73 protein-coding genes (2 of these 73 cut by a window edge) are annotated in these 52,342 nt (G+C 59.2%); 34 read left to right on the top strand and 39 right to left on the bottom strand.

Annotation, left to right across the window (positions count from 1 at the left end):
• The 38 genes from I6L36_RS06595 to I6L36_RS06410 all read right to left on the bottom strand — a co-directional run.
• A protein-coding gene (locus tag I6L36_RS06595; RefSeq protein ID WP_216987091.1) for an ATP-binding protein crosses the window boundary here: on the bottom strand, positions 1–1,667 show its 5' portion. It extends 880 nt beyond the left edge of the window; 1,667 of the gene's 2,547 nt are visible here — the first part of the coding sequence; the start codon lies at positions 1,665–1,667; its stop codon lies off the left edge, out of view.
• Positions 1,668–1,736: 69 nt separating this feature from the next.
• Positions 1,737–2,627, bottom strand: coding sequence for a hypothetical protein (locus tag I6L36_RS06590; RefSeq protein ID WP_174213913.1), 891 nt, complete (start codon positions 2,625–2,627; stop codon positions 1,737–1,739).
• 406 nt (positions 2,628–3,033) lie between these two features.
• The gene (locus I6L36_RS06585; protein WP_216987090.1) at positions 3,034–5,298 is read right to left on the bottom strand and encodes a DUF927 domain-containing protein; all 2,265 of its coding nucleotides are present in this window, start codon (positions 5,296–5,298) and stop codon (positions 3,034–3,036) included.
• A complete protein-coding gene (locus I6L36_RS06580) occupies positions 5,295–5,651 on the bottom strand; it encodes a hypothetical protein (RefSeq protein ID WP_109112429.1) in 357 nt (118 codons plus the stop codon). The genes I6L36_RS06585 and I6L36_RS06580 overlap by 4 nt, the downstream gene beginning before the upstream one ends.
• Positions 5,635–5,802 (bottom strand): hypothetical protein, encoded by a 168-nt coding sequence (locus I6L36_RS06575; RefSeq protein WP_162540572.1) that lies wholly within the window; start codon positions 5,800–5,802, stop codon positions 5,635–5,637. Before I6L36_RS06575 ends, I6L36_RS06580 begins: the two co-directional genes overlap by 17 nt.
• Complete coding sequence (locus I6L36_RS06570) at positions 5,795–6,055, bottom strand: hypothetical protein (RefSeq protein ID WP_069652820.1); 261 nt, start codon at positions 6,053–6,055, stop codon at positions 5,795–5,797. Before I6L36_RS06570 ends, I6L36_RS06575 begins: the two co-directional genes overlap by 8 nt.
• A complete protein-coding gene (locus I6L36_RS06565; protein ID WP_162540571.1) occupies positions 6,052–6,210 on the bottom strand; it encodes a hypothetical protein in 159 nt (52 codons plus the stop codon). The genes I6L36_RS06570 and I6L36_RS06565 overlap by 4 nt, the downstream gene beginning before the upstream one ends.
• Positions 6,207–6,788: an ash family protein gene (locus I6L36_RS06560; RefSeq protein WP_109112427.1), complete on the bottom strand. Its 582-nt coding sequence runs from the start codon at positions 6,786–6,788 to the stop codon at positions 6,207–6,209. The genes I6L36_RS06565 and I6L36_RS06560 overlap by 4 nt, the downstream gene beginning before the upstream one ends.
• A gap of 14 nt (positions 6,789–6,802) precedes the next feature.
• Positions 6,803–7,216 (bottom strand): hypothetical protein, encoded by a 414-nt coding sequence (locus I6L36_RS06555; protein WP_109112426.1) that lies wholly within the window; start codon positions 7,214–7,216, stop codon positions 6,803–6,805.
• An 11-nt stretch (positions 7,217–7,227) separates the two neighbouring features.
• The gene (locus tag I6L36_RS06550; RefSeq protein ID WP_100860379.1) at positions 7,228–7,449 is read right to left on the bottom strand and encodes an AlpA family transcriptional regulator; all 222 of its coding nucleotides are present in this window, start codon (positions 7,447–7,449) and stop codon (positions 7,228–7,230) included.
• A gap of 107 nt (positions 7,450–7,556) precedes the next feature.
• Positions 7,557–8,417 carry a hypothetical protein gene (locus I6L36_RS06545; protein WP_216987089.1) on the bottom strand — a complete coding sequence of 287 codons (861 nt, stop codon included), beginning with the start codon at positions 8,415–8,417 and terminating at the stop codon, positions 7,557–7,559.
• Positions 8,398–9,429 carry an IS630-like element ISAhy2 family transposase gene (locus tag I6L36_RS06540; protein WP_001809438.1) on the bottom strand — a complete coding sequence of 344 codons (1,032 nt, stop codon included), beginning with the start codon at positions 9,427–9,429 and terminating at the stop codon, positions 8,398–8,400. Before I6L36_RS06540 ends, I6L36_RS06545 begins: the two co-directional genes overlap by 20 nt.
• Before the next feature lie 277 nt (positions 9,430–9,706).
• Positions 9,707–10,957, bottom strand: coding sequence for an integrase domain-containing protein (locus tag I6L36_RS06535; protein WP_109112428.1), 1,251 nt, complete (start codon positions 10,955–10,957; stop codon positions 9,707–9,709).
• Between the two features lie 244 nt (positions 10,958–11,201).
• Positions 11,202–12,347 (bottom strand): site-specific integrase, encoded by a 1,146-nt coding sequence (locus tag I6L36_RS06530; RefSeq protein ID WP_216987088.1) that lies wholly within the window; start codon positions 12,345–12,347, stop codon positions 11,202–11,204.
• Complete coding sequence (locus tag I6L36_RS06525) at positions 12,344–12,541, bottom strand: hypothetical protein (protein ID WP_042642185.1); 198 nt, start codon at positions 12,539–12,541, stop codon at positions 12,344–12,346. The genes I6L36_RS06530 and I6L36_RS06525 overlap by 4 nt, the downstream gene beginning before the upstream one ends.
• Positions 12,534–12,971 carry a hypothetical protein gene (locus I6L36_RS06520; protein WP_043163220.1) on the bottom strand — a complete coding sequence of 146 codons (438 nt, stop codon included), beginning with the start codon at positions 12,969–12,971 and terminating at the stop codon, positions 12,534–12,536. The genes I6L36_RS06525 and I6L36_RS06520 overlap by 8 nt, the downstream gene beginning before the upstream one ends.
• Positions 12,972–13,027: 56 nt before the next feature.
• Positions 13,028–13,342 carry a hypothetical protein gene (locus I6L36_RS06515; RefSeq protein ID WP_216987087.1) on the bottom strand — a complete coding sequence of 105 codons (315 nt, stop codon included), beginning with the start codon at positions 13,340–13,342 and terminating at the stop codon, positions 13,028–13,030.
• A gap of 88 nt (positions 13,343–13,430) precedes the next feature.
• Positions 13,431–13,742 (bottom strand): DUF4406 domain-containing protein, encoded by a 312-nt coding sequence (locus tag I6L36_RS06510; RefSeq protein ID WP_114522617.1) that lies wholly within the window; start codon positions 13,740–13,742, stop codon positions 13,431–13,433.
• Positions 13,743–13,745: 3 nt separating this feature from the next.
• Positions 13,746–14,459, bottom strand: coding sequence for a hypothetical protein (locus tag I6L36_RS06505; protein WP_147273891.1), 714 nt, complete (start codon positions 14,457–14,459; stop codon positions 13,746–13,748).
• A 42-nt stretch (positions 14,460–14,501) separates the two neighbouring features.
• Positions 14,502–14,720, bottom strand: coding sequence for a hypothetical protein (locus tag I6L36_RS06500; RefSeq protein ID WP_143237264.1), 219 nt, complete (start codon positions 14,718–14,720; stop codon positions 14,502–14,504).
• Positions 14,684–15,316, bottom strand: a complete 633-nt coding sequence (locus tag I6L36_RS06495) for a hypothetical protein (protein ID WP_143237265.1) — start codon at positions 15,314–15,316, stop codon at positions 14,684–14,686. The genes I6L36_RS06500 and I6L36_RS06495 overlap by 37 nt, the downstream gene beginning before the upstream one ends.
• Entirely contained in the window at positions 15,313–15,657 is a 345-nt protein-coding gene (locus tag I6L36_RS06490; RefSeq protein WP_216987086.1) for a hypothetical protein, read from the bottom strand. Before I6L36_RS06490 ends, I6L36_RS06495 begins: the two co-directional genes overlap by 4 nt.
• Positions 15,654–16,592, bottom strand: coding sequence for a recombination-associated protein RdgC (gene rdgC / locus I6L36_RS06485; RefSeq protein WP_216987085.1), 939 nt, complete (start codon positions 16,590–16,592; stop codon positions 15,654–15,656). Before rdgC ends, I6L36_RS06490 begins: the two co-directional genes overlap by 4 nt.
• 22 nt (positions 16,593–16,614) lie before the next feature.
• Positions 16,615–16,791: a hypothetical protein gene (locus I6L36_RS06480; protein ID WP_182954176.1), complete on the bottom strand. Its 177-nt coding sequence runs from the start codon at positions 16,789–16,791 to the stop codon at positions 16,615–16,617.
• Positions 16,792–16,850: 59 nt separating this feature from the next.
• The gene (locus I6L36_RS06475) at positions 16,851–17,453 is read right to left on the bottom strand and encodes a phage N-6-adenine-methyltransferase (RefSeq protein ID WP_216987084.1); all 603 of its coding nucleotides are present in this window, start codon (positions 17,451–17,453) and stop codon (positions 16,851–16,853) included.
• Positions 17,453–17,593 carry a hypothetical protein gene (locus I6L36_RS06470; RefSeq protein ID WP_171269032.1) on the bottom strand — a complete coding sequence of 47 codons (141 nt, stop codon included), beginning with the start codon at positions 17,591–17,593 and terminating at the stop codon, positions 17,453–17,455. Before I6L36_RS06470 ends, I6L36_RS06475 begins: the two co-directional genes overlap by 1 nt.
• Positions 17,590–18,807, bottom strand: coding sequence for a hypothetical protein (locus tag I6L36_RS06465; protein WP_216987159.1), 1,218 nt, complete (start codon positions 18,805–18,807; stop codon positions 17,590–17,592). Before I6L36_RS06465 ends, I6L36_RS06470 begins: the two co-directional genes overlap by 4 nt.
• A 49-nt stretch (positions 18,808–18,856) precedes the next feature.
• Positions 18,857–19,945: a hypothetical protein gene (locus I6L36_RS06460; protein ID WP_216987083.1), complete on the bottom strand. Its 1,089-nt coding sequence runs from the start codon at positions 19,943–19,945 to the stop codon at positions 18,857–18,859.
• Positions 19,946–19,993: 48 nt separating this feature from the next.
• On the bottom strand, positions 19,994–21,028 hold the full coding sequence (locus I6L36_RS06455) for a recombinase RecT (protein WP_216987082.1): 1,035 nt from the start codon (positions 21,026–21,028) through the stop codon (positions 19,994–19,996).
• Complete coding sequence (locus I6L36_RS06450) at positions 21,025–21,870, bottom strand: PD-(D/E)XK nuclease-like domain-containing protein (RefSeq protein WP_216987081.1); 846 nt, start codon at positions 21,868–21,870, stop codon at positions 21,025–21,027. The genes I6L36_RS06455 and I6L36_RS06450 overlap by 4 nt, the downstream gene beginning before the upstream one ends.
• On the bottom strand, positions 21,867–22,232 hold the full coding sequence (locus tag I6L36_RS06445; protein WP_216987080.1) for a hypothetical protein: 366 nt from the start codon (positions 22,230–22,232) through the stop codon (positions 21,867–21,869). Before I6L36_RS06445 ends, I6L36_RS06450 begins: the two co-directional genes overlap by 4 nt.
• Before the next feature lie 2 nt (positions 22,233–22,234).
• Complete coding sequence (locus I6L36_RS06440; RefSeq protein WP_216987079.1) at positions 22,235–22,426, bottom strand: PA3496 family putative envelope integrity protein; 192 nt, start codon at positions 22,424–22,426, stop codon at positions 22,235–22,237.
• Positions 22,423–22,674, bottom strand: coding sequence for a hypothetical protein (locus tag I6L36_RS06435; protein ID WP_216987078.1), 252 nt, complete (start codon positions 22,672–22,674; stop codon positions 22,423–22,425). The genes I6L36_RS06440 and I6L36_RS06435 overlap by 4 nt, the downstream gene beginning before the upstream one ends.
• A 23-nt stretch (positions 22,675–22,697) precedes the next feature.
• The gene (locus tag I6L36_RS06430) at positions 22,698–23,174 is read right to left on the bottom strand and encodes a hypothetical protein (protein ID WP_216987077.1); all 477 of its coding nucleotides are present in this window, start codon (positions 23,172–23,174) and stop codon (positions 22,698–22,700) included.
• Positions 23,171–23,758 (bottom strand): hypothetical protein, encoded by a 588-nt coding sequence (locus I6L36_RS06425; protein ID WP_111896653.1) that lies wholly within the window; start codon positions 23,756–23,758, stop codon positions 23,171–23,173. Before I6L36_RS06425 ends, I6L36_RS06430 begins: the two co-directional genes overlap by 4 nt.
• 616 nt (positions 23,759–24,374) lie before the next feature.
• The gene (locus I6L36_RS06420) at positions 24,375–24,620 is read right to left on the bottom strand and encodes a hypothetical protein (RefSeq protein WP_053288680.1); all 246 of its coding nucleotides are present in this window, start codon (positions 24,618–24,620) and stop codon (positions 24,375–24,377) included.
• 505 nt (positions 24,621–25,125) lie between these two features.
• The gene (locus I6L36_RS06415) at positions 25,126–25,779 is read right to left on the bottom strand and encodes a hypothetical protein (RefSeq protein WP_216987076.1); all 654 of its coding nucleotides are present in this window, start codon (positions 25,777–25,779) and stop codon (positions 25,126–25,128) included.
• Positions 25,780–25,794: 15 nt separating this feature from the next.
• The gene (locus tag I6L36_RS06410; protein WP_202040096.1) at positions 25,795–26,493 is read right to left on the bottom strand and encodes a helix-turn-helix domain-containing protein; all 699 of its coding nucleotides are present in this window, start codon (positions 26,491–26,493) and stop codon (positions 25,795–25,797) included.
• Between the two features lie 53 nt (positions 26,494–26,546).
• On the opposite strand from I6L36_RS06410, the gene I6L36_RS06405 reads away from it, so the two are divergent.
• The 15 genes from I6L36_RS06405 to I6L36_RS06340 all read left to right on the top strand — a co-directional run bounded on the left by I6L36_RS06405 (position 26,547) and on the right by I6L36_RS06340 (position 34,040).
• Positions 26,547–26,762 (top strand): Cro/CI family transcriptional regulator, encoded by a 216-nt coding sequence (locus I6L36_RS06405; protein ID WP_180911589.1) that lies wholly within the window; start codon positions 26,547–26,549, stop codon positions 26,760–26,762.
• Positions 26,763–26,803: 41 nt separating this feature from the next.
• Positions 26,804–27,193 (top strand): hypothetical protein, encoded by a 390-nt coding sequence (locus I6L36_RS06400; protein WP_216987075.1) that lies wholly within the window; start codon positions 26,804–26,806, stop codon positions 27,191–27,193.
• 4 nt (positions 27,194–27,197) lie between these two features.
• A complete protein-coding gene (locus I6L36_RS06395) occupies positions 27,198–27,416 on the top strand; it encodes a hypothetical protein (RefSeq protein WP_216987074.1) in 219 nt (72 codons plus the stop codon).
• 50 nt (positions 27,417–27,466) lie between these two features.
• Positions 27,467–27,622 (top strand): hypothetical protein, encoded by a 156-nt coding sequence (locus I6L36_RS06390; RefSeq protein WP_216987073.1) that lies wholly within the window; start codon positions 27,467–27,469, stop codon positions 27,620–27,622.
• Positions 27,615–27,746 (top strand): hypothetical protein, encoded by a 132-nt coding sequence (locus I6L36_RS22155; RefSeq protein ID WP_043163244.1) that lies wholly within the window; start codon positions 27,615–27,617, stop codon positions 27,744–27,746. The genes I6L36_RS06390 and I6L36_RS22155 overlap by 8 nt, the downstream gene beginning before the upstream one ends.
• A gap of 61 nt (positions 27,747–27,807) precedes the next feature.
• Positions 27,808–28,581, top strand: a complete 774-nt coding sequence (locus I6L36_RS06385) for a replication protein (protein WP_216987072.1) — start codon at positions 27,808–27,810, stop codon at positions 28,579–28,581.
• Positions 28,571–29,983, top strand: coding sequence for a DnaB-like helicase C-terminal domain-containing protein (locus I6L36_RS06380; RefSeq protein ID WP_216987071.1), 1,413 nt, complete (start codon positions 28,571–28,573; stop codon positions 29,981–29,983). The genes I6L36_RS06385 and I6L36_RS06380 overlap by 11 nt, the downstream gene beginning before the upstream one ends.
• Positions 29,976–30,287, top strand: coding sequence for a hypothetical protein (locus tag I6L36_RS06375; RefSeq protein WP_223945635.1), 312 nt, complete (start codon positions 29,976–29,978; stop codon positions 30,285–30,287). Before I6L36_RS06380 ends, I6L36_RS06375 begins: the two co-directional genes overlap by 8 nt.
• A 76-nt stretch (positions 30,288–30,363) precedes the next feature.
• On the top strand, positions 30,364–30,657 hold the full coding sequence (locus I6L36_RS06370) for a hypothetical protein (protein WP_201955750.1): 294 nt from the start codon (positions 30,364–30,366) through the stop codon (positions 30,655–30,657).
• Entirely contained in the window at positions 30,654–30,827 is a 174-nt protein-coding gene (locus tag I6L36_RS06365) for a hypothetical protein (protein WP_216987070.1), read from the top strand. Before I6L36_RS06370 ends, I6L36_RS06365 begins: the two co-directional genes overlap by 4 nt.
• A 2-nt stretch (positions 30,828–30,829) precedes the next feature.
• Entirely contained in the window at positions 30,830–31,267 is a 438-nt protein-coding gene (locus I6L36_RS06360; protein ID WP_216987069.1) for a recombination protein NinB, read from the top strand.
• Positions 31,264–31,581 carry a Ref family recombination enhancement nuclease gene (locus tag I6L36_RS06355; RefSeq protein ID WP_216987068.1) on the top strand — a complete coding sequence of 106 codons (318 nt, stop codon included), beginning with the start codon at positions 31,264–31,266 and terminating at the stop codon, positions 31,579–31,581. The genes I6L36_RS06360 and I6L36_RS06355 overlap by 4 nt, the downstream gene beginning before the upstream one ends.
• Entirely contained in the window at positions 31,578–32,000 is a 423-nt protein-coding gene (locus I6L36_RS06350; RefSeq protein ID WP_216987067.1) for a hypothetical protein, read from the top strand. Before I6L36_RS06355 ends, I6L36_RS06350 begins: the two co-directional genes overlap by 4 nt.
• 14 nt (positions 32,001–32,014) lie before the next feature.
• A complete protein-coding gene (locus I6L36_RS06345; RefSeq protein ID WP_254203470.1) occupies positions 32,015–32,695 on the top strand; it encodes a TIGR02642 family protein in 681 nt (226 codons plus the stop codon).
• Positions 32,696–33,695: 1,000 nt separating this feature from the next.
• Complete coding sequence (locus tag I6L36_RS06340) at positions 33,696–34,040, top strand: hypothetical protein (RefSeq protein ID WP_045789810.1); 345 nt, start codon at positions 33,696–33,698, stop codon at positions 34,038–34,040.
• Here the strand turns inward: I6L36_RS06340 and I6L36_RS06335 are convergent.
• The gene (locus I6L36_RS06335; RefSeq protein ID WP_234918028.1) at positions 34,012–34,344 is read right to left on the bottom strand and encodes a DUF4113 domain-containing protein; all 333 of its coding nucleotides are present in this window, start codon (positions 34,342–34,344) and stop codon (positions 34,012–34,014) included. The genes I6L36_RS06340 and I6L36_RS06335 overlap by 29 nt on opposite strands.
• Positions 34,345–34,771: 427 nt before the next feature.
• Between I6L36_RS06335 and I6L36_RS06330 the strand changes: the two genes are divergently transcribed.
• The 19 genes from I6L36_RS06330 to I6L36_RS06240 all read left to right on the top strand — a co-directional run.
• Positions 34,772–34,921: a hypothetical protein gene (locus tag I6L36_RS06330; RefSeq protein ID WP_202040085.1), complete on the top strand. Its 150-nt coding sequence runs from the start codon at positions 34,772–34,774 to the stop codon at positions 34,919–34,921.
• Positions 34,922–35,119: 198 nt separating this feature from the next.
• Entirely contained in the window at positions 35,120–35,434 is a 315-nt protein-coding gene (locus I6L36_RS06325; protein WP_042880552.1) for a phage holin family protein, read from the top strand.
• The gene (locus I6L36_RS06320) at positions 35,434–35,916 is read left to right on the top strand and encodes a TIGR02594 family protein (protein ID WP_042880549.1); all 483 of its coding nucleotides are present in this window, start codon (positions 35,434–35,436) and stop codon (positions 35,914–35,916) included. Before I6L36_RS06325 ends, I6L36_RS06320 begins: the two co-directional genes overlap by 1 nt.
• A gap of 53 nt (positions 35,917–35,969) precedes the next feature.
• Complete coding sequence (locus I6L36_RS06315) at positions 35,970–36,194, top strand: hypothetical protein (protein ID WP_042880547.1); 225 nt, start codon at positions 35,970–35,972, stop codon at positions 36,192–36,194.
• Between the two features lies 1 nt (position 36,195).
• A complete protein-coding gene (locus tag I6L36_RS06310; protein ID WP_103858392.1) occupies positions 36,196–36,426 on the top strand; it encodes a hypothetical protein in 231 nt (76 codons plus the stop codon).
• Between the two features lie 233 nt (positions 36,427–36,659).
• Positions 36,660–37,550 carry a terminase gene (locus tag I6L36_RS06305; protein ID WP_216987065.1) on the top strand — a complete coding sequence of 297 codons (891 nt, stop codon included), beginning with the start codon at positions 36,660–36,662 and terminating at the stop codon, positions 37,548–37,550.
• Positions 37,551–37,573: 23 nt separating this feature from the next.
• Complete coding sequence (locus I6L36_RS06300; protein WP_239053177.1) at positions 37,574–39,247, top strand: terminase; 1,674 nt, start codon at positions 37,574–37,576, stop codon at positions 39,245–39,247.
• On the top strand, positions 39,247–41,373 hold the full coding sequence (locus I6L36_RS06295) for an OmpH family outer membrane protein (RefSeq protein ID WP_216987063.1): 2,127 nt from the start codon (positions 39,247–39,249) through the stop codon (positions 41,371–41,373). Before I6L36_RS06300 ends, I6L36_RS06295 begins: the two co-directional genes overlap by 1 nt.
• A gap of 120 nt (positions 41,374–41,493) precedes the next feature.
• Complete coding sequence (locus I6L36_RS06290) at positions 41,494–41,829, top strand: Gp49 family protein (RefSeq protein ID WP_216987062.1); 336 nt, start codon at positions 41,494–41,496, stop codon at positions 41,827–41,829.
• Positions 41,830–41,960: 131 nt separating this feature from the next.
• The gene (locus I6L36_RS06285) at positions 41,961–42,887 is read left to right on the top strand and encodes a hypothetical protein (RefSeq protein ID WP_216987061.1); all 927 of its coding nucleotides are present in this window, start codon (positions 41,961–41,963) and stop codon (positions 42,885–42,887) included.
• 71 nt (positions 42,888–42,958) lie between these two features.
• Positions 42,959–44,176, top strand: coding sequence for a DUF4043 family protein (locus I6L36_RS06280; protein WP_216987060.1), 1,218 nt, complete (start codon positions 42,959–42,961; stop codon positions 44,174–44,176).
• Positions 44,177–44,241: 65 nt separating this feature from the next.
• Complete coding sequence (locus I6L36_RS06275) at positions 44,242–44,631, top strand: hypothetical protein (protein WP_201984734.1); 390 nt, start codon at positions 44,242–44,244, stop codon at positions 44,629–44,631.
• Between the two features lie 66 nt (positions 44,632–44,697).
• Complete coding sequence (locus tag I6L36_RS06270) at positions 44,698–45,135, top strand: hypothetical protein (protein WP_103858400.1); 438 nt, start codon at positions 44,698–44,700, stop codon at positions 45,133–45,135.
• Position 45,136: 1 nt separating this feature from the next.
• Entirely contained in the window at positions 45,137–45,718 is a 582-nt protein-coding gene (locus I6L36_RS06265; RefSeq protein ID WP_216987059.1) for a hypothetical protein, read from the top strand.
• Between the two features lie 12 nt (positions 45,719–45,730).
• On the top strand, positions 45,731–46,408 hold the full coding sequence (locus I6L36_RS06260; protein WP_216987058.1) for a DUF6682 family protein: 678 nt from the start codon (positions 45,731–45,733) through the stop codon (positions 46,406–46,408).
• Between the two features lie 9 nt (positions 46,409–46,417).
• Positions 46,418–48,040: a hypothetical protein gene (locus I6L36_RS06255; RefSeq protein ID WP_216987057.1), complete on the top strand. Its 1,623-nt coding sequence runs from the start codon at positions 46,418–46,420 to the stop codon at positions 48,038–48,040.
• Positions 48,037–48,351 (top strand): hypothetical protein, encoded by a 315-nt coding sequence (locus tag I6L36_RS06250; protein WP_216987056.1) that lies wholly within the window; start codon positions 48,037–48,039, stop codon positions 48,349–48,351. Before I6L36_RS06255 ends, I6L36_RS06250 begins: the two co-directional genes overlap by 4 nt.
• Before the next feature lie 172 nt (positions 48,352–48,523).
• Positions 48,524–50,071 (top strand): hypothetical protein, encoded by a 1,548-nt coding sequence (locus I6L36_RS06245; protein ID WP_254203469.1) that lies wholly within the window; start codon positions 48,524–48,526, stop codon positions 50,069–50,071.
• Positions 50,071–52,342: the beginning of a DUF1983 domain-containing protein gene (locus tag I6L36_RS06240; protein WP_216987054.1), read on the top strand. It continues 3,113 nt past the right edge of the window; only the first 2,272 of its 5,385 coding nucleotides appear in the window; the start codon lies at positions 50,071–50,073; its stop codon lies off the right edge, out of view. The genes I6L36_RS06245 and I6L36_RS06240 overlap by 1 nt, the downstream gene beginning before the upstream one ends.

Raw genomic sequence — 52,342 nt, 5'->3', positions numbered from 1 at the left:
AGATGCTGTAGACCTAATGCTCTTATGGCGTCATGGACTTTCATTGTTTGATTGCCAAAAATTTCTATATTTCCCGTGGCTCTCATTTTTTTTATGAGTGTAGCAGCAGCGCTTCTTGAAATATTAAGGGACTGAACTAGGAGCTCTGAAACTTCCTCTCTGCTTAACCCTACATCAGCCAAGCTAAATAATGCCAGGGAGTCTTTAACTAATCCTTCCAATTCTCTATAAACACGTGAAATAATAATTTCCTGTGCAGTTTCAACACTATTTTCTTGCTGTTTAAGTTCGGCACAAAGTGCGTCGATGTCACCATGGTATCCTGAGACTGCAATTTTTGATGCGCTTTGAACATATAGCGGCAGACCCCCTGTGTAGGCTCTCAGTTGCTCATATCCCAGGGCTGTGCCAAAACCGCCCAGTTCATCCACTGCCGCGGCCACTGCATCAATGTCCCAACCTAGGAGCGTTTCGCGCTGGAGATCTAACACAGCTTCTAGTTCGCGAACATTGTCATGGGGTTGGCATAGCAGGACAAAACGTATGTTAGTCGCCGCATTCAGGACATCACGCAGGTTCTCTACAGGTATTCGATGCGCATTATCCAATACCAGCAACAGTGTGACATTCTGCTGTTTTAAGAATGAGTTGAACGTTCTGAGAGCTTCATATCCACTGGAACCAGGAAGAAGGATCTTGCGTAAGTCATGCCGATCTTTGCTTGCAAACTTTGCAGCTAGTTCACGTACCAGTGTGCTAGCTAATGCGGGTCCCGGCAGGTCACCTACATCATAGTAAGCACACAAATCCGTACAATGTACTGCTGCTTGTGCCGCCCAAGCAGTCTTTCCTGCACCAGATAAACCACAAATGATACGGACATGGTCCTCAGATGTAAGTGACGGCTCCATTTTTTGCGGTCTATATAAAATTGGAGGTGCGGGAAAATCTTGTAGCTGAACAATTAACTGTTCAAATAATGCAGGAAGGTCGCTTGTGTGGAATAAGTGTTCTCTGTTCAGGGGACTTCCCGTAGCGGCAAATTGTACCAGTCCTGCTAATTTCCATACTAAGGATTCTGGAGATAACATCGAAAAATTCAGTTTTTCTGCTTCAGTGACACACCAGGTAGCAGCATCAACCAGTGTCAACCAAGCTGGAGGGAGACCTAGAAAAGGCTCTGCAGGAGAATGTGGGGATAGGAAAAAAACATCAGGAGGCAGTCTATGTTCATCGATAACTTTCTGAAGTTTAGGACCAGGTGCTTGGTTGGCCACGATAATAAATAAAGATTCTCCTTTACGTTTTTTATCACTATGTTCTTTTCGTATTAGCTCGAAGCGTTCCAGAACACCATCAATATCACTGGGCATTATTGCGTTAGATCGAGTTTTGACCTGCACATAAATATGCCGCCCCCCAGCAACAAGTTCTATATCCTCATCAAGTTCAATCTGTACTAAATCGATGGCGAGCTTAGGTGCCAATAATAGACAGCCAACTGCATACAAATGCTGGTATAAGAACCCTCTATGTACAGCTTCAATACGAGTTAATTGAGCGGAATCCAGTACGGCTAAAGCCATTTTATCATTTTCGTTTTGCATTTCTTCACCCCCAAAGGTAGCTATAGTGATGAAAAACACATTAGCATTAGCGAGATACATTCGGGAACCGTTGAATCCACTTAATGATATATCTGTGCTTGATGTCGCACTCAAAAATGATTTAGAGGGTTAACTGACAAGATTTTCCAGGATCTGCTCCGCTTCTGGCATATCTTGGCGATCGCTAGTCATCAGGTAGCGGAGGGTGTCCTTGGCTTCTTCCCGGGTCCTCGGTCGCAGCTCTGCCAGCAGGCCGAAGATGAACCAGTCTCGGGCTGACGACTCCATGCGATGCTCGTAATTTCCACTGGTATCACAGGCCTTTCGCAGGTAGTGAAGGTCATTCCAGTAAGCCAGCTCGTGAAGGCAGTCACTCAAAGTGTGCGGCATCAGTTCGGGTAGAGCCTTGAACCGATCGGCCACTTGTTCCGGCGGGTAGTCCCACTCCACTCGCTCAACCGTTCGCAGGCTCTCCAGGCAAAATACTTCCGCCGGTGTGTCATCCCACAGTTCATCCCCAAAGCGCCCAACCGCCTCGGCTTCCTTGGCTCGTCGTCCGATGGCACGCTCTGCCAGGCCATCCAGGTTGGCAAAGCCGATGCTGCCAAGGCCCGCCATGATATGCCCGGCACTGGCCACCAGCCACTTACCGTAGCGCGTCTCCAGTTCTTCGAGTGGAGTGGCTATCCGCCCTGCAGCTTCCTTCGCTTGTTCAATGCGGCCCGGGTCACCAGTCTCTATAACCTGGCGTAACCAGAGCAGGGCGTCGATTTCCTTGTCTCCTGTCACCACCTGCTGGGGAGGCTGCTCAGGTACCGCCGGCAGGGTCTCCCTGCAGCTTTGTAGTGAAGGCAGGGTGAACATGGCCCGGTGCCTTGGGTTATCGGCAAACAGCCCCGACCGGCTGATGATGGACTTCACGGTACCCAATGGCAGGCCGGCTATGTTAGCCACCTCCCTCATTGAGTGCTGGCGGCGCAGTTCGAGCACCAGCTCTCGTTGTTCGTTGGTCAATCTCAAGGCAACCCCCTGTTGCAGTAAAAGTGTGATCTCGCTCAGCTGTCTGCACTCTATGTATGAAAAAAACGGTGGCTACAGTGGCTACGCGGCTACAACTCCCCTCTAGGCCGCGCCATTGCTGGGTTTGTTGTGTAGCCACTACCCAAAAAAGTGGTGGCTACAGGTGGCTACACGCCTCTGACTCGGTGGCTACAGGCCATTTTTGTAGCCACTGTAGCCAATGTGTAGCCACTAATAATCAGCCTAGTGGCTACACCTCTATCCCTTGATACATAAGGCCTACAGAGGTGTTTTGTTGTGGTGTAGCCACTGTAGCCACCGTTTTTGTTTCTTCTTTCACGCGCGCGCCTGAGGCAGAAAAGGCAAGGGCCACACTCGGTGGCCCATTAGCTCCTGCTGACATTGGTTATTCGTCCTCCAAGCCATCCCCCTCATCACCCAGTACCCGCTCACCCAGCACATAGACCCTCATCCCTTTCCCCATGCCGGGCAATCTGACTTGTCGCTGTAGCCGCTTCTTGTCTATGCCTGTTAGCAGATAGCCAGCCTCAAGGCACAAGATGGCGGCTCGCTTGGGGTCTCGTCCTTTGGTGATCTCAAGCCAGCCCTGGGGCAGCACAAAGAAGCTCACCCCATCCGACTCCACCTTGCGAAAACCCACCATGTTGGCAGGACGATGGCTAGAGTCGAACCAGTCGGCAAAGCGTGTGAACTGGTGGGCAAAGACAAATCCACGTACCTGCATCAAGGTGGCTGTGTCCTCCTGGTTGCCCAGGTGCCCCCGTTCTGCCAGCCAAGCTTTGAGGCAAACCCTCACCGCCCTGATGGCTTCCCCCTCTGGCCAACCGGTCACCCCCAATCGGGTGGCCAGCTCCCCGGCTGCGGCCACCAGCGCAAACCGGTTGATAGCTCGGCCAACCTGATTACCCGCGCCCTTGGGAGTCAGCTCGGCTGCCAATTGCTTAATCTCGGCCCTCAGCCGCTCTCTCTGCTCATCCATGGTCTGAGTCAGGACATGGGCATAGGTGCGAAAAGCGATGCCGTGATGTGCTTCTGTGTTGGCTTTCAGGGTGTCGGCAAAGCTGCGGCCTCCATCCATGCCATGCAGCCACTCAAAGGCGCCATGGTGCCCGGTATCGCTGGGGATCTGGATTGTCCGCACCTCCATACCGGCCTGGGTACTCTTCCCGACACTGGCGGCATGGTCCTCGAGACTTAACTCACCGGTGGAGAGGAACAGCAACCGCCAGGCCCTACGCTCTCTCAGCTCCCCATCCTGCTTACTGCGGCCCTTGCCTTGGCCGTTGGCCAGCATGTAGGCAGTTTGGCCTGCTTCCCGGCCGTCCAGCTCGCCCAGTTCATCCAGACAGAGCAGGGCATCATTGCGCCGGCTGGCGATCCCCTCAATGGCATTACCGGTGGCCCGCCAGGTTTGGGCATATCGGTCCGGGTGGCCATAGACACTGGCGGCCGCCTTCATCACCGTGGTTTTGCCGTCGGTACTCTCGCCCTTGAGGTGGAAGCCACCGCCCTCCATGCCTACCAAGGAGAGCAAGGGAGCCGCAAAGGCGAGTGACAGTGCAAAGCAGAGGCGGGAGTTGCCCACAGCCAGTCCTGCCACCCCTTGTTGCCAGCCGGCCAGGGTACCGCGCTCGGTAAAGTCGCTGGCGGTGTAGCCGGCGGTCTGCAGAATGACCCCTTCCGCATCCGGCCCAATGGACCCACCGGGCAGCACATAGGCATGGCCATGCCACCCTGTGCGCTCGACACAGGTGATACGCCGCTTGGGCTGGCAGCTCATCAGGTAGGCTGCCAGCCTGCGCTTATGGCTCAGCTCGATAAAGGGCAGCCCCGCATCCAGCAGCGCGGCAAACACCTCCTCACCGTTGCGCGGGACCAGGGAGCGCACCGGCATGGCCCACTGGCGCACCCGCCCCGCGCTGTCCCGCCACTCCAACAAGCGGCCATAGCCTCGGCCTTGCTCATCTGCGGTTTCTGCCAGCACATGGACTGGGCTGGCAATGGGTACCCATTCTTGCCGGGCATCCTCACCCCGGCCCACTGTCATCAGGGCGCACAGGCGCGAGCCCCGCACCTCGAACCCTGCTGGCAGCTCTGGCCCTTCCTCTGGGCTGCTTTTCACCAGATGGAGCGGAGCCACATTGTCTGGCCAGGGCGCCTCGTCCGGTGGGGTGTCTGCCGCCAATGTCTGCTCGAAGGCCACCACATCCACCAACTGCCAGGGCTCGGCATTATGGCCAGGGTTGCCGCGGTAGAGCTCGGCCTTGGGGGCTTGCTTGCGCAGAGCCACGATCAGCCGCTTGGCCTTCTCGGGGGCGAGGTTGCCGAACTGGTGAACGATGACCCTCTTGGTGGCATCCCGATCGGCCATCTTGTAGAGCCTGGCGCCGTCATCCAACTGAGTGGGCCCCACATACAGCGCCTGTTCTGGTTCCACCTCTGGGTCAATCGGGTTGTCTGTGGCCACCGCCTCGTTGTGAGCACGCTGCAGGGTAGCCCTGATGCCGGCATCCCGACTTGCTTGCTCGCCGGTGTGGATCACGACCACCTGCAGATCGTCCAGGTCTGCGAACTTGAGGAAGGCGCCGGCCCGGGATGGCGGACTGCTTTGATGACCGGGGCCTGCTGCCCCTTGGTGTATCGCTGTCATTGCATCGCCCTCCGCTTGCTCTCACTCGCCAGCTCAACCACGGGATCCTTTCCCTCTTCGAGCATCTGGTGAACATCGGCGCAGAAGGCGCAATACATCTGATCCACCACCAAGGCGCCCAGAGGGGTCAAAGTCCCGTTCACCACCATGTGCCGCAGCATGAGCAAGGCATCGGCCTGCCCCTGCTGCGCCCCGGCGTTTTCGAGGTGAGCGCCCACGATGTTGTTCTGAATGGCCATGGTCAGTGACTCAGCAGCAAGGGGAAGCTGGATCCCCAGGTGAGTAAACACATTGCCCCGGGCGGCCAAGTAGGCCTGGGCTAACTGCTCCACCAGCTTATTTATCTCGGTCATGGCAACCCCCTGTTGCATTGCGCTCGCCTGGTTGTTTCTGGGTCTTGGTCACCCGCTTGAAGAGTTCCCGCAGTACCGCGGGGCGCAGTGGATTGCGTGACAACTCGCGCCACATCCGGCCATTCAGGGTATTGATCAGTCGATTACTCATGACGTGTCCCTCCCAGCAGAACGGCAACCAGTTCCTTGAACGCCCGATCATCCAATCCGGCTTTCAGCTCTCGAGCTTCCTTGGCGGTAACGGCCACCGCGGCGCCCTTGGTCTGTGCAATGAAACGGTCCCGATCGCTTCGCCACAGGAAAGCGCTGAGGCTGCCCTGCTGTGAACGTTTCCCGGTACGGGGGTGAGTGGGGCCAATGAAGGTGGTCGGCTCGCTGCCGTTGGCCCATGCGAAATAGGTCATGCCAGCACCTCCTGGCAGAGCCTTATCTCTATACGTAGGGCATCGAGCAAAGCGTTGAACTGCGCCAGCTCTTGCAGGCACAGGTCGGTTTGCTCCAGGGCATCGGCAAACTGCTCGAGCAGTGCCTCTAGGCGGGATGGAGTGGATTGGGTCATGCGGCCACCCCCTTGCTAGGGGTGCGGGACATAAACACCAACGACAAGCCTGGCAAGTTGGCGCGGGCTTGAGCCTCGGTATTGGCGATGATGGCGATAGTGCGGATACGCCGAAGCTCAGCCAGACGACCGACGCGAGGACGCTGGATCAAGAAGGTGAAGATTTTGGGTAAAGCAGGGGTGGGGACAGTAGCCATGATGGCAGCCTCCAAGGTCAGCAAATTGTCACTGCCACAGATAGACGCCAATCTTCTGGTGACAGCCCGGACGAGGTTGGCGTAACTGGAGACCTTGGGATCCAGCGCTCCTTGCAGAGCCCTCGCCCGAGCCGCCATAACACGGTAGGCACTGCCAACCAGGTAGGCCAGCAGCGCCCCAAGAAATGGGGATCGAGTACCGACAAAAAACCACGCGAGAGCGTGGGTCGGCTCCAAGACACTTTCCGAGACGCCAATCTCGGCAACGGATTTTGCCGCTGCAAGAGGAATCGTACTCCGTTGGACGTTGTGGGACAAGCCCACCCCTTGGAATTTGGGCGAGGCTTCGCCCTGGGCAGTGAGCCCATATTGTTCTTTCATGGCATACCTCGGGGTTAGGCGGCGGGAGGGAGGGGAGTGACTGCCGGCGTGCGAGCGCACAGAATGGCGGCGTAGTCATCTGCCAGTGGGGCAGCCTGGCGCTGGTGTCGCCAGTGGTTGATCAGAGCCACCAGCTTATGGGCTTGCTCACGGTCGGCCAGCCAATAGCGCTTGAAGCGAGTGGTCCCACCACCGCTATGCTGGTGCTCAAAAAAAGCATCTGTGATAGCTACCCCATGGTTTCGACGGAGCAGGCCAATGCTGTTGCGCAAGTTGAGGTCATGGAGCCCAGCCAGGCCAGACAAGGCGCTGACGCCCTGGACTCCCTGCTCCAGCAGGTGGGTGGCGACCAATTCGTACTTGGTGATATGCTGACCCTGCTCAAGCTGGGTCGTGCCGTTCGCGGTGCGGCCTTTTTCTTTTTGCATACCCACCCCCCCTATGCTGCCACGTTGCGAGCTGCGATACGCTCCGCCATCCAGGCATCAACTTCTGCCTCGACGAATGCCACTGAGCGCCCACCCAGACGTATGGTTTGTGGGAATTGGCCCTGGGCCATCAGGTCGTAAATACTGGACTTGCTCAGGCCGGTTTTCTTGATCGCCTCCCGCACTCGAATAAAGCGCAGTGCGGGGGTTGAGGAGGAAAAATGTTGTTCCATATTGGTTTGCCTCGGTCGTTGTTGACGGGGCAATGGAAACACAAGACGAAGGAAATTCGATGTCGAGTAACCCTAACGCTACGTGGAGTAAGGCTACCCGACAGTGGTTATTTAACCCTGTAGGGCCTGCCAGTCGTCATGGCAGTGCTAAGCAGCCTCTCAACGGTGCCGAGTGCCAGTGGGCATCTCTTGCCATCGAATAGAGCGTGCTCGTGGTCTATGACCTTGGTTGCCCAATCCACGGCAGTATCGTCGGGATCATTCTGCCAGGCGGGATTGAACTTTGCGCGGATTGCAGCGGCCAGCACGCGCTCTCTGTTAGCTGCATGGTGCTCAGCGATTGGATGTGGGGGCGGTGCTTTGCGGCTTGCCCGTTGGGCCTTCAAAAATGCTTCTTTGGGGATTGGATCGCCTGATTCAATATGCTTTTTCAGCAGCTCCAGGTCTCGCTTAATAAGCCATATCTGGTTGGCATCTATGGGCGATTCATCTTCACTCGGCTCAAGAAGGATACATTCATAGTTGCGGTCGAGCCCGTAATAAAATCCAGCGGGCAAAAGACTCCAGTCGCTTAAAAATGTCTCGCGTTCAAGCAACATACCTTCGAATAAAGTCTTATCTAATGACCAAAGGCCACTGGCTGTCGCTGTTATGAGCTTAAAGATACCCAATCGTTGAGCGAGCTTTACATGAGCAATAGGTATGGTGAGCGTTGCATTACAACCAATCACTACAGGCGGCGGCGGGGTGAGATCATTGTCGTCATGGCTGGGGAGTGAATATAAAAGGTCCAGATATGGATCTTCATCTTCAACAAGCTTACCGTCTCTGACGAAAAGAACATGAGCAGGTGCGGCAGATAGCCAGATTGCTCCTTCTATCGCTCCAAGCGCGCACCAATGAAGAATGTCCTCAACTTCGCACTCTAAATAACTGATCCCAATAGTGCTACACCTTCGCTGTGCCATAGCCATTCCCCGGGAAAGGAGACACGGTATCCATGAAGTGTTTCACTCGGGCCAGCAGGTTTGCCATCCCTCTGCATTGATGATTGCGCGTGATGGTTTCATGTAACTTGTGCCATAGCCGTTCTATGTGATTAACCCAAGGGCTGTAAACTGGCTGGAACACCAGGCAGAACTTGGGATTCTTCTTCAACCATCGCTCGGTCTGTTTGCTTTTGTGAATGATGTAGTTATCGAGGATCAACGTGATGGTTTTGGCTCGTCGGTAGTGGTGGCGCAGCTTTTCCAGCATGGCAATAAACAGCGATGAGTTTTTCTTGATCCCGCTGACGTAAAGTACCCTTCCGTTGCCTGCGTGGAGAACGCCTGCCAGATAATGCTTGGCATTCTGCCCCGGTGTGACAACCCGCTTTTGCTGCGCTCTGAACATCCAGTCGGCTCCTAATTTGGGATTGAGGTCTATATCGACTTCATCCTCATAAAACACCGGATTATCGGCATCACAGCGGGCCAGCGCGGCGTCGATATTCGCCATTTTTTCCTGATAGGCTGGGTCTTTTATCCGCAAGGTCGGCACGGGCCTGCGCCAGACAATGCCCATACGAGGTAACCATCGGCGGAGCGTGGAGGCTGCCACATTGAGCCCTGTTAACCGATTGATTTTTATAGCCAATAGTTCAGTACACCAACGGCTGCGCTGATAACCAAAATCTTGCGGAGAAAACTGCATGAGCAGCACCAGTAGGGTGACAATCTTGGCGATAGGTAAGACTGGGGCACGGCCAGCCGGTAAGGCTTCTAGCGCATCTATGCCTTCATCTCGATACCACCGAAGCCAACGACCGATGGTCGAGCGCGCAGCGCCGGTAAGGTGATGAACATCGGTGATCGTGCGTCCTTCATGTAACAGCAAGATGGCCATCAAGCGACGAGCATGTCCTTTATCACGGGTGGCATGGATGATTTTGTGAATGCGGCGCCGTTGTGGTCGTGGCAGAGGTGGTAGGATAGGCATCAACTCAGTCCTTTGGGTGTGGCTTGTTTTGTTTAGCGACTAATCAGATCGCACAAACTGGACTGAGTTCCCTTCCTCCGGTGATCTACTATTCGGAACAGCTATTTAGTAACCGCGCGGCTCGGTCAATCCGGCAGTATTCCAGCGGTAGTAATGGGGTGTTTTTACTCATTGTTGCGTCACCTTAACGCTTCCTTGAATGGGAGCCGGGTCAGCCGGGCAAGGTATCCCGCTTTTCTCTCCGTCGAGATAGGCCCGGCAAGTCGTTAGGCTGGGGTTATTCTCCCACCACCTTCAATGCTTTAAAGCCGCTAGCCAGAGAAAGGTTTCCCTGGCTGGCCTGCTCTATGTGGTTGCTCCACCAGCTCATCATGATCACCCGCTGCTCGTAGTAGTCGCTGCGGTTATAGGCACGGCGGATCTCGTTATCGTCGGCGTGAGACAGCGCCGCTTCAATGGCATCAGGATTGAACCCTTGTTCGTTGAGGGTGGTACTGCCGAGCGAGCGCAATCCGTGGGCCACCAGTCGTCCGCCGTAGCCCAGCCGCTTAAGGGCCGCATTCGCGCTCTGGTCGTTGATGTGGCCGAGCGGATCACGGTAGCCAGGGAACACGAAGGGGCGGTGGCCGCTGATCGGCTTCATCCGCTCCAGCAGGGCCAACGCTTGTGGGGTCAGCGGAACCCGGTGGGGGCGCTCCATCTTCATCCGGTCAGCGGGGATGTTCCAAACCTTGGCCTCCATGTCTATCTCATCCCAGCGGGTGCCCGCTGACTCACCAGGGCGAACCAGGGTGTGCAGGCTCCATTCAATCTGACAGCGGGTAGTGTGATCTAGCCTACCGTTGGCAATGTCGGACATCAGCAGTGGTAACTCCTCCGGCTTGAGCGTAGGCATATGCTTCTTGGCGGGCTTCTTGAACACTTTGCGAATGGCGGAGCAGGGGTTTGAATCAAGCAGGCCGTGGTTAACGGTGTAGTCGAGGATCTCGTTTATCCGCTGACACAGCCGGCGCACTGTCTCCAGCTTGCCATCAGCCTCAATAGGGCGCAGTAGTTCGATCACTAGGGGGGCGCGTATCTGGTCGATGGGCATGGAGCCGATGAAAGGCAGCACATACAGCTCAAGGGAGCGCCACGAATCGGCGGCATAGGCTTCGCTTACGTCGTGCCGTTTCAGTTCCAGCCACTTGGCAGCCATTCGTTCGAACGTGTTGGAGCAGGCCTCTTGCTGAGCCTGAACGATGGCGTTCTGCTCTTCTTTATGGCGTTTGGGGTCAATTGCTTGAGCCAATAGGGCACGAGCCTCTCGCCGCCGTTCTCGAGCTGCGGCAAGAGTAACATCAGGGTAGGGGCCAAAACTGATATTGGCGCGCTTCTTGTCGCTCGGCCTGTAGTAGTTGAACACCCAGAGCCTCGCACCATTCGGCTTAACCCTTAGGTAAAGCCCGTCACCGTCACCCAAGCTGTATTCCTTGGCTTCAGGCTTGGCGGTTCTCAGCTTTGAGTCGGTCAGCTTGTCTTTACTCACGGCACATCCCCCCAGTAGTAACACCAAAACCGGTGTTACAAAACCAATGTGACCGTAGATGTTACTCTTATGACTGGATTTAGGCGACTTGCTCGGACTACTGCGGACAACAAAAAACCCGCAAGACGTTGAATCTTGCGGGTTTTTGTACTTCTTCGTTCCCGGCCGGAACATTGTTTGGTGGAGCTGGGGGGATTTGAACCCCCGGACTGTGCAGCTTTACCAATTGAACTATAAGGCTTTTTTATTTTCCGGTTGGATTTTGGATCAGGATTGGCGCTTTTGCTGTCTGGCCGTCGTACTCGGCAAGGTAGGATCCGTAGTGCCGAAACAGCATTTCTGGCCCCTTGTGTCCCATCTGGGTGGAGAGCCAAAACAGGTTGCAACCGCGGCTGATGTTGGCGGTGGCGAAGGTGTGGCGGGTTTGGTAGAGGTGGCGGTAGCGAACGCCGGACCGCTTGAGGGTGTAGAGCCAGGCTTTCTTCCTGATGGCGTCGGCCCCGGCCCAGGGCTGGTTGAGCTTGGGGTCGTCAAAAACATACTCCCCCCGCATGAAGGTGAAGCGCTTCTGGCTGGTCAGCGCCGCCAGCGCCTCGCCGGTCAGCTCGATGGTGCGAGTTCCGGCCCGGGTCTTGGTGGTCTTGATGACCCCGACCACTTTGGCGCGCGACACCTGCACGGTGTTACCGACCCAGTCGATCTCCTCCCAGCGCAGGGCGCACAGCTCAGACGGCCGCATCCCGGTTGCGAAAGCGAAGGAGAACAGGTTGGCCCACTGCTCATTGATGCCGTGGGCTGTTGAGATGATGGCGGACACTTCCTCCGGGGTGAAGGGGTCCACGTCCTTGGCTCCCTGTTCGGGAACTGAACTCCCGTCCAAATATCGGGAAACGGTCACCAGCGAAACAGGGTTTGATGCGAGCAAACCATCCGTGACAGCCTCGTCGATTGCGCTGCGCAGGAACGACAGCCGGTTGCGCGCTGTCTTGGCGGTAGTGCCCCCCCGGATCAGCCAGTTTTTCACCTGGGCGGGGGTCAGCTCCGAGACGGTGATCCCGTGCAGGTCGGCCAGCGCCTTGTGGCATTTGCGGTACCCAACCATTGTGGATGGGCTCAGCCCCCGGCGCTCACATCGCTGTAGGTACTCGTCCAGGTAATCGGCCACCTTGGCGGCGATCGAGGCACCACCGAACATCCGCAGCTTCTTGGACTTCGGGAAGTAGTCGGCGTAGGCGAACTGGCCACGCTCAATCTTGCCTTGTATCTCCCCGAGCAAGCGGGAGGCGTAACGCACGTTGGCGGTGGTGTTCGGCAAGTTGGACAGGGGCTCGCGACAGCGAACCCCCTTGAACGTGAATGTGATGTTGATTGTCTCCCCGCGGACTGTCACGCCGCGTGGGAGCTGTTTTTCATTGCCCACTTGGTTACCTCCGCGATGTTGACCCAACGTTCCTTCACCCCGTCCACGTTGACGATGTGCACCCCCAGTTGCCAGATACCGCGCTGGATCCGCTTGTTGATGGTGTCCCGGTCGGTGAGCTCGATAGTGCTCAGGTAGGTGCTGAGCGGGATGGCGTCAGGCATTCTCATTATGATGAGCTGGCCCTGAATGTGGGTTTGCGCCGGGTCTGCTGCTGTTCCCATGGTTGTTGGTCCTCGTCAGTCTGGTGATTTCATCCCGGCCCGCTCGGTTGTAGAGGAAGCATTCCACCTGCTTCCTGCTGCTGACCGCCTGGTCAAGGCGGTACTCCCCGAACGCCGGGCGTTTGAGTTGGTGCTGGTTGGCCAGCCGGCCAATGGCCTGGGCGCTGACCCCCAGCTCCTTGCCCAGCTCGGTGGCGCTCCAGAGCTGGCCGGCAACCCGGGGCGCTTCGATAGGCAGGTCGAAGTGCGCCAGGATGCGGCCGATCTCGGCGAGCTTGGCCGATCGGGAAAGGGTGGGGGAGCGCACGGCGCTGACCAGCTCGTTGAGAAGCTGGCTGTCCTGGTCGATGGTCAGTTGAAGTTGCTGCATGGCGTGGCCCTCCTGTCCCAGAGGATGGGGCGCTGGGTGGATTGAAGGAAGGGCCGTTAATCAGCGACAGATGATGTAGCCGGGTGTTTTGCCTCGTAGGTTTCGTCTTTGTGCGCCTCCCATGAGTAGGTTGCCGGGAAGGCGCCACGAGTGCCTTCTTTGACGAAGGCGAAGATGTGGCTGTGCTCACCTGTCGAGTCTGGAACAACCTTAACCCAGCGATACTCTGGAACGCAGAGGAAGCAGTCATATCCCTCAGCCCGCACAGCCCTCATAAACTCATGGATGTCGTGATGGCCGCGAGACATGAAAATGCGCTGCCTATCACAACTGACGTCGTAAACGTCGAGTGGATATTCTTTTCCGCTCATGCCTACCACCTTCCAATCAGTGCGGCCGCCACAATGACGGCCAGAATGTTAATGGCCAGGATGGCGAGCCCGGCGGCCCGCTGTCTGGTCATGCCGCCACCTCGTCAGCCAAGTGCGGCACGGGGAGGATTATGGCCTTGCCGAGCTTGATGGCCAGGGCGTGCTCTGCTCTGGCGCCGGCGCTGCGCTCCCAGCCAGGCAGCATGACCAGCTGATCTGCCATCTTAACCATCTCGATGCAGATGGCCATGTATTCGTGTTGCTCCAGCCCATCCGGCAGGATCGCCGGGTTTAGGGCCACATGGCCCAGGCCAAGCAGGCGGTGCGCCTCGGCATTGAAGGCGTCGCGGTTGAAGTTGGGCAGGCCTGACATAGGCCCGGCTATGTAGATTTTCGCCATGAATTACTTTGCCTCCCCATACTTGGCCGCTGGCACCGTCTCACCTACTGGCTCGCCACATTTGCGGCAGCGGAACACGCTGGAGCCGTGCTCGCTGTAGTTCTGCGGATCCAGCCCATCCGGCAAACCCTCATCTGGATAGAAGGGGCGCTTCTTGTCGGTCCGGATAGTGCGGCGCGGGCAGTCCAGTTCGACACTGATGGGCTCGCCACAGCTGCACTGGTCGCGCACCACGCGGCCAAAGATGCCCTCAATGGCGATCCCGGTGCGGGCGGCGATGCGCTCCTGAATGCCCTTCTTGGTGATGGACACGGCCATGCGCATCATCTGGAACAGGCTCTGCTCGTCCTTGGTTTCGATGCACTGGCGGATGTGCGCCATCAACTCGGGCGGGACCTCTCCCGGGAATTCTGGCTCGGCCTGCACGTCGGCAATGCAGGCAGTGGTGGATGCCTTGACCATGTTCACCAGCTCGGTGACCGTGGCGGGGTTGGCGGCGGCGATGAAGTGGGCGTTGGCGCGGAACATCTCACCGTAGTGCCCGCCTTTTTTAGCAGACGGAAGAGAACAGATCAGCTGGTAGCCACTGCCATTCCAGTCAGCAGGATCCTGCCTGACGCTCCAGTCTCCGAATTGCGGGGTTTCAGCGGATACCGCCCAAGGCCCAGGCGTTGAGGATTTGGCCAGCTCCAGCAGTATTTCCAAGTCAATATTCATGGGGATCTCCAAAAGGAAGCCCCGGACTGGCCGGGGCTCTGGTTATGCTCGCCAGCCCCGGTACCCGATAAAGCCGGGATCCATGACTTGCCTGAACGGCAGGACTGGGAGGTGGGCTATCAGGGTCTTGAGCTGGGGGTTATCGGGTTGGCTGTCGATGGTGACCCGGGCGCCGGGGTTGATGCGGAGGTATCTGGCGCGGGTCTCTTCGGCTTCGGTGCGGGTCAGGCCGGGCTGAATGATGGGGGCTCGGTAGCGCACGGCTCACCTCCTTGTAACACCGCAGGCGCGGCGAGATCCGCCCGCACATACGGCACCTCGCAGCCAGTCACGGAATCAGCGCACCAACTCACCTCGCTGGTATCGCTCGGGAATGGCTCGCTGTGGTAGTGGCTCTGGTCGCCAACCTGCAGCCAGATGCGCTCCGGCGCGGTGCGGATGGTTTCAGTAATTGTCACGGTAGGGGATGGCAGCTGGTCAGCCAGTAGCGCGTCTATGCGATTATGCAAAGCTCGCGCTTCATCTTCGCCGACACCGCCGCACTCCCAGTTGAACGCATCCATGGCCTCCCTAAGTACCGGTTCAGAATCCCGTACGAAATCAAGCGCCGCCTTCATACGGCTCTGCACTTGGTCGTGCTGGGCCTGCAGCTCACGGTAGTCCTGCTCGTTCGGGGTGGTAGTGGCCTCGGTCCAGTCGGCATCTGGTTGCGCTTGTGGGGTGCCAGCCAACGCGGCATCGATGCGATCAAGCAGGTCGCAACCCAGGTAGTGTTCGGAAATGGTCTGCGGTATCGAGGCACCGATGTATTCGTGTAGATCTCGCAGCAGATCTGTTATGCGCTGCTGTTCGCTCATACATCCCCCAGAATTCTGATTTCGTCGTCCGTCAGGCCAGCGGCCCGGGCCTTGTCCATCACCCGCAGGCGCTCGGCGTTGAGCGCGTCAGCGCGGCGATCTGCGTCGTTGGGCTCGATGATGCTCACCGGCGCCAGCCAACTGCCGCGCACCTTCACGGCGATCTCCTTGCTGACGTTGGCGTCGCTCCCCTGGACGCCCTTGCGTGTCGCCATGCGTGCGGCGGTGGATGCTGATCCGCAGACGTGGATCGGGTACTGATGCCCACGCCCCTCGGTGAGGTCGGTGTTGGTGTAAACCACCCAGACCTCTTTGGTGTCGGTAATGGTGATGTCGGTCATGCCGCCTTCTCCTCTGCCGGGGCTTGGTAGTCCATCATGGTGCAGAGGTCGGTGATGGCCTTCGACAGCAGGATGAGGTTTGCAGCGTTGCACTGGCGCCAGTGGTGGGCGTAGTCATCGGCGTCATCGTCCGAGTCGTAATCCGGCATGGCGATGGCTCGCAGGCTGAAGTCACTGTTCAGCTTGAAGCTGATGGGTTCGTGCCACAGATCCAGCTCTTCCACCAGGTAGCCAGCTTCCAGCAGAGAAACCACATCGGATGCGCGATCCCCGTTGAGATCCATGCCCTTGAAGGTCACCATCTCTTGCGCGGTGTCGGCAGACTTGAGCTTGACGAACTGGAGCGGGGAGAAGGGGCCGAGCGCTTCCGGGCGCTCTGCACTATCGGTCAGGTAGTCTTTCAGGCGGTTGCTGATCCCCATCTTGATGTCGTCGATGTGGATGGTCTGGGTCTTGAGGGAGCCCATGCACTTCACCAGCAGGTGCATGACCACCTTGAGCGGGCGCTTGGTGGTGGTGTTGAGGTACAGCAACTCGTTGCTCTGGTCGTACAAGGCGTGAGTGAGCGTGGTTTCATATTCAGCCGTGGCGGCCATCTCAACAATCAATTGGTCCTTCATGGCCAGTTTCTCTTTGCGGGTAACCTTCTCACGCAGACCGGAGGTGACCAGCGCATCAACACGCTCTTTAAGCTTGCGGTTGACGATCTTGGTCGGGATGAGCTTGTTGTCTTGGCGCACAACGAATGAGAAGCCAACGCCTGGCAGGTTGGTAACCAGCTCGCCGGTCACCTGATTGTTCTCGAACCCGGCGCAGCTGAGCTGGTTTTCAGTGAGCGGGGTGAAGGCAAGCTCGGCCAGGTGTTCGCGCATGGCGTTGATGGCGGGGAGCTTGGCGCTGTAGACACTGGCAGATTTGAGTACGGAGTGATTCATGGTCAGGGATCCTTTTGGTTGGTTAGGTGCGGGCTTTTGCCAGCAGGTCGTGGATCTTCTTGGCTGCGGCCTCGGCGGTTTGCCTGTCGCAGGTGATGCCGCCTGGCAGAACGAACTTGCCTGGCTGCTTGGGATCGGGCATGACGACGCCCAACCCGATGACTACTGCACCGCAGTAGGGGTTTTCCGTGGCTTTCATGGGGGTCCTCGAGTTATCCACTCGTTTCTGTGTGGCGGGCGGTGGATTGGTTGGGGGTATCAGGCCGCGCGCTTAGAGCCAATGCCGCGCACAAAGGGGATGCGAGGGGATGCACCAACCTTCATGGTGGGGAAGGCAATCAGGGCGCAACCGAAGTTGGCTCCGCTCTTTCTGGTCGCGCCATCTCGCTCGTAGAACTGATAACGGCCATCCGGCTCGTAGACGATCACATCCTCGGCCAGCAAGCGGCGCCACCACGTCGTCAGCGGCTCGTATGGCAGCAGCATCATCCCGGGCCTGCCATTGGCTTGCTGCTGGCGTGCCTGGGTGATGAACTCAGGCTTCAGGTCGAACGGCGGGTTACACCACCAGTGCTCTGGCCAGTCAAGGTTGAGGCTGTCGATGCCCATACAGATGGTGCCTGCCTGCTCCGCCTCGCGTATCTGGGCGCGAACATCATCACGGGTGCGGTAGTCCAGCAGCTTTTCCAGCAGCAGGTGGCTGGTGAAGTAGTGGCTGCACTTGGCAGTGAGCGGCTCGGCGGCGATATCGCACTCGAAGTTGCGTCCGTAGAGCGCCTGCGCATCGGCAAAGCACTCCCAGGTGGTGGCCCAGAAGTTCTTGTCGCTGGCCGGGGTGCCGCTATCAATCAGGATCGCCATCAGCGCACCTCCTTGGGGTCGATGCCAAGCTGGCTGGCCAGCTGGCGGCGCTCTATCTCGTCGCGTTTTCGCTGGCGTTGTTGGAGTAGCAGTTTCGTCTTGCGGTCTTGCACCATGCCGCGGTGGCGGTAGAGGCTCATGCCGCCTCCTTGTGCTGTTCCGGTTGCCGACTGGCTGCAAACTGCTCCTCCCACAGCTTCACCTTGAGCTCGCAGGCGTAGACGATCTGGCCTACCAGCTTCGCGCCGATCCCCTTCACCTTGTCCAGCTTGTTCCCCTGGTGGCTCATCACCTTGTAGAGGGTGTCGATCCCGGCCTCTTCCAGCGGCTTGATGGTGCGCGGCGGCAGGCCGCATTCATGGATGCTGACCGTCTTGGCCCATTCGGTGCGGGGCTGCAGGTGGGGGTGACTCTGCTCCAGTGCCTCCTGCATGAAGGCGAAGATGTCCTGCGTCATGGCATCAGGGGCCCCGGAACCATGGGGCGCCGGGTAGATGGGGTTCATCCACTGGCTCAGCATGACCGAGCAGCCGGAGCCATCGGATTTCATGGCGTGCAGCTTCCAGCTGAGGTCGTTGATGAGGTAGGGGAGGTTTGATTTCAGGCCATGATCCACCATGTATACGTCCCAGAGCGTGCCATCCTCACCCTTGTAGGTTTTGCCGAGGTGTTTGTGCCAGATCAGCTTAGCGGCTCGGGCGCTCTCCAGCTCCATGATGACGGTGTGACGGCGCTCCAGCTCGCGATCCTGCTCGTTGATGGCGCTCAGCAGCTCACTGATACGGCGCCCCAGCTTTAACACTTCCGCACGGTAGGAGGCTTCGTTGCTCTTGTGCTTGGCGATCGCAGTGCGCTGCTCCTCCAGCAGCTCGTTCTTCTCCTTGATGCGGCGTTTCATGCCTGCCGGATCCATGGCGTTGAGGTCAGCCAGCTGGCGATCGGTCTGGCGGGAGGTGAATTGCAGGGCGCTGAATTTGGCCTCAATCTCGTTCAGGGCGCGCTGCGCCTTGTAGAGCTCGCCTGCTTTGGCTTCCAGCTCGGCGGCGCCTTCTTGCCGTGCGGCAACGATGCGCTGCTCGGCTTCGGCAACCTGCTGGCGCAGCTCGCGGACCAGAGCTGCCTGGGTGAGCAGTTCGCCATCCCGGCCTTCCAGCTCGCCGATCAGGGTGTTGAACTCGTCGATGTGGGCGTTGGCGGCCTCGCTGATCATGGTCAGATTGGCGTTGAGCAGGGTTTCGAAGCTGCCGATGGCGGCCTTGGCCGGGCCGTCCGGCATCAGCAGGATGTTGCGGATCTGGCTGGTGAGGGTGTTCAGGGCGAGACTGGTAGCCTCGCTGGGGTTCAGCGTGGTCATGGTTGGTCCTCTGGGAGTGCAAGGGCCCCGTTGGCGGCGGGGCGGGTGATCAGTAGTTGATGGTCAGATGGTCGATCTTGTTGCTGGCGATGTGCTTGATGAGGTTGATGGCTTTCCCCTCATCGATCCCTAGGCCCATCAGGTCCATCAGGATGGCGTTGTTGACGGTGCGGCGGTGCTCCATGTCGGCGGCGCGACGCTCGTCTTCCTGCTGCTTGCGTGCCTGCTCCTGCTCGATGCGCTGACGCTCTTGCTCTGCGGCGCGGGCAGCAGCCTCCTCTGCCATGCGTGCGGCGTTGGCTTCGGCCTGCTGGCGGGCCAGCTCGGCGGCTTCGGCATCGCGCCGGGCTTGTTCTTCACGTTCACGGGCGACCTGGGCTTGGCGTTGGGCCTCCTGCTCGCGGTGCTGGGCGGCTTCACGCTCCAGGCGCTGGCGATTCTCTTCCTGAAGGCGGGCTTGCTCCGCCGCCTGCTCGGCTATCAGGCGCTCGCGGTCGATGCGATCCTGTTCGGCCTGCTTCTGGCGCAGCTGTTCCAGCTCTGCCTGTTCGGCTTCGTACTTTTGGCGGGCTGCCAGGGCCTCGCCGAGGCGCTTGGTTGCGAGCTCCTTGGCGACGGTCGCCTGGGGCAGCAGCTCTTGCCAGGAGTCGTCCAGGGCGTTCTGCTCGACCTCCTGCAGCATGACCTGCAGGTCGGCGGCGGCGATCTCGATACTGGCAGAGGATCCCAGTTCATTGAGGCGGGCCAGTCGGGATTGCAGTGCTGCCACCCGGGCCTCCTCTGCCGCTTCGTACTGGGTGAGCGGGGCGCGCACCTCGTCTTTCAAGGTGTCCAGGGTGTCGCGCAGGGTTTTGCGGTTGGCGTCGATGCGCTTGGGGATCTCCTTGTACTGGTCGGTCAGCTCTTTGCCGAGTCCGTCCAGGTAGGTCTTGGTGCGGGCAACGGCATGGGCGACGCTGGCGATCTCCTTGCGCCCCTTGGGGGTGGTAATGTCGGGCACCAGGCTGGTTGCCTTCTGGCGGATATCGGCCAGCAGTTCAGCCACGCCCTGGCCCTCGGTGAACAGGGCGACGGCGGTGGTGGGTTCGATGACAACCAGCTGGGCTTGGGTATTGTCGGTCTTGGCTTGTTCGGTCATGACGGGTCCTTAGGATTGAAAAGGCCCACAGTGAGCGGGCCTGATGAGTTATTGCTGGGCGCCGTTCCCGGCACTGAGTTGCTTCTTGCGCTCGCCGGCGATCTGCTTGATACCTGCGATGATGTTCTGGTCGCCGGTTTCGTTGGCCCAGGTCCAGGCGGTGGTGTAGGCCTGCTGCCATTCGGTGGTATCACATGCCCCCTCGATGGCGGCGCAGTGGTCGGCGTAGGCGTTGGCGTGGTCCGCCTGGGCGGGTTCGGCCACCTGCTCGTGCTCCAGGGTGATCGGTTCGGTGCTCTGGCCGCGGATGGCATCCAAGGCGCGGCTGCCGCCTTGCTTTGGGATGGGTTTCTCTGGCTGCCGCGAGAAGTCGAACTCATCGCCAGACTCCAGCAAGGTAACCAGTTCTGATGCGGACGGGAGACGTCGGGCGAGGCGATGTAGGACGCTTTTTACCGCCATCCTGTCGTACCACTTGGCCCAAGCCCCGTATTCGCTATTACCGGTCTTACTGGCACTTTTGACGCGCTCGATATCTTCTTTTGGCATGACCTCGACAATCAATTCGCCTGAGTGCAGCTTGGCAAAAGCGAAAGCCAGTGAGAACTCGCCCCGGCCTTTGAAGGTGGGGCGGTAGTTGATGTGTTCACCTTGCTCGTCCATCCAGTAATCGAAGGCGTCGCCATCAAACACGGCTTTGGCGGCAATGACGGCAATCTGACCGCTCATGCGGGCGCGCTTTAGCACGCCGTCAACCATGGGGATGTACTGCGCTTTGAGGACGAAGTTGGTGCCTTGCTTCTCCTTGAAGGTGACCAGTGCCGCCTCTCGGTTGTCCGGCACAAGCCCGTGTGTCGCACACCGGATAAGGGACTGGATGACTGACTTTTGGTCGGCGTTTGCCAACTCTGGGTTCTGTGCCATGGCAGTGGCGGCGGCCCGCACAAAAGCCTCAAAGCTCACGCCTGACGGCAGAAGGGCCTCAATGCCCTGGCTGCGAAGCTGGGGTGCAATCATTGCGAAGAAGTGGCCAGAGCTGCCCTCTAATGGCACCAAAGTCTCTACGTTTGATACGTCGTTCATGCTGCTTTCCTTGTCGCCCAGGCTGGGCGCTGGAGGGGTTTGAAGTCGTGCCAGTCGTTGTTGACCCGGCAGTCGTGGAAGCGATGGAGGTCGCGGCGGAACAGGTCCTTGCCCGCATCCTTCCAGTCATCCGTCAGGGGGCGCACCCGCACCGGGTAGCGGCCACAGTTCACGCTGGTGCTGACAGCCAGAAAGACGAATTCCGGCTCCTCGCCCATCACCCGGTGGAAGCCTTCGGAGTACATGGCATCCTGCACGTGGTAGCGGAAGTCCTCGACATGGCGCTCGAAGCGCCCCATATCGTCAACCGACTTCACGTCGATCATGATGGGGTGATTGCTCAGGTGGCGGTCGGGGCGGATCCGGCACAGCTCCTGGGTCTCTGGGTCAATCCAGTAGAAGGAGGCCTCGCTGTGCCCCTCCTGCTCCAGCAGCCAGCGGGCGTCCGGGTGGGCCATCACGCTGTCGCGCATCAGGTAGAGCTTGCGTCCCTCTTCGGCATCCATCACCGTCTTGCCCAGCTCTGCGCAGCTGGCCAGGAACTCGGCCTCTTCTGCCTTGCCGGCATTGGTGCGGCGGTTGAACGGTGGGGCGATGATGAAGCGGTCTTTGAACTCGTCGGGCTCCAGCAGCAGGCAGTGGATGGCGCTGCCCATGTCGAAGGCCTTGAGCTTCTCCTCATCTACCGGGGCATTCTTGGCCCAGATATAGGTGGCCGGACTCTCGGCTATCTGGTCGAGCTGGCTTTTGCTGACCCCGGGGCCAGCGTGGTACTCCTCGTTGGAGAGGCCGAACACCCGGCCAAGCGGGTGCGCGGTGGAGGTGTCGGCGATGGCGTTCATGCTGCGCTCCTGTGCTGATACCGCTCAAACTGCTCCTCGCTCATGGCGTCGTGCAGGGCGGCGAGGTGATAACCCCATGCTTCCTTGGCCAGGGCGGCCAGGGCGGCGTCCATCAGCTGCTTGGTGAGCTGCATCAGCGGGGCAGGATCGCCCTCGGTCATCAGCAGGAACATCGCCTGGTTGAGCTGCAGGCCCTGGTCGTGGTTCACCTCGGCCAGTAGGGTGGACAGGTCGGTATCGAGTTCCCCGGCCAGTAGCAGGGGACGGTTGGCCGCGATCCACTCGGCGACCCACTCGGCCTTGGCGTTGGCCTCGGCCTCCTGGCTCTCCAGCAGGGCGAGCAGGGCGGTTTCGTTGGTCATGGTTAACGCTCCATTTCCAGTCGCAGGGCGCGCTGCTCTTGATACTCCTCGATGGCGCGGCGGGTGGCGGCTTTGTTGCGGGCCATCCGCGCCTGTTCGGCGGATGGGGCTGCGTCTACGTGGTGCTTGCGGCGGGTGGGTGGCACCATTGCGCCGCGAAAGCCCATCAGCTGGGCTTCGGTCAGTGGTTTCATGGCTGCAACCTCTCCAGCTCAGCGAGAAGAGAATCAGTCATTCTGATTGCGTCTGACGCCATGTATTTGTAATCCGTGTATCCACAGCTGGGGTTTGATGCCAAACCTTGCATTAGGTGCATGGCGATAGCCTCACGCTTTGTGAGTCCGGTTGCGAGATTGCTATTTCTGTAAAATGGGCGGTCAAACTCAGCAGGTTCGTTGTCGCCATTAACAACCGGCATCGCCGGTAAATCTGCGTTTTTCATGGTCTGGGTCCTGTGGTGGTTGATTAGTCGCTGGTCACGCTGATGGTCAGTTGTTTGCCGCGCCCCATGAAATCGGCCAGGGCGGCGACGCGATCCTGCTGTTGGGTGACGCGGTGGCGCTGGCTGGTATCCAGCACATCCAGATTGACGTTGACGCTGACCTCGACCAACTTGCGGGTCTCGCGTTCCAGCGTCTTGGCGTACTGCTTGGCGGCAATGGCGATCTGCTCGGACGGGTGCGCCATCTCGTAACCGTGTCCCCGCTTGATGTCGAGGTAGATTTTGCGCTCGGTCAGTAGCAGCTCCCGCAACTCGTTGACGCTACGCAGCACCCGCCACTCATACTCGTCGCGGGCAGCATCGTATTCGGGGATGCTGGGGTATTTTTCCGGGAAGGGGCGTTCCAACCCCAGCGTGCGGCGCAAGTCTGCGTGACTGATGAAATCGCCGTAGTTGAGCCCGAGAGCATCCCAGGCTGTCAGTTGTTCTTCCTGAGTCATCCGGCTACCTCCACGTTGAAGCGGCCGTAAGTGCCGCCGCAGGCTGGGCGCCAGTCGCCCACGCCCACATAGCGACCGGCGTTGCCGAGCACGGTCAGCAGTTCGCTGCGATCCAGCCTGGTGTCGTCAAATTCGATGTGAAAGACCAGTTGCCAGCCAGCAGGGAAGCGCGGGCGGTGGCGCATCACCCGTGCGGTCCCCACCTTGACGCTTTTGGCCAGCGAGAAGCCCGGCGTGTCTACCAGTTGCTGCGGGTCTTGCGGGCCGTCATAGCGCAGTGTGATCTCATCTTCCAGCACCAGCAGGCTGCGCTTGAATTCGGTACCCAGCTTGTTGAGCTTGGCCGCCTCGGTCAGGCAGGCTTTCAGGTTGCTGCCCGGCAGGTGGATGCCACTGGCCCTGCTGAAGTAGATCGCCCCCAGTAGTTCGGAGCGGGCGATATCCTCGTGGTCGGTGTCGGATTTCTTGCGCTTGGAGGTCAATGCCTTGTGCGCCTTGGTCATCGGATCCAGCGGGTCGCTAAAGCGGTCGCTGTGCATCAGTAACGGGGTGGTGCCCGTCAGTGTCAGTTTCAGTGTTGCCATTGTGTAGTCCTCGTTGATGTGCCCTTCCGGGCCCTTGCCCTGCCGGGCCGCGCCATGCCTAGCCTAGCCAGGCCAAGCCATGCCAAGCCGCAGGGCCAAACACACTCAGGGAATGCGCTTGGCGCTGGGCGGTTTTTAACGAGGACCGCCACCTCCCTTGCCATGCCACGCCAGACCTTGCCTCGCCATGCCTCGCCGTGCCATGCCGCGCCACGCCCCGCCACAGCGCCAAACACACTCAACGAATGCGCTTGGCGCTGGGCGGTTTTTAACGAGGTCCGCCACCTCCCTTGCCGCGCCGAGCCTTGCCCAGCCCGGACAAGCCGCGCCGTGCCTGGCCCCGCCGGGCCGCAGCCTGCAACCCCCTGATGCAAGGGGCTCCAGGCTGGCCACTGTTGCCAGTGGCCTGCGTTCACGTTCACGCACCGCCTTCCGGATTGAACGGGGTATCGGCGCATCCCTACCGGCATCGGGATTCGTGGTTGTGAGCCGGTTCCAAGCTGTTAAAGAGCAGTGCAATCCTGAATTCAGGCTGCAAGAAGCCAAGACACACTCGCGGTGTCTATTAAATGCGTCTTGGCTTGAGCCCTATGCGTGGGAGGGCTCGACCCTGTTATCAAACTGCGGAGCGGTGAAACTGCATGCGCCAGTGGAGGAGGGCGCTGCGCTTGGTGATGCCGTTGGTGCGCTTCTGGGCTGCGCGGGCTGCAACAATCTGGTGCCGCTCGGTGGCCATCATGGCCAGGTGCAGGCGCTGCTTGATGGCTCGGCGGCGGGCGGCGTTGCCGTTCAGTCGGTCAGCGATGGCGGCAACGATCTGGTCGGCGCGTTTCGCGGCCCTGGAAAAAAGGCGTCTGGTCATGGTACATTCACTCCTGTTGGCGAGTTGGTCCTCGCTGATTCCCACGTGATTCGTCATGCTGGGTCCTGATTGCTGGGGTTGGTCCCTCAGCTTTCACTGACCGGGTGGTCCCCGGTCCTTCGAAGCCCGCCTTGTGCGGGCTTTGTCGTTCTTACGCGCTGGTCAGGCGCTTCACTGCTGCCCTGGTTGGGGCTGGGTCCTGTTGCCGGGTGGTACTCAATTCTTTGCTGGCTTTTTACTCCGCCAGATCCGGAGGTTTGCCGGTTACGTCTCCGGCCCGGGCTCTCACCGTTCGTGTGGCATTACCCAAGACCTTCACCACGATTGGCCGCCTTCCACGCTGCCCCTTGTTGTTTTGGTCTTGGTCGTTCTCTCAAGAGGACGATGAGAGAATCGTAATCTTTAGTGAACGGGTGGTCAACATCGATCTCTAAAATAAACGATATTTTTTTTGAGCAACAAAAAACCCGCCGAAGCGGGTTCATAAAGTGGTCTACATCATCGGTTACTTTTTAGATGCGGCCATACAGTAGCGACACCATTTTGTTAGCCCGTCAGGCTGATTGCTGTTCTTGTCAAAATTTGTTTTGAGCCTGCGCTTTTGGCAGTGGGGGCAGGTTTTATGGTGGCGGTCATCAGAATGTGAGAGATCCATACATGGCGAACACCACTTCGTCAGTCCATCACTACTGTTTGGGTTTGGTCTGAAATGTGAGCGCGATAGAGACTTGTTGCACTTCTGGCAAACCTTGCTCTGGCTGGTGATCTTGGTGACCTTCACCGCCTCTATGGTCACACCCCTTGGCGTGACGTCATGATAAGTGGTTGTCAGGTTATTACCTGCCGCATTGGAAGGTGAGGAGGGCATAAGGGTCTTTTGTTGGGGCGTGTTGTCCGTTACAACCTTCTGGTTAATGTTTGGCGCTGAGCATGGTTGGCCTTTGTTGGCACTCATGAATCTATCAACCCCCTCTTTCTTCCAGTCCATGCTTCGCGAATCAGTTTCCCTAACCCTTTCGTAGGTGACTTGCCCAGTTGGAGTTTTTACTGTGCGACTCTCCCGTATGGTGGTCACATCCTTTGTTTTCGTCTTGTTGTTAAACCAAACGTAGGCACCTATTCCAAGTACGGCCAACAACAGCACATCAGAAACCTCCATGTCTGCAATTACTCCTTATTTTATTTCGCTGCGTCTCAGTTCTGACAACTTACCAAGCACGATAGCCTCACTGGATGTGACCGTACCAAGCCTGGGATCATCTACACCGTAAACCCACCCATCAATTCCGGACATCGCTCTTAGCAGGCGCGCTTGGCCGCTCTTTTCCAGCCTGATCAGCATTACAGCTCCTTCTTCTGGGGTGCGATCGGCCAAGCTGAATATGCAGATATCTCCGGCCACAATGCCTGATTTTGAGAGGTGATCGTTTGTGGACTCGATGGCAATGCTGTGGCTTTGGTTCTCAGCCACCACATACCGCCCGCTATCCATGTTCGGCAGCATATCCGTTGCCAGACTTCCCACGTCAGCCAGGGTCCAGACCGGCACCTTATCCGAGTTGAACTGAATGTCGTTCAGCAGATCACCACTGCTGCGGCCGGTGTATAGCCATATGGGATCAACCTTCAGCACCCTGGCAATGGAAATCAGGGATGACACTCGCATTTCACGATTCGGGTTATTGATGGTGTTGCTGATCACGCTCTTTGATAAACCGGTACGTCGCGCAAGCTCAGACATGCTGATATTCAGCTCTTGCAGCTTTTCCTCAAGGCGTTGCCCGAAAGTTTTCATCAATAACCTCTTGTTCTCTTTAGAGACTAAATTGTAATTCCTTGACTGATCACTTTGGGAGACGTTGAAGATTGACATCGTTCTCTATAGAGGACATCATTTGCATGTCACCATGCACAGGACCCAGACCAATGAAGAAACATGAAGTAATCGGCTATTTCGGCAATATGGCCCGCGCCATGAAAGCGATCGGTATTTCCCGCAGTCTTGCCGTGAAGTGGGGGGAGGTGATCCCTGCCCAGCATGCAGTCAGCTTTGTCATCGCCAGCAACGGCGAGCTGCGGCTGGGCCTGGAGGATTACCCCCTGATCAAGGAGCAAGACCATTCTACCCAGCAGGCCGCCTGACCACCGGCCAGCTTTTCCACCCAACATAGAGGACCAACCCCATGGGAAGAGTATCGCTCCCCGATCATGAAAATATGAGCACCCGCTCCCCGCTGCGGGTGCGCGGCACCCCAGCTCAGCGCCAGGTATGGCAGGAAGTCGGCGCCGAGTGTGGCATGACCGAAACCGCATTTGCCCGCACCTCGCTGCTGATCCTGCTCCAGGCCATATCTCAGCACGAGCCCACCATATTGGCGAGGGCCGTCAAACGGGCCAATCGAAGCCTGCTCGAGCAGGGATTCCCGCCCGTGACCGTCGAGGAGATCCTGGATGGCTCCGGTCTGCCCGAGCGCGGCCTGCTCCAGTTCAGCCAGGAAGACGAGGCCGTCTACAACGAGGAGCGCCCGCTGCGCCCCCTGCAAAAACTCATCAACTTTGTCCTCGGGAGGTAACCCCATGACCATGCAACTCCGTCCGCCGCGCCCGGCATCCCAGCATGTCAGCGATCGCGACAACATCATCCTGAAGTCGGTCATGCACGAGCTGGCCCTAGCCCTCGACGAGCCGCTGATCTCGACCGCGCAAGCCGCCGGCACCGACCGCCAGGCTGTTCGCCTGGCCCGCGAGCTCGAAGCCCGCACCCTTGAACGTGCCGAGTCGCAGCCCAGCGCATAACCACCATTCGCCTGCCTCACCACCAGGCTTACTGAATCAGGACCTGACCAATGACCAATCCGACCATGGCCCATGGGGGCCACCCCTTGCCACATGACCTCGACCATTGCCCGCTGTGCGGCAGTGAGCTGCAATCCGGCACCAATGACCGCGCCTACGAGTGCCCAGCCTGTGAGTACACCGAGCAGGAGGTGGCTCATGGTTAACCCCTCATCCGTTGCCATCTGGGAGCTCTATGAGCTCAAGAAGCGTGAATTGCAAGCAATGGGGTTATCCCAGCGTGAGTACGAGCTGGCCGTGCGCCAGCTTGCTGATGAGCTGGGGGTGTGAGATGGCGGCGCTTTTGAAGTTTCCAGATAGACGCGCACAGAGTGCCCCACAGGAGGTTCGTGTGGCAGACCTTGATGATGGCTATACCCGCATTGCCAATGAGCTCTACGAGGCGATGATAGGTGCAAACCTGACTCGTAACCAGGCGAAGGTTGCTCACGCCATCACGCGCAAGACATATGGCTTCAACAAAAAGACCGACCGGATAAGTGATAGCCAGATTGCTGACCTGACAAAGCTTCCTCGCCAGAAGGTAAACAAGGCAAAAAATGAGCTGATCGCGATGAAGGTGGTCATTCGTAGCGGCCACGAAATAGGTCCCAATAAGAACCTTTTTGAGTGGGAAATTGAGTGTCACCAAAACGGTGACAGTGTCACTAATACAGTGACAAAAAGTGTCACCAAAACCGTGACAAGGGTGTCACCAAAACAGGGACACACAAAAGACACTATTCAAAAGACAGTAAAGACAACTACTGATGGGGCATCAGCTTGCGCTGAACCCCCAGCAGCAACCCCCGAAAAGCGACCAGTGAAAAATACACCATACCAGGCGATCCTGGATGCTTACCACGAAATACTCCCTGAGATGCCAGCCATCCGTGAGCTGACCGATTCTCGCAAAACCAAAATCAGGAACTTCTGGACCAAGTTCAAGTTCGACGAGACCCGCTGGCGCGCCTACTTGGATTTCATCGCCAAGAACTGCCGTTGGATGTGCGAGAGCCGTCCGCGCCGCGATGGCGAGTCGGCCTGGAAGCCGAAGAACTTGGATTTTTTGGTGACCGAGAGGTGTTATCTGGGCGTGCGGGAGGGGCGGTTCAATGACGAGTGATGCAATGGGGTTTGTGCCCCCTCACAACTTCGAGGCAGAGCAGTCTGTGCTGGGCGGGCTGATGCTGCGGGCTGACTCGTTCCACGACTTGGGCCTGTCTGAACGCGATTTTTACAGTCGCCCGCACCAGATCATTTTCGGGGCGATCTCCCAACTGATCGCCGCCAAGCAGCCGGTTGACATCATGACAGTGCAGCACCGTATCGAGCAGGACGGCGAGCTCGATGTTGCCGGCGGGTTTGCCTACCTAGTCGAGATCGCCAAGAACACCCCAAGCGCGGCGAACATCGTGACCTATGGGGGGATGGTGCGTAGCGCTGCAGAGCGGCGCTTCGCTGTTGCCAAGCTGCATGACTGTATCGCGGCGATGATGGAGCCTGGATTCAGCAACACCGATGAGCGGTTCGCTGCGATGGGGTCGCTGTTGTCTGAGGTCGATGCCAAGCGCTCTGGGGGTGTGACCGGGATTGCGGTACACGCCAGCGAAATCGTGCGGGACTGGTGTGATGAGCTGGATCGCCGGGCAAGCCGCCGCCCAGGGGAGATGACCGGTTATGCCACGGGGATCGCGTCCTTGGATGAGTTGCTCTACCCAGGTGGGATCAGCCCTACGGCGCTGGTGTGTATCGGCGCTCGACCGAAGATGGGCAAGACCACGCTGATGGCGAGTCTGTGTAACCACACGTCGCTGGTCAAGAAGCTCCCTGTGGTTGGTTTTTCGCTGGAGATGACACGGGGTGAGCTGTTCGAGGTCATGGTATCGCAAGCGTCCGGCGTATCGGGCAAGGATCTCAAGTCGATGAGCGACCAGTGCAAGATGGACAAGGCATACGCCGTTGCCGCAGAGCTTGGCAACTCAAAACTCCATATTGCAGACCTGCCTGGTTTAACCGTGCATCAGGTGGTACGCGAGAGTCGCCGGCTGAAGCGCCAGTTCGGCCAGCTCGGGCTGATCGCCGTGGACTACCTGACGCTGATGACTGCCGACAAGGCTGAGCGTAACGATCTGGCTTACGGCGCGATAACCAAGGCGCTCAAGATGCTGGCCAAGGAGATGGGTTGCCCAGTGATCCTGCTGACGCAGCTCAATCGAGGGCTGGAGCAGCGTGCAGACAAACGCCCGGTTCCCAGCGACAGCCGTGACACCGGCCAGATCGAGCAGGATTGCGATGTGTGGATCGGCTGTTATCGCGATGAGGTCTATAACGAGGCTTCCCCGATGGCAGGAGTCATGGAGTTGCTGGTCAGGCTCAACCGAGGCGGTAAGACGGGAACCGCTTACTGCCAGTTCCATGATGGGGTGATCTCAAATATCGACCAGCAAGAGGTTGCGCGCATGGCACACGCTGCAGAAGTGGAACGCAGCAAGGCCAAGCCTGCGAAAGGGGGATGGGATGGCTGATTTGTTCAATCCGGATGTGATCGCCGCGGTCAAGGGCGCGAAATTCTGCCGGGTGGCGGTGTATCCGGCCGTGCGGGGCTGGTGTGGGGAACGGGTGCAGCTCGAGGTCGCCGACGAGATCGATGCGCTGGGGCACACCGACCAGCTGCGTGGCGCAGGGCATTGGCTGGCTCAGAACACGACGCCTGAGCGAGTGGCGGAGGAGGTCGAACGGTTGAGAGGTGCGCCAGTGCTGGTGTCGCGGCGTGGTGATGCATTTGGGGCTGTGGATAACTTCGAAGGGGAGGGCCTTGCCAACCAGTGACACGGGGTGTAGCGCACCGTACCATTGCCAGTGCCGGACCTAGACCACCCGGCCGTTTGACCAAAGGACCCAGACCATGACCAAACCGCATACCCGAGATCTCTCCATCGCGACCCAACTTGGCCGCGTGATTGCGATCATGAGCGACGGAAAAGCCCGTACCCTGCGCGACATCGAGCGCGAGTGCTGGAGCCGCTACGGCCACGCCGACACCCAGGCCGCCATCAGCGCCCGCCTGCGCGAAGTCTGCTGCCACGGCTGGGTGAAACATTCCAGCAATCAGGTCATCGACGGCAAGCAGGTGTGGCACTACCGCATCGAGCCGTCCCCCACCACTGAGGCCGTTGCGGCTAAGGCGGTGGCAGCATGAGCTTCGCCATGACAATCGCCGCCGTTATGGCGGCCAGCGCTCCGGCTTGGATTGACCCGATCCGCTTCACGCCATCCAGTTCATTCTGCATCCCCAACCCGCGCAATGACCGGGCTGCACAGCGTCAGCGTGCCGCCGCCAAGCGCCGCAACAAAGCCAAACGGGGGTGAGCATGAGTTACCCCAAGTATTTCCTCCGCAGCCCCGACATCCGCACCCGGGCCAGCCAACTGGTCGCCAGCCTGCCGGTTGACCAGGACAAGCCGCTGGTTATCGAAATCAAGGAGCTGACCCGGAGTCTTGCCCAGAACGCTCTGTTCTGGGCCGTCATGACCGACATCGCAGAGCAGGTGAACTGGCACGGCCGCAAGCTCGCCAAGGAGGACTGGAAGCATGTCCTCTCCGCAGCTCTGTACCAGCAGGACGTGGTGCCGAACCTCAGCGGGGACGGCTTCGTGGTGCTGGGTAAGTCCACCTCCAAGATGACCGTGCGCGAGATGCGCGATCTCATCGAGCTGGCCCAGGCTTTTGGTGCTGAGCAAGGCGTGAAGTTCGGGGATGATTCCCGCCGCGGTTTCGACTGGGTGGCCGCCTACGGGAGGGCTGCATGAGCAAGACCAAGGCTGATAAGCAGTGGTTGGACGATGTGAGATCGCTTGGCTGTATCGCTTGCCGCAATGCCGGGTATGGCGCCACGCCAGCGGAAATCCATCACGTGCGCTCTGGGTCTGGCATGGCCCAGCGCGCCGAGCACACCAGAGTGCTGCCATTGTGCCCCCGGCATCATCGTGCCAGTTACCCCACAGGCTTCCACGCTGCCCCCAAGAGCTGGCAGGCTGAGCACGGCAGCGAGGAGACCCTACTTGCCCAGGTGGCCAGAGAGATCACTGCACTGCGCAAGAACACCATCGGGAGGGCAGCATGATCCATCTCTCCGCGCTCGATGCGGCCCGGTTACTGGGTGGCAGCCCGAAGGTCAGGACCGCAGCCAAAAAGGCGCACATGGTCCTCCAGATAGAGGGTTTGCAAAATCGAGTGCGGGCTCAGCTTGTCGGCCTCCCTGACCCGGTCACCGAGCTTATATTCCACCCCAAGCGCAAATGGCGATTCGACTACGCTTGGCCGGCCAGCATGATCGCGCTCGAAGTCCATGGCGGGATCCACTCCGGCGGCCGGCACACCCGGGGGAGAGGGTTCGTAGAGGACCGGGCCAAGATGAACGAGGCCACCTTGCTCGGGTGGACCGTGCTGGAGGTTACCCCGGAACACATCAAATCCGGCCAGTTGCGCGCTTGGCTGCTCGCCGCCTTCAATCAGGACCCAGACCAGAGGACCAAACCATGACCCACGCTATCGAAATGGCTCTGCGCCTTTTCTCGCCGAAAGGCGCACTACATGAACCCTCGTCTGGTCGCTCCAGTACGCTGGGGAGAGAGGAGTTTCTGGGAGCCCTGCAGGTGGCCGCAAAGAGCAACCCGCAAGGACTTCAGTTCCTGATGGCCGACCACCTGGGGGACGAGCAGGCCCTGGCGTCATTGCTGGCGTACTTCAGCACCACGCTGGACAGCGACGAGGCCGGTGGCATGGCCATGGCTATTCTGCTGCGCCGGCCTCTGCTTGAGCAGTTGGAGCACTTGGTGCTGTCTCACCCGCACTATGACAAGGAGCGCCGCCGGGCCGCCGTGGTGATGGAGAAAGCCAAGCGGGCGCACCGAGGTGGCAATGACCACGAGTACCAGCGCCTGCTGGCCGAGCGGAACGGGATCCTGCAGTTGGCTCGCGACCACTGTGTCGCCGAGATGCTCCGGTCAGGGCGTTGCCCTCACTGCAATGGTACGGGGTTCCGCCCCCGCAAGGCGGATGAGTGCCCGAAGTGCCACGGCTCTGGGGGCATTATAACGGACATGGGTATGGTGACCCGCCGATTCGGCGAGCCGATGCGTCAGGCTGTAGAGCGTGCTGTTGATGAGGTGCTTCATCAGGCGTCAGACATGTCCAAGCTGATGGACAGGCAGGTGAGGGAGATGCGGGCTGCTTGAGATGATTTTTATCGCGGTGGCGCGGGTACTTTCGTGTAGGGGTTAGCGAAGGCGATGGATGTAATATCTTGATAAATAAAAATAAAAATGGATTGTAAAAATGTTCGTTGAGGTCGGCGGCTAGCACTGCATCGTTTTTAGGTATGATTTAAACATCAACCGCGGTTGATTTTTGCTAGTGAATTGATCATTATTGAGCAACCAAAACGTTCAACTTTTGGTTGAGTTTTTCGCGATATCTTTCGTGATAAAAAAGAGGGCCCGAAGGCCCTTTGTTACAGCTGGTAGTATTGCACTTTGATGGCCTCGGGGCTGCAACCCCATGAGCTATCAGTTAAGTAAGGCTGTACTACAGCAACTAAAATCGTGATGAATGTACCCACAAATACCTCGCGTAAGGTCATGTGGAGTTTTTCTAAGAACCACCTTATCAGTTTCTGTAAGGTGGTTTTTTCATTTTGGGTTGGTTTGAGGTTGTGACCAGGTGGTCGTTTCGGTTGTGGCATGGGGACCCCCATTTGTTTGCCGGGTTATGGGCGGCGGTGCGCCCGGGATTCGTCTATGTGTTGTTCCGTGTTTCAGCATGAGATACTCCTCGTGGTTGTTACTGTAACGACACAATATGTAGTGTCTTTTTGTGTTCGAAATACAAGATAGTGAGGTCGTTACAGGATTGCAATCTGTGGATAACCTATTAGCTGTGGATAAAATGTGGGTGTTCGGGCCCGAGTTAGTGACCGCTCACAGTGAGTGGGTTCTCATCCGCCCGATCCGGCAAATGCAAGTCTGATGATCGAAGATGGAAAATTTAAATAACTTTTTTTGCTTGCGAAAACGGGGGGGGGTTTCATGGTTGAGTTTATCTGTATGCCCTGTTACGCAAGGGATACAGGGAAAATGAGTCCACTGTCAGCTAGTCTGCTTTCTGTGAGCCGAGTAGTATCTCGGAGTTCAGGCCAGATTCGAGACCTTGACATTCATTTTTCATTAGGCGGGATGCATGGAAAGCAAGCTGAAACCTATCGCCCTACAAGTCGCCGGTTGGGGGCTGCTCCAGGGCGATTTCTTTGACTTTCACGAGGTGGCAGAACGGCTGGGTGTCCCTGCTGAGGTGTCCCGCGAGGCGGTCATTTATCTCCGGTCACTCCGCTATGTGGAGACGCTGGCGGAGTCGAGAAGCTGCAAGCGTGAGGTGGGCAAGAGAAGCTCAAAGCGAGTGTTTATCAAGGTCCTGGCCATCCACCCCGAACCGCCTCAAGGTTCACAATCTTTCAAGCTCAATGTCCTGCACTCAAAGTTGGCCCGCCTTTCCAAGGCTATGCCTTCACCTCGGGGAGCTCGCTGATGCAGGTGGTGTAGCGGGGGCTGAGCTGCTCCCGCTTCATCATCCACTCCCGGGTATCCCGGCCCCGGGCCGCGAAGTAGACCTTTCCCAACCGCCCCTGATTGATCTTGTCGATGACCTGCATCAGTGCCTCGCTGCGGGGGGATTGCTGCTCCGCTGCGAATAGGTCGCCCTGCTGCATGTCGGCTGGGGTAAAGTCGGCCAGCATGACGCCGCCCTTCTGATATCGCTGCTCGCCGCGCCAGATACGGGGGAGTAGTTGGGGTATCAGGGCCAGCAGCGCTCGGGTGTCATTGGTGGGCATGGCAGGAGGAGCAGGGCTACACCTTCAGTTTCTCCCAGCTCACGATCAACGCCGACACGCACCCGCTGTTGCGGCGAATGCACAAGCTTGGGGACGAGAAGCGGAGCCTGGTCATTGTGCCGCCTGAAGACTACGACGCTTGGTTGCTTGGTTGCTTGGTTGCTTGGTTGCTTGGTTGCTTGGTTGCTTGGTTGGGGGGCCGGGATCCTGAGCTGGCTCGAGCCTACCTAATTCCGCAATTGGCAAAACTGCTAGTAGGTGAGCCAATGCCACGAGAGCGTCGAGGTAACTAAAAATAGACGCTCACAATCGGCGTTGGTTAAATCTATGGCGATACATGCTAATGAGCCCTACCATTGATTTTGGCTGGCTAAGTGACTTAGTTGGCCGATTTTGTTGCAATGATACACAGAAAAGGAGTCCTGTGATGTCTACCTATCACTATCAGTGTCAATACTGCTATTGCACCACTTCAATGTGGGAAGATGATGACGGCAAAGATGATTTCTATGGCGGCCCTATTGAAGACTGCGGTTGTCAATCTGCTGTGAATGATGACTACGATGATGATGATTAATGGATACCGTTGATGTCATTACTTAGAGCCGTATCGATGCTCTTGTCCGGCATTGTCGATGGTTAGCTTGTAATGCCGATGGTTGAAACCCTACGGTCCCAGCGTTAGTATTGCCCCAACATGGCCAGAGTCTCACCGACCCTGGCCTTTTTCATTTCTGGCCCGCCTCGTGCGGGCTTTGTCGTTTCTGGAGGGGCGATGACGCCTGACAAGGACCCACAGAACTACAGCGTGCTCGCCTATCTGGCATTCGGTGGGCTGAGCGTATGGGGAGGGCTTGTGACCTACATACAGACGGTGAAACGCGAGGGAAGGCAGTTCCGATGGGCCGAGGCGCTGCTGCAGGTGGTGGTGTCAGGGTTCGCCGGGATGTTGACCATGCTGCTGAGCTGGTACATCGCAGCCCCGCTCCCGTTGTGCGGCTTCATGGCTGGCCTGGCTGGCTTGATGGGGTCGAAAGCACTGGAGCTGTACGAACGCCGGGCAACCGGCTGGATGGGAGGGAAGGAGTGATGGTGAAAATGCGCTGGGTAGATGAAGCCCGTAGGCATATCGGGTTGACGGAGATTAAGGGGCCCCAACACAACCCCGAGATCGTGGCGATGTGGAAGGCCATCAAGCGGGGTGGCATCCGTGATGATGAAACCCCGTGGTGTGCCGCCTTTGTTGGAGCGTGCCTAGAGCGGGTCGGTATTCAGTCCACCCGGTTCGAGGGTGCGCGTTCCTATGCCTCCTGGGGGGAGAAGCTGGAAAAGCCGGTGGCAGGCTGCGTAGTGGTGTTTTCCCGGGATGGTGGCGGACACGTTGGGTTCGTAGTGGGGCAGGACAAGGCTGGCAATCTGCTGGTATTGGGCGGCAACCAAGCGGACGCGGTGAACGTGAAGGCGTTTCCTCGCTCTCGGGTAACCGCATACCGCTGGCCCGCCGGTGAGCCGAAGCCTGTGGGGGAATTGCCTGTGATGGCTGCGGCAGAGTTCTCGAAGTCCGAGGCATAGGCGCAAGCCTTGCCAATATCGCCGGATAACCGGTAACAGCAGAGGAGAGTGCGATGGAACACATCGTTGAGGTGGTCATCAACTGGATTGTCATCCTGATGGCTGTAGTGGGCGGCGCGTCCATGGTGGTGCAGGGGCTGGCCAAGATCGCGGCCGTCACCCCTTCCACCCGGGACGATGAGGTGATCGGGAAGGTGCAGGCCTTCTTGGTTGGCCTGACCAAGGTGCTGGACAAGCTGGCTATGAACCTGCCGGCTGAGAAAGCCAGGAAGCAATAACATGAACAGCTTGCTCCAACTGCTCGACATTCTAACGGCCCTTCTGGGCCGTTGGCTTAAGCAGGAGAGGGCAAGGGAGGTGCAGGAACGCTATGACAAGAATCATGCGGACCCACAGGGGTGTTTTGCTGAGCGTTTCGGTGCTGCTTCTGGTCAGTTGCCAGACAGCTCCAAGCCAAACAGCGAACTGCCCGCCACCCACACCCAGGCTGACATGGAACCCCGCCGCTAATGGCGGGGTTTGTCTTTCTGGGGAATCCACAGCCGACTTACTGGACTATCTCGATGGACTGGAGCGATGCGGTGGTTAATGGCGTGACCGTGACCGGGGTTGTTACTCACGTGAGGGAGTATGACGGGAGTCAGGCCCTGGTCACCCTGAATACTGGCGTCTCCGTTCTGGTACCGGCAACTCACGAGCCCGCACCAGGCGACACCATCGTTGAAGGCGAGCTATCTCTCTAAATGGCAAAGACCGACTGGGCACAGCTCAATGCAGAGTTCCTGCAAGAGCATGAAGCGACCGGCATCAGTGCGAAAGACTGGTGTGACAGCCGCGGCCTGAACTACAACTCGGCGCGTCGCTATTTGAAATCTCGGGGGCAATCCCCTGCGCAACCTGACAAATCTCGCGTAGCTGCGCAATCTGCGCATTCCGAAGTGCGCAAAACTACGCAGTCTGCGCAAAGTGCGCAAACCAAGGGGAATGAGGCCAAGGCCAAAGGGGGAGAGCGAAGAGGGGAGAAGTCCTCGGCATCCACTTATACCCCGGCCAGCTTGGACCAGAACTCGAAAACCAACTCGGGGCGCCAGCCAGATGGGCGCTTTGACAAGGGAAATCGGGAGTCCGTAGGCAACCAAGGCAACCAGAACCCACCGAATAAGTGGCAACCCGGCGACCGCCCGGCGCTGACCCATGGCGGCTATGCCAAGTTCCTCGATGCGGAGGAGCTGTTCGACCAGGCCCGCGAGCTGCAACTGCGCGATGAGCTGGACTTCACCCGGGCTCGCGTCATCTCCGTCACCAAGCTGCTCAAGGGACTGCAGCAGGACCTGGTTAACGCCACCGAGATGACCGACCGGATCGCGCTCTATGACAAGATCCTGAAAGCAGAGCAGGCCCTCGACCGCAACATCCAGCGGATTGAGTCCATCGAGCGGACCCTGAGCGCCCTTCGCATCGACGAGGTGAGCGTGCCGAAGATTGAGGAGGACACTCGGCGGATCCGGGCTGCGGCCCGCAAGCTGACCGCCGAAGCGGATAGGCTGGAGAAGGATGGCGGCAGCGAGGCCACTCCGGTTAGCGAGATGGTTTCCGAGCTCCACGACATGGGGACAGGGGGGCTGATGTCATGACTGTTCCCATCGACGCATCTTCCATGACTGAGCAAGAGCAGATGGCCTACATCCGTTCGAAGCTCAGCGATAAGTGGTGGCGGATGAACAACCTCTACATGATCGAGAACGAGCAGGGCCAGCTGGTACGATTTCGGCTGCGCCCAGCACAGGAGCTGCTGTTCCGGACCATGTGGTACCTGAACATCATCCTCAAGGCGCGTCAGCTCGGATTCTCCACGGCCATCGACATCTATCTGCTGGACGAGGCGCTGTTCAACAAGAACCTCAAGTGCGGGATCATCGCCCAGGACCTGACGGCCGCCGGCGAGATCTACCGCACCAAGATTGAAGTCCCGTTCGATAACCTGCCGGGTTGGCTCAAGGCCCAGTTCAAGGTGGTGACCCGGCGTGGCGGGGCGAATGGCGGACACATCCTGTTCCGGCATGGCTCCAGCATCCAGGTGGCCACTTCCTTCCGCTCCGGTACCGTCCAGCGCCTGCATGTCTCCGAGCATGGGAAGATTTGCGCCAAGTACCCGGAGAAGGCCAAGGAGGTGCGAACCGGGACCCTGCAGGCAATCCACCCTGGCGCGGTGGCCTTCATCGAGAGCACAGCCGAAGGGGTGGGGGGCGACTTCCACGCCATGAGCATGAAATCCCTCGAGCTGGCCCGGGCCTCTGGTGAGCTCAGTCAGCTGGATTGGAAGTTCCACTTCTTCGCCTGGTGGCAGGACCCCAAGTATCGCGCAGATGTGCCGGCATCCGGCGTAGTGATGAGCAAGACCCAGGCTGAATACTTCACTGCGGTGGAGAAGTCGATGGGTTGCACCATTACCGACGAGCAGCGGCAATGGTACGTGCTGAAGGAAGCCACACTGGGTGCCGAGATGAAGCAGGAGTTCCCCAGCACGCCGCTGGAAGCCTTCCTCACCTCAGGGCGCCGGGTGTTCGACCCCATCCATACCATGGATGCCGAGGGCGATTGCATGGCCCCGCTCATCGTCTACGACATCGACCCAGTGACCGGCAGGCGCGAGAAGGCCCGCAAACCGGAGAAGCTGGACGAGCGTGGCCAGCGCTCCCTCGAGAACATGCTGCTGGTCTGGGAGCTGCCAGACCCTGACGAGGATTACGCCATCGGCGCCGACGTGGCGGAAGGGCTGGAGCACGGCGACCGTTCAAGCCTCGACGTGACCGCCAAGAGCGACGGCCGGCAGGTGGCCCACTGGTTCGGGCATCTGGATCCCGGGCTGTTTGCCCAACTGCTGGCCCACGTTGGCAGGTTCTACGGCACCGCAGAGCATGGCCCGGCCTACATCGGCCCAGAGCGCAACAACCACGGCCACGCCGTGCTGCTCAAGCTCCGTGAAATCTACCCGACCCGGCGCATCTACACCCAGGAGCACATCGACCGGGACCGCGACGACGAGACCCCGCGCCTCGGCTGGCTCACCACTCGGCAGTCCAAGCCGATCCTGGTTGATGGCCTCAAGGCCCTGCTGCGTGCCGGGCAGTCCGGGATCCGCTGGATCGGTACCATTTCCGAAGCCACCACCTACGTCTACGACAAGAGCGGCAGCATGAACGCCCAGGACGGCTGCTACGACGACCAGCTCATGAGCTACATGATTGCCCAAGAGATGCGTGTCCGGATGCCGGCCCGCATCGTCAAACCTGAATCCTCCCGCAAACCCAAGCACTGGATGGCCAACTGATGATCAACGCCCAACCCAAGGCCCCTGAAAAAGGCGGCCTCGATACCCCGCGCCTGCTCAAACTGATGAGCGATATCAATGGCCAGCCGGACTGGCGCTCTATCGCCAATCGGGCGTGCGCCTACTACGACGGCGATCAACTGCCGCCCGAGGTGGTGAGTGTGCTCAAGGCTCGGGGCCAGCCCATCACCATTCACAACCTGATCGCGCCGACCATTGACGGCGTGCTGGGGATGGAAGCCAAGAGCCGCACCGATCTGATGGTGATCGCCGATGACCACGACGACGAGCTGGAGCAACTGGCCGAGGCCGTCAACGCTGAATACGCCGATATGTGCCGCCTTGGCGGACTAGACCGCGCCCGGGGCGAGGCCTACGGCGGCCAAATCAAGACCGGCCTGGGCTGGGTTGAGGTGTGTCGCCGCGATGACCCGTTCGGCCCACGTTACAAGTTCAGCAATGTCCACCGTGACGAGGTTTATTGGGACTGGCATAGCAGGGAGCCGGATCTGAGCGACTGCCGCTGGCTGATGCGACGCCGCTGGGTCGATCTGGATGAGGCCAAGACCATGTTCCCGAGCAAGGCACAGGCGCTGGAGTGGGGCGTCAACGACTGGGATGGGGTCATGAGCCTGACCGCCATCGAGGGGCTGGACCCCAATCTGGTCAGCGCCTATGACGAGTGGAGCCAATTCAGCGGCAAGGAGATCGAGTGGTGCAGCCGGGAGCGGGATCGGGTGCTTCTGCAGGTGGTCTACTACCGCACCTACACCATGCGTCAGGTGCTGATGCTGGACTCCGGTCGGGCACTGGAGTACGACAAGACCAATCAACTGCACCTGGCTGCTGTGGCCATGGGGCGCGCCAAGCTGGAGCGCTGCCCGGTGGCCGTGATCCGGGAATCCTGGTTCGTCGGCCCCCATCACCTGGTTGATCGACCCTGCTCTGCGCCCCACAACATGTATCCGCTGGTGCCGTTCTGGGGTTACCGCAAAGACCGCACCGGTGAGCCCTATGGGTTGATTGTTCGAGCCATGCCGGCACAGGACGAGGTGAACCTGCGGCGCATCAAGCTGACCTTCCTGCTGCAGGCCAAGCGCGTCATCACGGACAAGGACGCCACCAACATGAGCCAGAGTCAGGTGCTGGAGCAGGTCGAGCGCCCGGATGGCTATATCGAGCTCAACCCTGACCGCGCCAACAAGACCAGTGTGGCCGATGCCTTCAAGGTGGAGCAGGACTTCAACGTGGCGGCCCAGCAGTTCCAGGTGATGCAGGATTCGGTGAAGCTGATCCAGGACACCATGGGGGTTTATGCCGCCTTCCTAGGTCAGGGCTCCACCGGGCAGTCCGGCGTAGCAATCAGCAACCTGGTGGAGCAGGGGGCAACCACACTTTCCGAGATCAATGACAACTACCGGATGGGATGCCAGCAGGTAGGGCAGTTGGCACTGGCCTATCTGCTTGAGGATATGGCCAGCAAGCGCAACTACAAGGTGACCGTGAACCGGGATGACCCCCGCCGCCGCAAGGCCGTGGTGGTCAATGTGGAGCAGGAGGATGGCAAGCTCACCAATGATGTGACCCGGCTGCGGGCCCATATCGCACTGGCGCCGATCCAGCAAACCGCCGCCTATAAGCAGCAGTTGGCTGAGCGGATGACCCAGGCCATGTCACAACTCCCGCCCGAGGCTGCCGGCGCTTGCTTTGACCTGCTGGTCGAGCTGATGGATGTACCGCGCAAGGCCGAGTTTGTGGAGCGGATCCGCAATGCCCTGAACATCCCGAAAGACCCGGACGAGATGAACGAGGAGGAGCGCGCAGCCGCCGAGCAGCAGGCTCAGCAGGCCCAGATGCAGCAGGAGCTGGCCATGCGCGAGATGCAGGCCAAGCTGGCCGAGCTGGAGGGCAAGGCCGCCAAGTGGCAGGCAGAGGCCCAGCGCATCGCCAAGCTGACCGACTCCATCCGGTTTGAGGATGCCCTCAAGCAGGCCCAGACAGGCAAGACATTGCAGGAGATGGAGCGGCTTGCCGCTGAGCAGCAGAGCATCCAGGGGGAGCAAGCCGTGCTGCAGGCTCAGCTGTTGGACACCATTCAGCAGCAGATAGACGCGATCGCGCTCTGATAGTTGCTTTCCTGACCTGCCAGCGTTACGATTTCCCCAACATGGCCCAGTCTCTCGAGATTGGGCCTTTTTCATTTCCAGACCCGGCCACTGTGCCGGGTTTTTTATTTGGAGCGGGCCGTGACCGACCAGCAACACATTGATGCCGAAATGGAGCGCGAGATCCAGACTCTCGGGCTGACAGCGCCGCGTGTGACCCCTGACCAGATCGATGCGCTGATGCGTGGCGTTCGCTATGAGGTGCAGGTTGTGCCTGGCACCACAACCACGCTGGCCACCGCCATTGCTGCCAACGGCTTCACCCTTGCCATCGGCATGACCGCCTGCGCCGACCCGGCCAACTTCAATGCAGAGCTTGGCGCCAAGTACGCCATCAAGGATGCCGAAGCCAAGGCCCGCCAAGAGCTGTGGAAGCTGGAAGGCTGGCGGCTCAAGTGCCATTTAGCGAATCTTTAGCGATAGACGGCAACCCTTGCCCGCGTTGTGCGGGCTTTTTTGTGCCCAGCCCCAGCCGGGGAGCGCTTTCACCGAGAGCCTTCCCCCGCTTGGGCAGCGATACCACCCACTGAAAACCCACGAGGACAACCATGGATAAGAACATCGACAACCTGAACGGCACTGAGAGCCTGGACGAACTGGAAGCCATGCTGGAAGCGATCGAGCGTGAGCCCGATAGCGAGCTGGATGATGGCACTGCTACCGAGCAAACGGACGTACAACCCGCGCCGTCGGCGGGCGAGGTGGCAGCCGGTAACGAACAGGGCAGCACCGAGCAGGGCGGTGAAGGGGTCGCGGAGCCTGAGAAGGTGATCCTGGCCAAGAGCGGTCAACACACCATCCCGTATGAAGTGCTGGAGCAGGCGCGCAATGAAGCCAAGCAACTGCGTGAGCAGCTGGCTCAGTCGCAGCAGGCCCAAGCCGAGCGGGACAAGCTGCAGGCGCTGATGGAGAAGCACGGGATCAACCCCGACGTGGACCCCGACGATATCAGCCAGGAGGAGCTCGAGCAGTTGGCGCAGGACTACCCGGATCTCGGCAAGTCCATCGCCGCCATTGCCCGCAAGCTCCAAAAGCTGGAGCCCCAAGTCGCCCCGCAGCAGGTTCAACCCACCCTCAACCCGGTACAGGCCGCACTGCAGGCGGTACCTGATCTGGTGAGCTGGCGGGAAAAGGACCAGGACCGTTTCGACTTCGCCATCATCGTCGATGAGAAGCTCCAGGCTGATCCCGCGTGGAAAGGCAAGTCGCTGGATGAGCGATTCGCAGAGGCGGCGCGCCGCACCAAGCTGGCCTTTGGTGATGAGGTCATCCCTCCCGCCAAGGTACCCGGCAAGGATGCAGAAAAGCCCGCTGATTTCATCCCGTCCAGCCCTTCGGCACTCGGCCAGACCCATCATGCCGCCCCCACTGGAGTGGAGCGCTTTGGCGCCATGTCTCAGACCGAACTTATCGGCGAGATGGGCGCCATGACAGACGCCCAAATGGATGCGCTGCTGGAGCAGGCCGGGTACTAACCCACCACCCATTTCAATAAGCCAACCCCGACCACTGTGTCGGGGTTTTTGTTTTCATGTAGGAGAGGACCATGACCCAAGTCACCTCGGCGCAAGCCAACAAGATTTTGCAGGCCGCACTGTTTACGGCGGCCAACCGTTCTCACTCGCTGGTGAACATGCTGACCGAAGAGGCCCCCAAGGGTGCCAAGGTCAACGGCGGCAAACAGACCAGCGCCGGCGCCCCCGTGGTGCGCATCACCGACCTCGGTAAAGGCGCCGGGGATGAAGTGGACATGCAGCTGTTCCACCAACTGTCTGGCCGCCCGACCATGGGTGACAAGAAGCTGGCAGGGCGCCTCGAGAGCATGTCCTTCGCGGACTTCTCGCTGAAGATCAACCAGACCCGCCACGGTGTGGACGCGGGCGGCAAGATGAGCCAGAAGCGCACCAAGCACGACATGATCAAGACCGCACGTGTGCTGTTGGGCGATGGCTACTACGGTCGCCTGGTTGACCAGCGTGGCTTTGCTCAGCTGGCCGGTGCCCGAGGCGACTACTCCGCGACCGATATCATTCTGCCGCTGGCGGATGACCCGGAATTTGCCGACATCATGATCAACCAGCTGACTGCGCCAACCTACGAGCGCCACTTCTTCGGTGGTGATGCGACCAGCTTCGAAGGCATCGACGCGGCTGACCGCTTCAATCTGGGTTGCGTGGACAACATGTCGCTGTTCCTGTCCGAGATGGCCAACCCCATCCAGCCGATCCGCATGGTCTCCGACCCGTCCGGTGGCGAGCCGCTCTACGTGCTCTATGTCACCCCGCGCCAGTGGCACGACTTCTACACCTCAACCTCCGGCAAGGACTGGCAGGCGATGCTGTCGGCCTCAATTGAGCGCAGCAAGGGATGGAACCACCCCATCTTCCGCGGTGAAGGCGCCATGTGGCGCGGCATCCTGGTCAAGCCCTACAAGGGCATGCCGATCCGCTTCAACCAGGGCAGCATCGTCAAGGTGTGTGCGGCCAACTCCGCGACCGGGGCGGAAGTGGACAAGGTTGCGGGCACCCTGATCGACCGCGCCGTGCTGCTTGGTGGCCAGGCGCTGGCCAATGCCTTTGGCTCTGGCGAGCAGGGGGGCTCTTTCGGCATGCACGAAGAGAAGACCGACCACGGCAACAGCACCGAGATCTCCATCAGCTGGGTGTCCGGTCTGCAGAAGATCCGCTTCAAGCAGCGCAACGGCAACATTCAGGACCATGGCTGCATGGTGTTGGATACCGCCGTCAGCGCCGTCGGCCGCTAAGCCGCTGACCCATGGGGCTTCACGGCCCCATCACATCACTATCTGACCAGACAAGGAGCCATATCATGGCCAAGACTACCCTGCTCGCCCGAGCGTACCGCTGGTTTGTCGGCGCGTTCGGCAACCTCTCTATCTCCCCGACCCTGGTAGCCAAGCTGGCTGCCGTACCCGCTGGCGATGTTGTCGCATACGGCGACAAGGTGGAGCCCAACCTGAAAGTGGTGGGTGTGACGATGTTCAGCACTGCGCTGGGCGCGAGTACCACCATCACAGCCAAGATCGGCACGACCACCATCATCAACGCCGAGAGTACGGTGGGGGCGGTGGCAAAGTATTACCCGGTCGATGACCTGATGACCGAACCCGATCAGGAACTCACCCTCACGGTTGGCGGCGGCGCTGCGACGGGCACCGTCAAGCTCAAGCTGCATTACGAGGTAGTCGGCAACCTGTAAGGCTGCCGATCACTGTCCGCCCGGCCCTGTGCCGGGCTTTTTCGTTTCTGAATAGGAGTCATCGCCATGAGCGACAAGATTGCCGTGGTTTACATCGGCGACAAGCCGAGCAAGAAAGACACGGTCACCGGCAGCCGCCTGGTCTTCCCGCGCCATACCGCAGTGGATGTGGAGAGTCACATCGCCATGCAATTGCTGGAGTTCCCGACCGTCTGGATCCGCCATGAGGCACTGGCTGGCGAGCTGGAGCGGCAGGAGACCACTGCCCAGGCTGCCGCCAAAGAGAAGGAGCGCCTCGCCGCCGAGCAGGCCCGCCTGGCGGAAGAGCAGAGCATGGTGGTTGGTGAGCGCGATCTGGCCAAGATGACCTCTGCCCAACTGGCCACCCTGGTGGAAGGGGAAGATCTGGATATCGAGCCGCAGGGCCCGCAAGAGAAAGTGCCCGATTACCGGGTGCGCGTGCGTGATGCCCTGAAGGCCAAGCTGGCAGAGCAGGGGGAATAGCATGCAGATGGTGTCGCGTGAGCAGTTCCTGCCCACTGTCAGGCTGCACATCACCGGCCCGCTCGAAGTCATGCTGAGTGAGGCCGTCACAGAGGCGGCCATCACGTTCTGCCGGGAGTCGGCCTTGCTGACCCTTGACCGACTGCTGCCCAGCGCGTCAGCCGGCAGCCTGGTGGAGGTCTGCAACATCAGTGGGATGACATCGTGCAATGTGCTGCACCTGACCGGAGAAGGGGGCGCGCCATTTGTCAGCGGGCGAGACTTCTTCGCCATGTCGGCCAATGAGCTGAGCATCCTGACAGATCTCTGCAATGTGCGGATCTGGTATGTGGCTGCCCCGGTCAAGAACGCCACCGAGCTCCCAGCCCAGCTCTACCACGATCACGCCGATGCCATTGCCCATGGCGTCGCAGCCTTGCTCTATGCCCAGCCAGACCGCCCTTGGTCTGACCCTAAGCGGGCAGGATACCACCGGACTGAGTTTGTCGAAGGTTGGCGTCGCGCTGGCCGGTTCCGCAAAGAGCACAGCGCCCCGACCCAGGTCGAATTCCACAACCCGCCCCGCAAACACACTTTTTTCTAAAGGACTCCACACATGGCAACCGTTACCGTTGACTCTATCTTGAAGCGGGTAAATACCCTGCTCAATGATCGCACCTGGGTTCGCTGGCCCAAGCAGGAGCTGTTGGACTACTACAACGATGCCGCAAAGGCGATCGTGTTGATGCGTCCTGACGCCCACACCAAGAACGTTCAGTTCAACTGCGCCGCTGGTACCAAGCAGACTTTGCCTGCAGATGCCCTGCGGCTGATCGAGGTGCTGCGCAATGCTGACGGCAAAGTGATCCGCTTCGTGCCGCGGCGCGCCCTCGATGACAGTTACCCGGACTGGCATGCTGGCAAGGATGGCACCAGCGTGGCCGCCTACACCTATGACGATCGGGACCCCAAGAACTTCTATCTCTACCCGGGCCCCGCCGCCGCAGTGAAGGTGGATGTGATCTACTCCGTAGCGCCGCAATCTAAGGTGCTGGCGGACGTGGAAAACATGGGCACGCCGGCGCTGGCCGATCTGGATGACATCTACATCAACCCGCTTATCGACTTCATCATGTACCGGGCCTTCTCGAAGGACTCCGAATACAGCGCCAACTCCAATCGGGCTGTCGGCCACTACAACGCCTACCTGCAGCAGTTGGGTGAAAAGACCCAGGTTGATGCCAGCCTGGAGCAGCGCAAGACCGAAGGATTCTCCCGCGTGACCGGGCAGTAAGGGGGCAGCATGGCTGGAGTGTGGAAGCGTGACGGTACGGTGGCCGTCACCAATGGCAACAAGAAGGTGACCGGTACCGGGACAACCTTCGCAGACACCAAGAACGGGGTGGCCAAGGGCCACCTTTTTTGTATCACCAGTGGCACCTCGGTGGATTTCTACGAGGTGGACTACGTGGTGTCCAACACGGAGTTGTATCTGGTGCAGGCCTACCGTGGCACAACTGCCACAGGCAAGGCCTACGAGATCATCACGACCTTTTCGGATTCCGTTCCGGAGTTCGCCCGTCGCCTGACGGCCACCCTGAGCGCCTATCAGCAGCAGAGCGATGCCTTCCAGGCGCTGCTGACGAGCACTGCCACCACTGTTGAGGTGACTGCACCGGATGGAACCAAGCAAACACTGATCCCGTGGAAGCGTGTGACCAGTGAAGGGGAGGGCCAGGCTGCCCGAGCCAAGACGGAGGCAGACAAGGCCGCCGCAAGCGCGGCCCTGGCTGGCGATATTGTCGCAGCGTCGGCCCTGCCGCTGCCGGATGTGTGGGCGCCGCTCTCTGACAGCCTGCGCCTCATCACCGGCTATGGGCGGGATGTGCTGGTCGGGTCGGATGTCGTGGCGAGGATGGTCAACTTCGCTCGCAGCTCGACGGCGACCTATATCGGCAAGGACGGCCTCCTGAAAACGGCCGCGGCGAATGAGCCGAGATTTGAGAAGGAGGGGCTGCTGGTTGAGGGGCAGAGCACAAATATAGTTACAAACTCCAATGTGTTTACTCCGTATGGAGCTGGGGCCACCAAGGTAGATAATCAGCCTGGGCCGTTCGGAGCAAACGACGCAACTAGAATTGATACAGTAAACCCATATCAGGGTACTAACCCGCCACTCTCAGCCTCTCTAGTTGATGGTTCCGTTTACACATCCTCGGTGTGGTTGCGTGGTGCGGTTGGTGGGGAGAAAATCCGCATCGGCATTCACAACTCAACCACCGGATTACAAGTCACATTAACCACAGAGTGGAAGCGTTATTCTATAACTCAGACCCGCAATGCTGGTACAAACGCTGCGTTTGTTATTCAAGCGGAGTCTGCCCCAGTATCGTTTTTTGTCTACGGAGCCCAGCTTGAAGCCCTGCCATTCGCCAGCTCCTACATCCCGACAGCTGGCGCGGCGGTAACTCGGGCGGCGGACGTTTGCTGGATTCCCATGGCTGGGAATAGTGACAACAGAATGTCGTTTGCGTTGGCCATTAGTGGATTCAAGTCTGTTGGACCCGGCATTACCAGCCGTGCTCTTTGGTATGAGTTTGACATGAGCGGCCCTTATTTTGGTGCCAGATATAGAGATGGCGAGATTCTTGCTGCTCACGGCATGTCGCCCGCTGGCGCAACCATTTACTCAACAGGGTTGAGCGGATTTCCTGCAGCCACCATTGCGATATCTCCAGGAATAAAAAGCCGCTTCGGGCAATATACGGCCACTCAAAAGGTAGACAGTTCACCGTTAAAGACATCCCCTGGTAATTTGCATATCGGCTCATTCAAAACACCTGGTCAGGAGCTGTGGGGGCATGTAAGAAACCTGCGTATCTGGCACCGTGTGTTAACAGAAGAGCAAATTAAGGCGGTAGCATGACCGATTTCATCGACATCAACCTCAAGGCGGCCGACAAGGCCGCCATGACCAAGGCCCTGCTGGACGCTGGCTTTATCAAGGACAGCGAGACCGGCACCCTCTATCACCCCACCGCCTCACTGCAACTGCTGCCGCCTGGCATGGTCACTCGCCCCACTGGCGAGGTGCAGGTTGTCGATGGTATCGAGCAGGAGGTGCGTGAGCCCGTGCCCGGCTATCACGCCAACGTGCGCACCACCGACGCCGCCCTGGCCGCCGCCCTGGCGCCGGTGACGGTCGTTGTTGAAACCCCGCAATACGTCTGGGCATAGAAGGTATCGGGAAGTGAGCCTTGCCTCCTGACGCGCCCAGCGTTAGGATTTACCCATCATGGCCCCGCTCTCCCGAGTGGGGCTTTTTCGTTTCTGCCTCTCTGAGATCCCCATGCCCATACTCGATATCGTCACCATGCGAGGGACTATGCCGCGCGTGGAGCCCCATCTTTTGTCTGATGAGGTCGCGGTGATTGCTCGCGACTGCCATTTTGACCATGGCGTCATCTCGCCTCTGGAGGATGACGCCAGTGCTGGTGTGGAATTGCCCATCGTGCCTACCACCCTTTTTCACTATGGCCAGCACTGGTTCGCCTGGAACAAGGTGGTGGAGGCCATCCGCTCCCCGATAGCTCAGGACCCGTATGGCCGGGTTTACTACACGGATGGTGAGTATCCCAAGGTGACCCATGCCCAGATAGCCACAGGCGGCAGCAACAAGCCGACGGCGTGGTATCGACTGGGCATTCCAGCCCCAGGTGTTCCGGTCGGGGTTGGCACCATCACCCCACCTGTTGGTGGTGTGGATGATGACCTGACAGATGACGAAACTCGCTTCTACGTGGATACCTTCGTTACTGCGATGGGTGAGGAGGGGCCCCCGGGCCCTGTCAGCGGAAAGGTGAATATCGGGATCCCAGGGTCATCCGTCACCTTGATGCTGAGCCCACCGACAACCCAGAACAGTAACATCACCAAGCGCCGGATATATCGGTCGGTGTCAGGTGGCGGCCTTGCCGATTACCTGTTGGTCGCCGAGCTGCCCATTGCTCAAGCATCGTTTGTCGATACCCGGGAGGATGGGGAGCTGGGCGCTGTGCTGGAGACCTACGACTACACTATGCCGCCGGATGGCATGCGCGGCTTGTGTCAAATGGCGAATGGCATGTGTGCGGGGTTTGCTGGCAACTCCCTCTACCTGTGCGAGCCTTACCTTCCCTACGCCTGGCCGGAGAAGTACCGGCTGACCACTGAGCACGACATTGTGGCGATCGCTGCCATCGACACCACCTTGGTGATTGGGACCAAGGGGTACCCCTATCTTGCCCAGGGCGTGAGCCCGGCATCCGTGACCACCCAGAAGCTCAGCCAACTGCCGCAGTCCTGTGTCAGCGGTCGCTCTATGGTCGCCATGGATGGGGTGGTGCTCTATGCCTCCCCGGATGGGCTGGTCGGTGTCGGCGCCAACGGTGGGCAGGTGGTGACCGAGCAGATCATCACCCGCAAGCAGTGGCGCGCTATGAAGCCTGACACCATGCGGGCATGGCACCACGAGGGCAAATATGTGGGCATGACTGACACTCACGCATTCATCTTTGACCCGAAAAGTGGCGACTTGCGTGAGCTGACGAACCGGTGGGATGCGGCTGTCTCCGATATGGAGAGCGACTCCCTCTACATTGCCAAGGGGCGCAGCTTGCAGATTTGGCGCGGCGGGAGCGCCAGCAATGGTCAGTTCGTCTGGCGGTCCAAGCCATTTATGGAGCCAGAGGGTTCGTCTTTCAGCTGCTGCCGGGTGTTGGCTCAGGATGTTGGCCTGGTCGGGATCAAGTTGTTCGTTGACGGGGAGCAGGTGATGGAGTTGTCCCCTGGCAACCTGGTGCCCGGGGCGTTCAGGTTGCCGCCAGTGCGGGGCCGGTTCTGGCAGATAGAGGTCTTTGGCACCTCGGTGGTGAGCCGCATCACCCTCGCGAGCAGCATGGCGGAGATGGTGAACTGATGGCCAAGAAACCCGCTTATCGCGCCGGCCGTGACCAGGCCGCAACAGCCGAGAACGTGGAGCTGCTCACCGGGCAGCGTGGCGATCGCCTTGATAAGGCAGTCACTTTCCGGGAGCTGGCGGCATTGGGGCTGTCTACGCTGCGCTCTGGTGCTGGCGGAATTTATGTTCCCGGAAAGAACCCAGACCTTTTCCCTCCGGGCCAGATGGATTTTCCCCACGCTCCGGTCAATGTGATCGCCAATGGCGCATTTCACACGGTCCTTGTTGAGTGGGATCCGCCGCAGTACCGGGGGCATGCTCACGCCGAGATATGGCGAGCTGAGAGTGACAACCAAGCCGAGGCCACCCTGGTGGGGACCTCTTCGGCCAATCTCTTCTCTGACGCCATTGGCAAGGGTGCCACGTTTTACTACTGGGTGCGCTTCGTCAACGGCAAGGATGACAAGGGTCCCTTCCAGGGTATGCAGGGCGTTAAGGCTGAAACCAGCCGGGATGTGCAGGACATTCTCGACGAACTGCAGGGGAAGATAGAGGAGAGCCACCTGGCCCAGGCGCTGCTGCGGCCAATAGAGCAAGTTCCCCAACTCCAGCTCGACATTGCGATCCTGAAGCCTAAGGTTGATGAAATCGAGGTCATGCGCCCCAAGGTCAATGAGATCGATCTCATTCTCCACAAGGTGGATGAAATCGAGGTCATTCTCCCCAAGATTGATGAAATCGAGGTGATCCGCCCCAAGATTGCCGCCATCGAGGGCAAGATCCCCGGCATCGAACAGGAGCTGGCCGGGTTGGATGAGCGCCAGAAGGTAGCGCAAGAGCTGCTGGATGATGCCCAGCAGCAGCTTGGGATGTCGAGCATTGAGCTCGGTTTGGTGCAGGACCGCCTAAATGCCAAGCTGGACAAGTACAAAGGCGACTTTGACTCGTTCCGGGATGCCGTGTTTGTCATTGACCCAGAAAACGGCAGCATGACCATGGATGCGGTCAATGCCGTGCGCGAGGAGATGCGGACTTCTATCACTGAAGTCCATCTGGGGCTTGATGCCGTCGCCGGCCAGATCGACAGCAAGGCCGACAATGTAACCGTGGATAGCCAGGGCTCGCGTCTCACTGAAGCGGAGCAGCGCATTAATGGTCTGGATGCCAGTCTGAGTCAAACGGTCACCAAGGGGGAGTTCACTGACGAACAACAGCGGGTCACCCAGATTGGGCAGGAGCTAAACGCAACAAAAGGGGAGTTGACCCAGAAGGCCACCCAGCAAGAGGTGGATGAGCATGGCCAGAGGCTGGCCAACGCAGAAAGCAAGCTGACGGTGCATGCCGATGCTCTATCCACCCAGGCCCAGCAAATCGACGGCTTGCAGGCGACCGTCAGCAGTAGCAGCGAAGAACTGGACGCCAAGATCACTGAGTTGGCTCGTGTGACGGCAGATGCCAACGGGGTGGCCGCACAACGCATCGATGGCCTGCAGGCCACTATCAGCAGCAGCGGTGAAGAGCTTGACGCTAAGCTCACCGAGCTGGCGCGCGTGACAGCTGACGCCGATGGCGTCGCCGCCCAGCGAGTCAGCGGACTGGAGGTGAGGGCCAGCGAGGCGGAGGGCAAGATCCTAGCGCTGGAGGAGGTTATCGAGTCGGAGGGCGGGATCACTGCTGGGCGGTTTGATGAAATTCAGGTCGAGATTGAACTGGCAAAGGATAAGGCGGAGGGGGCTGCCGATGTCGGCCAGGCTGCCATTGATGCCGCGCTGGCCGGTGATGAGCGGGATAGGGAAAATCGCAGCGCATTTGGCACCATTCGCACCCAGCAGCAGGTGATCGTGGATGAGCAGTCTGCTCAAGCCAAGCGCATCACCGATATGAACGTCAAATTTGAGGGGAGGGATGCTAACACCCAGGCACGGATCAGCGGCGTGGAGGAAGTTATTGCCAACGCCGGTAGCGCGCTGGCCCAGCGCATCGACGACCTGAGCGCCTCGACAGACACAGCCCTTGATGAGACGACCGCCACCATCAAGGCACTGGAGAAGGTATCGAGCGACGCTGACGCTGCGCTTGCACTGAGCCAGGATCAGATGCGCGTCGAGATGACCGAGGCTGATAACTCGCTGAGTGCGGATATCGCCAGTGAGTCTGAGGCCAGGCTCACCGCCGATGAGGCCATTTCGAGGCGAATTGTCGAAGTGGAGGCGCAGTTCAGCAGCGACCTCGAGGATACGAATGCGAGGCTTGCGACGGAGGAGCTGACCCGGGCGAGCCAGGGGGAAG

Source organism: Aeromonas sp. FDAARGOS 1406, from assembly GCF_019048565.1.
Classification (GTDB): Bacteria; Pseudomonadota; Gammaproteobacteria; order Enterobacterales; family Aeromonadaceae; genus Aeromonas; species Aeromonas caviae.
Note: the sequence above shows the minus strand (reverse complement) of the source record. Positions and strands in the feature narration are given on the sequence as shown.

Excerpts from the sequence above, each read along its gene's own strand:
- I6L36_RS06585 (WP_216987090.1), bottom strand. The coding sequence starts at position 5,298 with ATGACAGCGATACACCAAGGGGCAGCAGGCCCCGGTCATCAAAGCAGT.
- I6L36_RS06580 (WP_109112429.1), bottom strand. The coding sequence starts at position 5,651 with ATGACCGAGATAAATAAGCTGGTGGAGCAGTTAGCCCAGGCCTACTTG.
- I6L36_RS06575 (WP_162540572.1), bottom strand. The coding sequence starts at position 5,802 with ATGAGTAATCGACTGATCAATACCCTGAATGGCCGGATGTGGCGCGAG.
- I6L36_RS06570 (WP_069652820.1), bottom strand. The coding sequence starts at position 6,055 with ATGACCTATTTCGCATGGGCCAACGGCAGCGAGCCGACCACCTTCATT.
- I6L36_RS06565 (WP_162540571.1), bottom strand. The coding sequence starts at position 6,210 with ATGACCCAATCCACTCCATCCCGCCTAGAGGCACTGCTCGAGCAGTTT.
- I6L36_RS06560 (WP_109112427.1), bottom strand. The coding sequence starts at position 6,788 with ATGAAAGAACAATATGGGCTCACTGCCCAGGGCGAAGCCTCGCCCAAA.
- I6L36_RS06555 (WP_109112426.1), bottom strand. The coding sequence starts at position 7,216 with ATGCAAAAAGAAAAAGGCCGCACCGCGAACGGCACGACCCAGCTTGAG.
- I6L36_RS06550 (WP_100860379.1), bottom strand. The coding sequence starts at position 7,449 with ATGGAACAACATTTTTCCTCCTCAACCCCCGCACTGCGCTTTATTCGA.
- I6L36_RS06545 (WP_216987089.1), bottom strand. The coding sequence starts at position 8,417 with ATGGCACAGCGAAGGTGTAGCACTATTGGGATCAGTTATTTAGAGTGC.
- I6L36_RS06540 (WP_001809438.1), bottom strand. The coding sequence starts at position 9,429 with ATGCCTATCCTACCACCTCTGCCACGACCACAACGGCGCCGCATTCAC.
- I6L36_RS06525 (WP_042642185.1), bottom strand. The coding sequence starts at position 12,541 with ATGCCTGACGCCATCCCGCTCAGCACCTACCTGAGCACTATCGAGCTC.
- I6L36_RS06520 (WP_043163220.1), bottom strand. The coding sequence starts at position 12,971 with ATGCAGCAACTTCAACTGACCATCGACCAGGACAGCCAGCTTCTCAAC.
- I6L36_RS06515 (WP_216987087.1), bottom strand. The coding sequence starts at position 13,342 with ATGAGCGGAAAAGAATATCCACTCGACGTTTACGACGTCAGTTGTGAT.
- I6L36_RS06510 (WP_114522617.1), bottom strand. The coding sequence starts at position 13,742 with ATGGCGAAAATCTACATAGCCGGGCCTATGTCAGGCCTGCCCAACTTC.
- I6L36_RS06505 (WP_147273891.1), bottom strand. The coding sequence starts at position 14,459 with ATGAATATTGACTTGGAAATACTGCTGGAGCTGGCCAAATCCTCAACG.
- I6L36_RS06495 (WP_143237265.1), bottom strand. The coding sequence starts at position 15,316 with ATGAGCGAACAGCAGCGCATAACAGATCTGCTGCGAGATCTACACGAA.
- I6L36_RS06490 (WP_216987086.1), bottom strand. The coding sequence starts at position 15,657 with ATGACCGACATCACCATTACCGACACCAAAGAGGTCTGGGTGGTTTAC.
- rdgC (WP_216987085.1), bottom strand. The coding sequence starts at position 16,592 with ATGAATCACTCCGTACTCAAATCTGCCAGTGTCTACAGCGCCAAGCTC.
- I6L36_RS06480 (WP_182954176.1), bottom strand. The coding sequence starts at position 16,791 with ATGAAAGCCACGGAAAACCCCTACTGCGGTGCAGTAGTCATCGGGTTG.
- I6L36_RS06475 (WP_216987084.1), bottom strand. The coding sequence starts at position 17,453 with ATGGCGATCCTGATTGATAGCGGCACCCCGGCCAGCGACAAGAACTTC.
- I6L36_RS06470 (WP_171269032.1), bottom strand. The coding sequence starts at position 17,593 with ATGAGCCTCTACCGCCACCGCGGCATGGTGCAAGACCGCAAGACGAAA.
- I6L36_RS06465 (WP_216987159.1), bottom strand. The coding sequence starts at position 18,807 with ATGACCACGCTGAACCCCAGCGAGGCTACCAGTCTCGCCCTGAACACC.
- I6L36_RS06460 (WP_216987083.1), bottom strand. The coding sequence starts at position 19,945 with ATGACCGAACAAGCCAAGACCGACAATACCCAAGCCCAGCTGGTTGTC.
- I6L36_RS06455 (WP_216987082.1), bottom strand. The coding sequence starts at position 21,028 with ATGAACGACGTATCAAACGTAGAGACTTTGGTGCCATTAGAGGGCAGC.
- I6L36_RS06450 (WP_216987081.1), bottom strand. The coding sequence starts at position 21,870 with ATGAACGCCATCGCCGACACCTCCACCGCGCACCCGCTTGGCCGGGTG.
- I6L36_RS06445 (WP_216987080.1), bottom strand. The coding sequence starts at position 22,232 with ATGACCAACGAAACCGCCCTGCTCGCCCTGCTGGAGAGCCAGGAGGCC.
- I6L36_RS06440 (WP_216987079.1), bottom strand. The coding sequence starts at position 22,426 with ATGAAACCACTGACCGAAGCCCAGCTGATGGGCTTTCGCGGCGCAATG.
- I6L36_RS06435 (WP_216987078.1), bottom strand. The coding sequence starts at position 22,674 with ATGAAAAACGCAGATTTACCGGCGATGCCGGTTGTTAATGGCGACAAC.
- I6L36_RS06430 (WP_216987077.1), bottom strand. The coding sequence starts at position 23,174 with ATGACTCAGGAAGAACAACTGACAGCCTGGGATGCTCTCGGGCTCAAC.
- I6L36_RS06425 (WP_111896653.1), bottom strand. The coding sequence starts at position 23,758 with ATGGCAACACTGAAACTGACACTGACGGGCACCACCCCGTTACTGATG.
- I6L36_RS06420 (WP_053288680.1), bottom strand. The coding sequence starts at position 24,620 with ATGACCAGACGCCTTTTTTCCAGGGCCGCGAAACGCGCCGACCAGATC.
- I6L36_RS06415 (WP_216987076.1), bottom strand. The coding sequence starts at position 25,779 with ATGGAGGTTTCTGATGTGCTGTTGTTGGCCGTACTTGGAATAGGTGCC.
- I6L36_RS06410 (WP_202040096.1), bottom strand. The coding sequence starts at position 26,493 with ATGTCAATCTTCAACGTCTCCCAAAGTGATCAGTCAAGGAATTACAAT.
- I6L36_RS06405 (WP_180911589.1), top strand. The coding sequence starts at position 26,547 with ATGAAGAAACATGAAGTAATCGGCTATTTCGGCAATATGGCCCGCGCC.
- I6L36_RS06400 (WP_216987075.1), top strand. The coding sequence starts at position 26,804 with ATGGGAAGAGTATCGCTCCCCGATCATGAAAATATGAGCACCCGCTCC.
- I6L36_RS06395 (WP_216987074.1), top strand. The coding sequence starts at position 27,198 with ATGACCATGCAACTCCGTCCGCCGCGCCCGGCATCCCAGCATGTCAGC.
- I6L36_RS06390 (WP_216987073.1), top strand. The coding sequence starts at position 27,467 with ATGACCAATCCGACCATGGCCCATGGGGGCCACCCCTTGCCACATGAC.
- I6L36_RS22155 (WP_043163244.1), top strand. The coding sequence starts at position 27,615 with ATGGTTAACCCCTCATCCGTTGCCATCTGGGAGCTCTATGAGCTCAAG.
- I6L36_RS06380 (WP_216987071.1), top strand. The coding sequence starts at position 28,571 with ATGACGAGTGATGCAATGGGGTTTGTGCCCCCTCACAACTTCGAGGCA.
- I6L36_RS06375 (WP_223945635.1), top strand. The coding sequence starts at position 29,976 with ATGGCTGATTTGTTCAATCCGGATGTGATCGCCGCGGTCAAGGGCGCG.
- I6L36_RS06370 (WP_201955750.1), top strand. The coding sequence starts at position 30,364 with ATGACCAAACCGCATACCCGAGATCTCTCCATCGCGACCCAACTTGGC.
- I6L36_RS06365 (WP_216987070.1), top strand. The coding sequence starts at position 30,654 with ATGAGCTTCGCCATGACAATCGCCGCCGTTATGGCGGCCAGCGCTCCG.
- I6L36_RS06360 (WP_216987069.1), top strand. The coding sequence starts at position 30,830 with ATGAGTTACCCCAAGTATTTCCTCCGCAGCCCCGACATCCGCACCCGG.
- I6L36_RS06355 (WP_216987068.1), top strand. The coding sequence starts at position 31,264 with ATGAGCAAGACCAAGGCTGATAAGCAGTGGTTGGACGATGTGAGATCG.
- I6L36_RS06350 (WP_216987067.1), top strand. The coding sequence starts at position 31,578 with ATGATCCATCTCTCCGCGCTCGATGCGGCCCGGTTACTGGGTGGCAGC.
- I6L36_RS06345 (WP_254203470.1), top strand. The coding sequence starts at position 32,015 with ATGGCTCTGCGCCTTTTCTCGCCGAAAGGCGCACTACATGAACCCTCG.
- I6L36_RS06340 (WP_045789810.1), top strand. The coding sequence starts at position 33,696 with ATGGAAAGCAAGCTGAAACCTATCGCCCTACAAGTCGCCGGTTGGGGG.
- I6L36_RS06335 (WP_234918028.1), bottom strand. The coding sequence starts at position 34,344 with ATGCCCACCAATGACACCCGAGCGCTGCTGGCCCTGATACCCCAACTA.
- I6L36_RS06330 (WP_202040085.1), top strand. The coding sequence starts at position 34,772 with ATGTCTACCTATCACTATCAGTGTCAATACTGCTATTGCACCACTTCA.
- I6L36_RS06325 (WP_042880552.1), top strand. The coding sequence starts at position 35,120 with ATGACGCCTGACAAGGACCCACAGAACTACAGCGTGCTCGCCTATCTG.
- I6L36_RS06320 (WP_042880549.1), top strand. The coding sequence starts at position 35,434 with ATGGTGAAAATGCGCTGGGTAGATGAAGCCCGTAGGCATATCGGGTTG.
- I6L36_RS06315 (WP_042880547.1), top strand. The coding sequence starts at position 35,970 with ATGGAACACATCGTTGAGGTGGTCATCAACTGGATTGTCATCCTGATG.
- I6L36_RS06310 (WP_103858392.1), top strand. The coding sequence starts at position 36,196 with ATGAACAGCTTGCTCCAACTGCTCGACATTCTAACGGCCCTTCTGGGC.
- I6L36_RS06305 (WP_216987065.1), top strand. The coding sequence starts at position 36,660 with ATGGCAAAGACCGACTGGGCACAGCTCAATGCAGAGTTCCTGCAAGAG.
- I6L36_RS06300 (WP_239053177.1), top strand. The coding sequence starts at position 37,574 with ATGACTGAGCAAGAGCAGATGGCCTACATCCGTTCGAAGCTCAGCGAT.
- I6L36_RS06295 (WP_216987063.1), top strand. The coding sequence starts at position 39,247 with ATGATCAACGCCCAACCCAAGGCCCCTGAAAAAGGCGGCCTCGATACC.
- I6L36_RS06285 (WP_216987061.1), top strand. The coding sequence starts at position 41,961 with ATGGATAAGAACATCGACAACCTGAACGGCACTGAGAGCCTGGACGAA.
- I6L36_RS06280 (WP_216987060.1), top strand. The coding sequence starts at position 42,959 with ATGACCCAAGTCACCTCGGCGCAAGCCAACAAGATTTTGCAGGCCGCA.
- I6L36_RS06275 (WP_201984734.1), top strand. The coding sequence starts at position 44,242 with ATGGCCAAGACTACCCTGCTCGCCCGAGCGTACCGCTGGTTTGTCGGC.
- I6L36_RS06270 (WP_103858400.1), top strand. The coding sequence starts at position 44,698 with ATGAGCGACAAGATTGCCGTGGTTTACATCGGCGACAAGCCGAGCAAG.
- I6L36_RS06265 (WP_216987059.1), top strand. The coding sequence starts at position 45,137 with ATGCAGATGGTGTCGCGTGAGCAGTTCCTGCCCACTGTCAGGCTGCAC.
- I6L36_RS06260 (WP_216987058.1), top strand. The coding sequence starts at position 45,731 with ATGGCAACCGTTACCGTTGACTCTATCTTGAAGCGGGTAAATACCCTG.
- I6L36_RS06255 (WP_216987057.1), top strand. The coding sequence starts at position 46,418 with ATGGCTGGAGTGTGGAAGCGTGACGGTACGGTGGCCGTCACCAATGGC.
- I6L36_RS06250 (WP_216987056.1), top strand. The coding sequence starts at position 48,037 with ATGACCGATTTCATCGACATCAACCTCAAGGCGGCCGACAAGGCCGCC.